The organism is Paenibacillus paridis (genome assembly GCF_006345825.1).
Taxonomy (GTDB): Bacteria; Bacillota; Bacilli; order Paenibacillales; family Paenibacillaceae; genus Pristimantibacillus; species Pristimantibacillus paridis.
In genome coordinates this window covers 115,343-173,013 of the sequence record NZ_VCIX01000089.1, presented here as the reverse complement: position 1 = coordinate 173,013, position 57,671 = coordinate 115,343, and the positions used below count along the sequence as shown (strand labels likewise).

Here is a 57,671-nt window from a genome sequence, read left to right as displayed (position 1 = left end):
TTCCAAAGGGAGCCTGCCTGCTCTTCTTGCTGCTTAAGCTTCTTTTTTAAATCCCCTTGTTCAAGCGATTCCCTCCGCTGGCTGAGGATGCTCGCCGGACGAATGTAGCTTTGCTCATAGCTGACATAAGCAAGCCGCAAACGATCTGCTCCCGCATTTAACTGGTCACCCACTGTGATTGACATCGGCTTGGACACAGCAGCTAAGCCAATCGTATGGAAACTAGCTGCCGCCCGTTCAATATCGGCCGCTGCTGCGCCTTGGCCTTCCAGCTCCTTCTTGTAATCCGTAAACCATTCCTCCGTTTTGACTAACTCATCTGCCGCTTCTTTCATTTGTTTAATATCCGCTGCAGCACCTTCCGGCACCTCATTTGGCTCGATGCCCCCCCCTGCCGCTTCAGACACCGCGTCGTAGCCCGCATGCTCCGGCTGCCCATCGGCTTGTTGAACAAGCAGCAGCATTTCTTCGTTCAACAGCCTTGCGGCTTCCAGTTCCTTCGCTGCCTCCTTTTGCCGATCCACAGCCTGCTTCAGCATTCCGTCGCTGCTGCTGCCCAACTCACTGCCAAACGTTCTCACTCTAGCCTCGTAGGCTTCTATTTCTTTGGCAGCCTTGTCTTGATCGGCCACTGGCAGCGTTTCAAGCTGTCTAACCTTCGCCTCATAATTAAAATACCCTGATGCGAGGCCATAGGCCGTATGCTCTCCCGCGGCCGACTGCATCTGTAGAGGAATCATCTCCGGTATGCCACTGGCATCCACTTCCAAAGCGCTTTGCTTCTGCAGCTCCAGCACTTTGTCCAGATGAGCCTCCCGTTTCTCGTACAGGCTTCTCATTCTCTCAAGCAGATTTACCGTAACGGATGCCTCTTTCATCGCACCTGCGATAGGTACAAATTTGGCGGCGAGTTCCAAAGTGAAATCAATCGGAGCCTTGTACTTCATTTCCTCCAGCACCTGCCTGGCAAACACATCATGGCTGCCAAGAAACGATGCCGCAAGAAGCGTTGAAGATTCTAAATTGTAACGGACCATCCTCATTCCATTTTGATCCGAGCCCGCTGGCCCTTCCCCATTAGCTCCTAATACTTCGGCAAAGAGCTTCTGTCCCTCGGTTCCGCCCCGTCCGAACAACCCATATTTGTCATATAAATTCGTATCGTAAGCCGACAGCACGGAACGAACACTGGAGCGGACTGCATCCTCGGTCAGCTTATGCAAGGCTGCAATGCGGGCGTAGTCAATGAGCAACGAGAAAAACAACAGTAGGGTGGATAATACAATAACCGAAAATATCGTCACTGCCCCATCCTCTCGAAAAAGCACCCTGTACTTGGCCGTATCCATTCCGGTTCTCCTAGCTTCCTTCTTATCCACTGCTGCCTTATCCCTCCTCTCTGCCGTTTCATTCCTATTGCTAACTTCTCCCCCATACCGCATCGCTTTGCTCTATCCTTTGCTTTCAGCTCCTTTATCCTTGCTTTTATAGGGGGCTAGAGCATTCCCAGCCTGTGACTTCGCTTCTGTGCTTCCGCCACTCGCATTAGCAAATTTCGCGTAATAATATCGCACAAGATCAACGCTTCGAATAAACTCTACAGGCTCCACGACTATGGCTGAAGAGACGCTCTTAGGCTCCCGCCGCAGCCAGCTTTTCTCCGCAGACTCCGTCGATAACGTCGTCTTAAGCTTGACCTCTATGCTCTTCTTGAGAACACTCCGTTCATAGCTCACTTGTCCTTCGTAAGCGAGACCCGCTTTACCGAGCCACAAAGCCGCTTGTTTCATTTTGCGTTCAGAAAGCGGGTCATCCTCCGTTGCGCCCGGTAGTTCCAGCGGCAGAGTGACAGCGGAAGCGGGGACTTCCTCCTTCATTTCGAATAGGCTGGCGAGCATCTTATCCTCGCTCATTCTCCAATACAAACCGTCATGTCTATCATCTGCCAGCATCCCTGTTCTTGCCTGCCGAAAACTATTATCCCAGCTATAGGCAGTCCTTTCGGCTGTTACCGAGGCTGCATAATATACAATGACCTTTTGGTACATATACATGCCAAACAACACGAATAACAATATAAGTCCCAATAACAGCGGAAGCACAACGGACGACTCCAGCGTAAAGCTGCCTTGTTCTTTTCTCAGCCATTGGAGAAGCTTGTACTTGATCTGCAAAACGTTCACGTGCCAGTTAGCTGAAAATTTTATCCGCTTCGTCATCGGCTTTCCCCATCAGCCTTTCAATAAGCTCAATGATCCAATCCTTGAATAGCAGCGCAATAATAATGACTACCGCAATAATAAGAATAATCTCGAGTGTTCCAAGGCCTTCTTCCTCTGCCCAAAAGGCGCGAATCGCTTGCATTAGTTTTTTCATCATTTCAACTTCCTCTCTTTTGTGTTAGGACATTAACAAAACCGCAGGTGAAGCGACCAAAATCATAAGCACAAGCAAAATGCCTACCAGTGGAAAAACTAGCTTAGAAGAAGCTTCCTCTCCTCTTGACCTGGCAATAGCCTTGCGTTTCTCCCACAACGTATAGGAAAGCTCGCGCAGCGCAAGCACAAAATGCTCTCCTCCGCGCCGATAATTCAGCAGCAATACCGTTGTAAAAATCGATACTTCCTGAACTGAGCAGCGGCGATTGAATCTTTCCATGGCCGAGCTGAAGGCCTGTCCATTGCGCAGCGACATTACCGCATCGCGCCACTCCTTATAGAGCGGGTGCCTGTCAGAGTCTTTTCCTTCCAGACATCTGGCTAATGCCTGCTGCACCGTTTCGCCAGCTCCCACAAGCAGCATTAGCTTGCTGAGCATGTCCGGCAGCTCCGTAATGATTTGCTGCTTGCGCTGGTCGACTCGCCGACCAGCTTCTACGAAGGGTCGGATCGTAAGCACGATGCCAAATACGACTCCTACTCCAAGCAAGATCGGCTCCCTGCCTAGAAGGCTCAGCCAAGCACAGCTCGTTAGGGCAGCGAAGCCTATCCCCAGTGCAGTGGCCGCTTCTTCCTTCGTACGCTCAATCGTCCATTCACCATCCATCAATACGAGCAGCTTTAGATGATAGCTGCTGATCGGCAATTGAAGAGAATCATATAAATGCAAGCGTTCAAGCGTACGCGCAAACGGATCAGTTAAGCAAAGCTGCTTCAGCTTCGACGAATGAAGCTTGCTTTCTCTTTTTCCCGATAGCTGAAGCCATACCGAACGGAGGGCACTGAATCCCGCCAAATAAATCCATAATGCGGTCAGTATAACTGCGGCGATTGCGGAAACCATACTTATCCCTCTTTCCTTGCCTACATGCGAATGGTCATCAGCTTGGCCATGAGCCAAAAGCAAAAAATGAGAAGAAGCAGCGCTCCTGTCAGCAGCAGATAACCACGTCCTCCATATAAGGGGGCCATATAATCGGGAGCAGCCAAGCTGAGGAAAGCCAGAAAAACAAACGGAACAGCCATCATGATCCTACCCTCGAACTTTTTCTGCGCTATCATGACGGCAATTTCCTGATCAATTTCCAGCTTCTCGCCAATAATGACCGACGTTCGTTTCATTACCTCCAGCAAATCTCCGCCTGAGCGTTTGCATGTGGCAAGAGCATCAACAAATTGCGAGATTTCATCTACGCCGGCACGGTCAGCGAAATGGCGGAGCGCATATTCGAGCGGCTCGGCATTTTCCAATCGAAAACGGACGATTTGAAATTCAAGCAGCAGCTCCGTTCGCGGATCAGGATACAGCAGCCTAAGATCATCCAGCGTCGACAAAAAAGCATTTTCAAGTGATCGTCCCGCAGCGAGCGAAGAGGTAAGTGAGAACAGCACTTCCTTGAATTGCAGCTTTAAACGCTCTTTACGCTGCTGCACAAGCAATCTCCGCCTAAATCTAGGTGCCGCAATCCCCGCACAAGAAATGATTAGAGACAATAGGCTGGAATGATAGAAGAGGTAGACAGCCCCATATAGGAGAAGACCTGCCGTTAACGCAGCCGCAAAAGATTGTTTTCGCGTTAGCTGGTAACGATCGTAATCTATTAATTGCTTGCCCGTCTTCATCCTCCCAATGGTCTCGCTGCTCTCCCAGCCGCACCACTCCAGCGCTCTTCGGATTCTCATTCCCGAAAACCGTCTATGATGTATTATTTTGCTCGCTTCGCTGGTGTTGCTCATCCGACCGCCCCTTCCTGTATGCTCTTTCCAGCCATAATCAGCTTATCTAGCCTTGTCAACGCATTTGCTGTTCGTTTAAGCCCGCCAGCTATCCTCCCGTCATACTCCCCCTCCTCTTCAAAGAGAAAGAGCGGCTGGAGCTTTACTTCTCCCGCCTCCATGCCTACCACCTCGCAAATTTCAGTGACTCTGCGGGTACGATCCCGAAACCGCGATAAATGGATGACGATATCAATCGCGGACGCGATTTGCTGTCTGATCACCTGTACAGGCAATTCCGCTGCGCTCATCGCCATGGTCTCTAGGCGGGCGATCATATCTTTTGCTCCGTTAGAATGTCCCGTAGACATGCTGCCGCTATGGCCAGAATTAAGCGCCTGTGTCATATCTATAAAATAGGACATAAAAATCCCCCAAGTAGCAAAAATATGCTACTTGGGGGGGTGGTAAAAAAATCTATAATTTAATTTATGTTAACACAGAATTCACTTCATGTATTTGTACATACTCTTCTGGTGTTATATATATTTCTACCTCCTGCATAAACTTTTCAAGTTGACTTAAAAGTTCTGCTTTTCCATCGTAATCACCATCTTTATTTAATTCAAGTAATCTGTCCAATACAACAAACTCGTACATTGCACTATGCTCCATTATCTCTCCATATGCTTCTAATAATCTGTTTGTGGCTTCCAGATGATCATCCTTGCACGCTTCTAAGTACTCAAGAAACATATCAGTAACTGCCTTTCTTAAACTTTCCACACGGAAGTCCATGCTCCAGCCTCCCTTATTTTCCGAACTCGACTACCTACTATGTCGTAATAAACCTCAATACTTGTATTTATTCCCAGTAAGGCAGTTTCTAAAACAAACTGATCAATAACTCCATCACAACTATCGCATGGATAATACCTTGTGTAAAGATTCACCTCTAATACCCCTGTGATGCCTTTAGTACGAACCTCTTCGAAAATGTATTCAAGAATTTTTGCTTCCGTATCAACATTTCTATCCCATACTTCAGCATGTTTTCCTGAACTGTCTAATACTAAAGTCGTGAATTTTTGAGATTGTGGTAACAACGTAAATGAAAAAAACTTATATAATTCGTGCGTCGATTCACTAATTTGACTATGTGAATACAAATAATGAACTTCATTTTGTATTTTATAACTTGCTACGGCACGATTTTTTGTCAAATACTTAACATATACATCCTCAGGAATCTTATTAAGGTCGCGTAAATGCTTCACCATATCTAGTCGTAGTTCAGATAGTTCATGAAGAGAACGTCCCTCACTGTAGTTATTATATTTACCAATTAACTTAGACACTGTCTTATCACCTTCCTAAAATGTGCTACATATAGAATAATTTAAAAACCAATATTTTACAACTACATTTCATCTGGAAACTTCACATTTTTATGTATCTCTATTTACGTCTTTCAATTCCCAAACATCTTCTCATTATTCCATTTCTTTTCTTGCTGCTTTCTTTCCAATTTCATGTAGTCGTTATATTCTTGTCTAGTAAGATCATTGAAATCTTTATAATCATTTTTATCGTATTCAATATATGATGCAATACATCCTTTCACCAAAAATACAATAATGATGATTGGTATTGATATAATGAGAATCGCTTTTACGGCAAGTGAAATAGTCCATTGATCGCTTGGTGGAGTAAGACCTGAAACTGTTCCTCCCTCTATTTTATCCGTAGTATTACCGCAATCGCAAACAATCGCCTTTACTAACCTATAGTCATTTGATGTCTTAAAATAGTAGAGTTTCTTAATTTCATGTTGTTTAGAACAACCTTTGCAAGAAATCACTATTGAATCGTTTCCCTCTTTAATAAATTCCAATTGTTACTCCCCTTTGTCTCAATGAATTCAACAAATAATTTTCGTCACAATTAATTTCTATTATAAACCATTTTTCGGAATTAACAATCTGTTGTCTGTGTGATTCAAGTCTGATAATTGTTCAAAAAGAAGGTGAAGCTTCTGAACAATCGTAATCCTGATATTAAACCGATTCTCGGGAAACTAATAAAAACACTTCGAATTAAGCAAAGTCTATCGCAAGAAGATTTGGCTGGATTATGTAATGTAGATAGAAGTTATGTGTCGTTAATAGAACGTGGTGAGAATGAACCTTCGATAAGTAAAATATTTGAGATCTGTGAGGGTCTTAAAATTCGACCTACTAATTTTTTCGGATTAGTTGAGTTAGAGTACAATAAAATTAGAGATTCTGACCCCACATAGAATATTTAGACCACCTCGCGATGGACACCCTTGCCTTAAGCTATGGTTACTATTGCCTTCACCATTCGGGACTTGAACCCTAGAGATAGCGCCCATGCTGGGCGCACTAAGAAAGAGCCTGATGGGAAAGCATCCCTCAGGCTCTTTTTCTTTATATAGATTACCAAAATCCTGCTCCTACATTGACTACTATCGAGCGATATGCTGATTGATATGTTCCATTTATGTTTGATTCAACCGTAACATAAACTTGCTTATGGTAACCAGCTATGCTTGCATGTGCATCAGTATTGCTAATAGTATCTTGTCCGCTCATATATTCCTCCAAATTTTCTTATTTACTCCAATAATTATATACTGGTTAGCTCATGATTTCATATTAACTTACAATTTAAATTCTTTAAATTATTTTTCAACTTTTAATATTACTCTCAAAATTAGTTCTGAGCGTCTTATTAAATTCCAATTCCATAAACATCATCCCTTTAGTTTCTAGCACGATTAGAAATATGAAATATTATGATCACACACAACCAAACTATTATTATCCTTCATATAATAATAGCTTTCTCTTGTCCTTACGACTCCATCGTCATACCTAACAATTTCACCAATATAATCAAACTCCTCTAACCCTAACTTCAATAAAATGACACTGATTTATACAACTTTGAATTTCATGGTAATTTCTAATTACTTCACCTACCATTCTTATCATCCTCACTTTTCTTGAAGAAAAAAAAAGCACATACTAAATCAAGGAGTATGAGTCCTTAAATAGCAGTGCTTCCGCTTTACATTATTTATTTGGCTAGATACTAAATGATGTTAAGCGCATCTTAATGTTAGTCCTCAAATAATAAAATCCATCACTTGTCCTAACCACTTGATCGTTATATTCAACCAAACGACAATGAGCATCAAATTCTCTACTTACCCAAATTTCGACTAATGAATGGTTTGATACGCAACTTTGAATCTCAGCGTCGTTACTAATAACTTTCGACATAATAACCATCCCTTCTTTTTAAAGCAAAAAAAGCACATACTAAATCAGGGACTAATGTCCAAGATTCAGCAGTGCTTCTGCTTTTCCATCTTTTATTATCCTTATTTTAACAGTGTAGGACTCATATAGCAAGATTAGTTTCCTACTAGTTGGCTGTGTAGCACATAAAAATTAATCAGATAATAGTTTTTCATTATCCAGCCTATTATGTTTGCTACATATCCAAAGGAATGCTTTTTCTTTGAACAATTAATTATTGAAATACTTATTGAATTTACTTAGGTCTCACACAACTGTCTGTACTATCTCCATTGCTTTTCTACTTATTTGTCATAGCACGCATCATATAATGCAGGATATTATTTCTTCTTCATCTCATGCTATTAATAAGATGAAGAAGAAAACCGATAATCATCGTAATAATTAATAGTAAGACTGTAAAGGAGACGACTTCTTTGAAAATGCAAATATTTCTTTCCTATAATTGGAACGATGAAAAGATAGCAGACGAAGTTGATAATACTTTTAGATATATAGGTGTCGAGCTAACTCGTGATAAACGTGATATTAAGTACAAAGATAGTTTCAAAGAGTTTATGAAAAAAGTCAGAAAATCAGATTATGTAATAATGATTATTAGTGACGATTACCTAAAATCTGTAAACTGCATGTTTGAAGTATTAGAGTTTATAAAAGATGAAGATCACAAGGCTAGGATACTGCCTATAGTCTTGGAAAATAAGGTCAATATCTTTAAACCTCAAGGTGCTTTGCATTATATCGAGTATTGGGAGAACGAATACAAGATATTGGAAGAAAGTATGAAGAAGGTTGATATTTCTAATTTGAATACTTTGACACTTGAGTTAAGAAAAATAAAAGAAATTACTTCAAGTATTTCGGAATTCACTTCTAATCTTGCAGATATGAACTGTTCAAATATCGAAAGACTTCGAATGACTTCCTTTAAAGACATTTTGCAGATTATCAATCATTTAGATCAATACCCTGTCACAACGCAATATTTCCTAAAAGACTTAAAACGAGCTACCTATTTCGAGATAAGCCATAGACCTGATATTCCTGATAAAGAAACTAAGTATGAACTTATTGATTTCAAATTAATAGATGCAATGCACGGACAAACATTAATTTTGGAAATGAAGGAAAAATCCGAAGGTACCCCAACTACTATGGTAATACCTGATATTGAATTTATTGAATACAATACTCTCTCAGGTGAATATCATAGTAAATATTATTTCCAATGTATGGTTAGACCCATTCATTATGAATATGAAAAAGGTAAAGAAATGGAGAAATACGGATATGCTAATGATAAAGCACATTTGGCAACTGAAACATTCATGACATATAGAATTATTTTGTTTTATTAAGATCCACTATTCCCACTCAGTTTCTAATCGTTTTCCTCTATTTAATTTCAAGAAAGGACTTGATAAGATATTTTACTCAAGTCCCTTTACTTCATTTCCATATGATTGTGATTCGTCATGCTTCTTTCTTATAAAAATGAATTGCATCTTTTCATTGTGATATTGCTTCTGAAATATCTTAAAACACCCTCTCATACAAGCACAAAAAGCATCACCAATTCAAGGATGGTCTTTGTCCAAGCATTAGCGATGCTTTCTCTTGAAAATATTGTATGCTAAGATGCTACCAAATAATTCAACTCAAGTAAAATGCTATCCCAAAAAAAACTCTGCTCATTTTAAATATTTATCATTGCTTTTCTAAAGTCGCAGACAAAGCTTTTTTACCGTAGCCGTTAATGAATAAAGAATGTTCCTTAGATGTTGTATTAACCTCGATAAAGCGCATAGCGGTAAGTCGTGTGATTACATACCTATATTTAGCTTCCGTTAGTCCACTTTTTTCAAATGCCTTTGCATTCAACATAGCTTTATACTTTGCATTAGCTCCTTCATTAGATAGTATTCGTAACATTTGTATATCCTGAACATTAAGATTCTCTACAATGTATTGAAAATACTCCTCCATAATGATACACCTCCAATATTTTTAAGGTCGAGCGGCTGAAGTGCCAGGGGGGTCTGAGGAATTAGAAAACCTCGAAAAGGTAAAATTCACCCCGCCCCTTACTCATTAACAAAAGCAAAAGAAGCCTTCTTTACGAAGACTTCCTCGATTCCGTTCTTTTAGAAAGCTCTCTGTATAAAGTAGGCTTGGATACACCTGTTAGCTCACTTATCTCATTCAATCTGTATTGCTTACTATCATATAGTTTAATTGCTTGATTTAACTTCTTCTCATCTGTTCTAGGTCTACCACCCTTACGTCCTCTTGCTCTTGCAGCCGCTAATCCAGCCATTGTACGTTCACTTATTATGTCTCGTTCTAGCTCTGCGATGACCGCAAGCATTTTGAACATTGCTCGTCCAACAGCACTTGTAGTATCAATGTTGTCACGGATACTTATTAGTTCAATTCCACGCTGCTCTAACATTTCACTTAACTCAATAAGCTTCTTCGTCGATCTTGCCAAGCGATCCAGTTTGTATACAACTAAAGCATCGCCTTCTCTAAGGTATTCAAGTGGCTTTGCTAATTCAATACGATCATCATTTTTCCCTGACACTTTCTCTTCAAATATCTTTATACAACCTGCTTGTGTTAGTGCATCCGTTTGCAAATTCAATGATTGTTCAAGAGTACTAACTCGTCCATACCCGATTCTAGCCACCCGAAATCCCCCCTAATGATTAACTTAAACCAGACTGTACTCTCAAAACTCATGTGTGTCCAGTAGAAATTTACCTTTGATTTCGAGATGGGTTTTGACACCAATTTCAAACATATTAATGTATTGATCGGGCATCGGTTAGTATATTCTCAAAAACATTCGTTTATAAGACAATAATAAAAAGCCGAAACTGAATAGATTAAGCTTTTAGCCTTTATTCGTTATTGTTTCGAATAAATTCATAAACTCTTTTCACTAACTCTTTCGCACCATCTGACATATCATCGTACTGACATATATTTTTAAGTGCTTTCTCACAAAAAGCAACTTTATTATTAATCGTTCCCGAAGCCATTCCATAAGAAGCAACTCTGCGTCTATTAACTAAAATATCATCAATAAAAGCACCTAAATATTCGTCCTTATATGTAGCCTCTGTAAATGTTTTTTTAAACTTAGGTTGTTCTACATTTTCATATTCTATAATGATTTTTTCCAACGTCTGTTTACTAAGTAAATTTTCTATCTCCTTACAATCCAGACAATAATACCTCTCTTGCAATCGTTGAGAAAGTTTTTGTTGTCTCGCTAATTTCACTTCGCTGTCTTTATCAGTAATTAAAAACAATTTACTACAAAGCCTGTCTGCATTCATTGACCTAAAAGTACCTTCTTGCTCTGGTTCGTTGTCATCTAAAAAAGACCAATGAGTAATATTATTTCCACTGTACTCAACAAACGAATAATGATAATCTTCTTTAAACCAATCCTTCTCTGGGAGGTTCAATGACTTATGATATAGTTCTAGGTACTTTCTAATATAGTATCTATCAGTTATTCCTTCCACCCATATTGTGCAATTTGAAAGGAAGACTGACGAATTCTTAACACCTAACATTTCTAGAACACTACTGTCTTCATTACTTACATTCTCAATATCGAAATTCGCCTCCATTTCCCTTTCATCTGAATATCCAGTTACAAGTTTTTTTGCAAACTTATAGATAGAGATATTCTGTAAATCAAGAGTAATATCTAAGAAATGATTAGAATGAGTTGTAATGAAAAATTGTAAATTATCAAATGTACTCAACGTCTCCATTAATTTTCTTTGCATGCCTGGGTGTAAATAAAGCTCTGGCTCTTCAATGAAAATCAATGCTGGTTTATCCATAATTTCGAAAACAGGGAATGTAATAATAATTATAGATTGTATGCCATCACCTAATTTATAAATAGGTTGTTCTTTCTCGTTGCCGATTTTCACATGTACTACATCAGAATTAATGGAAGGAATAAGCACAACCTCCTCGCCATCAAAAAAGTTTTTACTAAGGAAATTTTGAAATTTCGAAACGACTTCCCTTTCCCTCATTCCACCCAACAGCAATCGTTTTAAATGAGAGTACAACCCTAATCCTGTGAAAACATCCCAGTGATCGTTCTGTTCAAAATAATCATCTATCGTTCTTTTCAAAAAAGGATCTTCTGTATCACCAAATGATCTTAAACCTCTTAGTGTCGGAATATATACTTTTTTAAATAAATACATCTGTGTCTCTTCACCAAAGATAGAATCCATTTGTTGTTTATATTCTCCACCAACACTATTCAGACTTTTATTAAGCTCTTCATATCTATAGAAGGCACCACTAGTGGTCGTTACAACTCGTTGATCCTTTAGATTAATTAACTCATCCATCATTCGATAGAAATCCCCATATGCATTAACACCGTTCGAAAAATTACTTATTTCCACCATTTTTTCTATATTGCTCTTAATATTGTCATAGTCCACAATATTAAAATCTATCATCATCCGCGCAATAAGAGCTTTTAGATCTTTTATAACTTTATTAGTTTTAACCAGATCTACCCTTGCTGGTTTAAAATGAATTTCCTTGGAAATGAACATGCTTCTCATAAGACTACTTTTCCCCGAATTATTTGAACCAACAAATATATTAATTTTTGATAGGTTAGATATGTATCTATCATCTTCCCTAGCATCAGATGAAAAGTTGTATTTTTTGTCTTCTACCAGTAAAGATTTAATTAAATACGACATTGTTAATTCCCCTTACTTGATTATTAAAACTTATGAAGCGAATGCCCTAAACTATTCCTTCTTCATATAGACTCAGGAATGCCTTCTTAAGACATCCTTTTCGCTGGAACCAAGTCCATTCTCTTAATACTTTTGATGTGGCTTTATCACAAGCAGTTAGAGGGTGTACATCTTTTCCCCTAATTCATTTATTCAATCTCTCGTCCTCTATTAATAAGTCTAATTAGTTCGTTTTTAACATTTGTATTACATTTTTTTTGAAAAAAATATATGAAAAAATGCTGCTAGTACTAATATTTTATTACAAATATAGGAGCTATGGGACATAGCATCAATATTGCTTCTGGCATCAACAAGCGACGCTACCCTCTCAAATGTTTAAAATAATAATTCACTACTTCTTTTGCAAACGTGATAAACGTATGAAACGCATTAAGAATTCTGCTTATTATTGCGGATACGGCTTCTTTCCCCTGATTAGCAGCTATTTCATCTGGTTTGAAGAGAGACTGAATCATTATTGTGTCACTAATGATCTCAGCAAATAAAAATCGTTCCTCAACTTTATCGTAATAAACTACCCTATCACATAATTCTTGTAATGCTTTTGTGAATTCATTCTTGTTTGGTTTTGAAAAGTGATAGGTGACATTTCTTATATTGGTCATTTTTTGTAGTAAATCAGCTTCAACACCAGTTCTAAACAAGGGTGTCAACTTACTGTATAGCTCTTGAAGTTCTTGTGGTAATGATTTTATGTGATCTGTGACTTCTTGCAACTTCTCTGATTCTTCTAAATAAAAAATAGCTTCTCTCAGCGAAGAACAATGAATTCTAAGCATAGAAGATAGTTGCGTTATTTGTATTGACATATCTTTATTAGAGATAGCTCTTGAATTTTGACTAATGTAAACAAGATCATTATGGACAATACCTAGACCAACAATCCATCTAGCAATGTTACTATTGATTGGAAAGGCTTCTTCAAATTTAATAAATAAGTTTGGCGACATAGCAACCTCTTTCAAGATAATAGTATTTCAATACTACAATTCTATACTAAACTTTTTAAAATCTGATATTACGATCATTCTCACCAAAAGAGAAAACTGTTCGTCTAAACTATCAAACACCTCAGGAATTTCGAATCTACTACCTGTTTCGTTTTGTTAACCAATTTTACGGATTGAATACAGAATCCAAAATAATTGGATAAAACAGAGTTATATCTACACCATTAGTACTCTCATATCTACTATTCACTTAAATGTTTCATGAAAGTCATGTGGTTCATTCTTCTTCGTTTTCTGGATTCAAATATGACAACCATCCATATACATCAACTATTCGTCCAGTAAATTCGCCATCCGTTCCTACTTCCGATATAACAAATGATGGAAATTCAGAATTGTCTAAATCATCCATATAAGTATGTTCCAGGCGATAAAAAACATCCAATATTCCCTCATAATGATAATGTTTTAATAGAGTCATTAACTCTTTTGGAGTTACACCTGCTTGATTAATCTTTTGCACAATAGGTTTTATATCTCTTGATCCTCTTGTTTCAAGAAGTTTGGCAGTTTCTTCTTGGTTCTTATCATAATCATTCAGACTCTTCTTGAGTAAGTTTACAAACCTAAACTCTGCTAGTGCAGGATTATTATCTTCTATCTCAGCATTGACCATTCCTAAGGAATCATTTTCATTTGGATCAATTTCCTTAATTTTTGAAATGATGTTATCAGCCTTTTCTTTGTTCTCTTTGTCAAGGCTATCATACCAATTTTGCAAATGCATTCTATCCACCCTTTACACTTTTATCATTAATAACCAATCTTTAAAATTCGCTCAGCTCATTTCCATAAATAACATTTACATATCTGTGATAAAATTCGATATTTTGTTATTCAATTGTCCATCAAAAGATTTATAATTTTTTGTTGGATACTTGTATATTTTAGAATATCATTAAATTTCACTAAGGCTACTGTCATTAGATATAAAACATCAATAAATCATTCAATAGTTCAGAATCTACACAGTTTTTTTTCAAAAAAAATTCATCTTAATGTGTAACAAGTCGCGCTCTTTAGAAGGCACATTTATCAATTCCCCTTCTAAATCAAACACATAATCACTAGAGCAAACATTTATTTTACATTTCTTATTTACAACTATTCCTTTCAATCATTTATTAAAGACAATCCTAACTCTTTTATAAACGGTGACCTCTTACTTGGTCTATCCTGAATAGTTCTAGGAAAGGTGACATACAAATTATATTTTGCCCTAGTGGTAGCAACGTACATTAGTCTTCTTTCTTCTTCCACTGATGTTGGAGGATCTGCCATTTCTTTGCATTCATCCATATTAATTTTACTCAATGGAACAGATTTATGATGTGGTAAACCGCCTGCATATACACCCATAACAAAAACATTATCAAAAGCTAATCCTTTACTTTTATGAATAGTCAAAAAATAAAGTGCATTTAACTCTCCTTTCTGATATATTATTAGTTGTTTTTTCATGTTTTCAAGTTTACCTTTTAAACGATGATAATATGATAAAAAATCAGACCATTCTTTATAATTCTGACATTCTGTTGTTATCCAAAAAACTTCTTCGGTTGAAATGTTCTCTTTATTCTTTGGGAATTTCAATAATGGCTCTATAAATTCTATTACTTCTACAGGAGTTCCTTTTAAAACCTTAAATATACCATTCAGAAATTGTTGCAGAAGGTTTGAATCTACTTTCCTTTTTTCCTGTTTTACATAGTTCACAAAGCCCTGTAACATCAACTGAATCGAAGAAAATTGATTGTCTTTCATGAATCTGTTAAAACTTTGATTACTAATATAATGTGCATTTGCCACATTAAGCAGAAATGGTTGCCATGCTTCAATTTGAACCAGAGGACTTGATTCTAATAAATCCAACAATTTATTAAATGATATTTTGAAATCAAAAATATTAAAAATCCCCATTAAGTCTTCATTACTCTCAATAACATAAGGAATGTTCTTGTCATCTAAAGCTTGATAAGCACTTTGTAGTTGGCTAACGGAACGATATAAAACGGTTGAAAGAGTGTAGTTGATTGGCTCTAATATTTCATTTTTAATAAATGGTTTTGTCTTACCTATTTCTTGGGCTTTAGTGATTATCCAGTTTGCTTCTGAACTTTGATCTTTAGCAGCTAATATATAAGCATCACCATTCATTAGATGGAATGGTTCCATTGCTTTTTCAATTCTATCATGAGCATTCCCCTGTATTACTCTATTTCCAGCATGTACAATATTTTGTTTTGATCGATAATTTGTCATCAATTCTAAAGTATATGTGTTGTATGTTTTTTGAAAATTCTTTATATACTTAGGATCTGAACCTCGGAAGGCATAAATACTTTGGTCATCATCGCCAACTATTATTAGTTTCGCACCGCTTCCATCTGGAGGGGCAATTAACATCAAAATGTCCATCTGTAAGGGATTAATATCCTGAAATTCATCAACAAATAGATAATCAAATTTACCTTTGATAAACTCTCGTGCAGTTTCGAATTTTTCCATAGCCCTATAGAGATTCAAAAGAAAATCATCAAACAAAACAATTCTTTTAGTTGTCCGAATTTCTATAAACTCATGATATAGATCATAAAAACGTTGGCTAATAGGATATTCTGACATGCTTTCAATACTGTCAAAATGTTTCGCTACAAAATCTCGCATCTCTTCTGAGCTATAACCTAAGTTAGTCCAATATTCTATCCTCTCTTTTATATTCTTGTCTCCTTCTTTATTAAATTGATATAGTTTATATTTTTTTATCAATTCATTTAATAAACGTTTAGCTTGATCTTCACTATCTTTAGTCTTATTTCCAGTAACCCCAACAGATGCACAAGATGGTATTTCCTTCAAAAGCTGCTCAAACATGATTTTAAAGATGCTATGAAAGGTACCTATTGATACACGCGAATTATCTGACGATAAAAATTTATTAACTCGCTCCTTCATCTCGTCTGCCGCTTTACGAGTAAATGTTACCATGCATATTTTAGTTGCTTCCACATTTTCCATTGTTATTAAATAAGCTGTTTTTGCACAAATGGTCTCTGTCTTTCCACTTCCAGCTCCAGCTATAATTCTTAAGTTTTTTCCTAAATCATATCTTATCGCTTCAACCTGTTCTTTATTGAATGAATTCCCTTTGATTTTCTCGATATGTTCAAAAAAACCAACATCTTCATCCCACTCGCTTATTTGATTACCATTAATTACCGTGTTAGTGATATCCCCATATCGAAGTTGATATAATTTTAGAGTCTCTTTGAGAACAAGATTTTGATTTTCTATATTTTTTAGCTGCATTTCAATAAATTCATTTTGGTTTCTTAACTTTTCGGTTGCATCCTGGAATCCTAATATAAGTTCTTTTTTTGCTTCAATGTCGTTTATAAGAACTTGTTTTTCACTTGATAAGTTCTTTATCTCTCTATCTAAATGAAAAGATTTAGTTTTTAGCGCCTCAATCTCAAAGAGTAATTGTTCTCTAGCTGTAAGTTTGTTTATTAACTTTTGAAGTACCATCTATATCTCCTTTACCCTAACATAACTCATAAACTTGGTTATTTACCTACCAGTCCAGTTATGATATAGCATATTAATAACTTATTGATATTATCCTTTTTTTGTATAAAACATCATTATCCCGAATCTATCCAATTCGAAATTAGTTTTTATCAACTGTATAGTCTTAACTGCATAACACTCCACGAACTAATAATGCTTCACACAACCCAAGGAACGCAGTTTTTGGACAACTTTAAAGTTGCGTTAAAATCTCTTTTTCAAAAACTTTCCTTGACGCTCTAACCCTGCAGCAAGGGCTTCTGACATTTCTCCATTCATAAATAATTTAATTGACCTAACAGCGACATTAGCATACTAGTTTCCACTTTTTTGAATTATGAAGGGTTAAGGATTACATTCATACGCTTTTCTAATGAATGGTACTATTTGCTTTAAATTTTCAACACAAGATAAATTAATATACGCTTCATGACGATATCGATTATTATCCGTTGTGTTTCGTTTATAAGTAAATTCAAGTAACGTATCTATACTCTCCTGCATTTCCACTCCTAATACACTATTTACACTACCAAAACGTAATATTAAAGCTTTTCGACCAGTACATAGCTTTGCAAAACCACCTCTCCTTCCCTTTCTCTTATATCCAATACCTTGTGTGCTGTTTGGATTTACCAGCTCAAAATCTCCATTCGATAGAAAGCTGTCTACTTGCTCAGCAATGATTCTTGCTTTAAACGGAAAACACAGAAAACTATGCTTCTTACCTCGCCAACCTAATCCGTTCATTTCACAAAAATCATCAAATTGCCTCAGTAAAAATCCTGATACTGTATCGTTTGCGAATATAAATTGTTTTTCTAAGAAAGACATACGAATTTGCTTCCAAGATAAAAATAAAGGCTCCCCGATGTTGAACTGCTCTACATGAAATTTCTCCTTATGTTTTTCTAGTTGACCAGTATGTAGATAGTTAGTTTTACCGATTTTTGTTTCCAATAGAATTGAAAGTCTATTTGAATAAATAAATGCATCAGGTACACTTTCTTTATCTTCGTAACTAGTAATATTCAACTGACTTTCGTTCTCTACAATACCAACCACAATACCACGATCAGCTTTTTTATGTAATCTTTCATGAACTTGAACTCCATAATCAAATTCAAACAAATCATTTACTTCAATAGAAGGTTCACATAATTTCAAAAAATCACCTGTAATTGATTTATCTGAATGCTGTAATACATTAATCAATGCTTTGGTCGCATTATTCTCGTTTTGTAGCAAACTTGATTCCTCCGCTGACTGTCCACGAAAGTAATGAAAAATGTTATCATACTCTGAAATTCTCTCCATAAGATTATCATCCTTTACTATTACATTCCTTTTTACAACCAGGTATAATCGTCTATATATACTAACATATTCCAACTAGGTAGGAGAATCTGAATTTGGTTAGAAAACACAAGAATGACACTTCCTCAGTAATAAAGAAAGTCGTCATCCATGCCAAACGCTGGAATAAAAATGTAAACTAAGAAGCGATTTAGCAAGCTTATACGAGCAAGGATGTATATGGCTTTGCCGAAGCTTGGGATAACCAACAGTTACTTCACTGAACAGGCTAGGGAATACGCTAAGCGGCTTGGTGTTAAGCTGTGGGATAGAGACGCTCTGATCGAGAAGATGGCAAATGTGAATGCTGCACAGACGATCAAGGTGAATGATCATGAGCCAGTTGGGGAAGTAGATGCTGCAACTGTTCCTACAGCTTTTTATACAAAACAATGATCTTTTTGTATGCGCAAGATGTGGAAATCCTGTTACGAAGAAGGTAATGGATTACTACCTTTTGAATTCAAGTTGCTTCAATGGTCGAATCTACTGTTACGATCATCAGGGTTAAAAAACTTTGACATTTATATATTTTCCAATTATTAATAATAAAGGAAATGAGGATGATTTCTTTGGCAATAAGTATTAATAGAGGCAAATTAATTGTAACTACTAGTGAAATTATTGGTTATAAAGCTGGGCTTGGACTTACACGTGAGGAATTTGCTGACATTATGCCAAAAGAACATCATAGAATTTGGTTTGGCTCAGATGAGGATGGGATCAGAATATATCCTGAGGAATATGAAGAACTTATTTCTGACCTTCTAAACTTACTTGGGAATACAGAATCTGACTCTCCCAGTTCGTCAATTATTTTCACAGCAGTTCTTAGACATAAATATGGAATTAATTCAATTGAAGCTGAATTAATGAGTGACATAGTACCTCTGTTTTATAATTTTCTTGAAAAAGCGGATAAAATTTTCGATCCAACGCCGTTCATAAATGAAGCTCGAATAAAGTACGGTATTATTGGAGAAAAAGTTGCGATTGATTTGTTAAAAGGATTTAACAATCATATGCATAAAAGCCCTTGGACAACTTATCGTGAAATGAATTGGGTCGATACCGCTCAACTTAAGGACTTGTTCATTAGTGAACGATTGGAAACTCATTATGGAACATTTTTGGATCAACGCTATATTGACTACTTATCAGTTAATTTCGATAAAATTAATAACATGAACTGGCGAAAGTTCGAAGGATTAACCGCTGAGTTTTTTGAACGACAAGGCTATTTTGTCGAAATAGGTGCAGGCAGAGGTGACGGAGGAATTGATATTCGAGTTTGGCAAGAAGACCCATCACTAGCTGGTCCACCCACGATATTAATTCAATGTAAGAGATATAAAAAAACAATTGAACAAGTTATCGTGAAAGCACTGTATGCAGATATGGTTTCAGAAAATGTTCCACATGGACTGATTGTAACAACAAGTTCATTGTCACCTAGTGCAAAAGAAGTTTGTAATGCTAGATCTTACCCTATTCAAGAGGTTAATAAAACTACTCTTAGAAAATGGATCGAAGTTATGAGGAAGCCACATAGCGGTATATTTCTAGGTAAATGAATTTTACTATTAAGGAAAAATTAACTGTACTAACATAAGCCTCGGATACCATGTAACCCAGCAATTACAGCGTTAAGTAGTTAACTTATATGTGCCTGTTTTATCGGGACTTAAGCTACACAATCACAATCAAATAATAATCTTAACGATCTATGTAACAGTCAGCGGTCTGCTGAAGACCATTACTAATTTGTTGAGTTACTAATACTGATAAAAAATGTAGCCCTCACACCAATGTAAATGGGCTACATTTTTTCAACAATATCTAGTTTAAGATTGGAGCTGCATAATTATCTACAGCTTCTTCTGGACATCTTCCAACTCCAAAATTACAGCTTCAATTTCAGGAATTTTTGTTGATATATCATCAATTGTCATCTCTTCTGGACTACAAGTTTTAAGAACTCCCAATTGTCGAAAAAGCATGGAGATACGCCTAAAGCTTAAACTTGGAACTATTGATGATATTTCGTATTTCACATAATCCCAAGCTGTCATATGTACTTGTTCTTTAAGTATATCCTCATCAATTACTCCATTTTGCTGAATTGCCTTAAGTACAATTTTATTATGATGTAACTCCTCGACCAAAACAGTAATTAAGTTTTTATATTTATTCGTTACTTTAACTATATCTTTTTGATCTGACTTTTCAATTTGATATGCAGCAACAAAGTAAGCAACAAAACCACCTATTACTCCACCAATAACATTCCCCATTGCCCCAATTGTTGCTCCAACCCATGCTTGTTGAGCATTAACATTCGTGACTATTAATCCCACTAAAACGGAACATGAAAATGCTAATAAAATAATACTTGTAACAAGCAGTATTTGATTTCGAATTTTTTTCACATATTCTCCTCAATCTGATGCAAAATTTTTATAACTATTCAACAAAAGCCTTCGAGTCGAACCTTTTTTTACATCAGTAAATCGAAGGCTCTCTGACTTTCCCAATATTTTCTTCACTTCTTCAGGCAACAATATTTGGCTTGTAGGTTTAATTTCAGGCTCAAAAAGTAAAACAAAAAATAATTCAATAAACTCTTGATTCTCGCTTACATCATATGAGTATGTACAATTTGAACATTCAACATAATATTCTGATTCAAAATCAAATTCAGTTATATGCCGATCAGTTTGACCACAATTTGGACAAATCACTCTATACTTTACATTCATAAGAGATATCGGATTATGACAACATAAAGCAAACGTATCGACACTAAGCTCAATATCAACCTTCATATCAATTGCAAATTGTTGAGGGTTAATGAAATGGTATGTCGAGCGTAACTGGATGGATAACCATCTATCAATTTTATCAATTATAATAGGATCAATCCGATAATCTTTCAAAAAATTCAAACTCGGATAGTACATGAATCTCGGCCTCCTCTGTAAGATGTTCATAGAGAAAGTGAATTACATAACACTCCTTAAACACTTCAATTTTAGTCCTAACCTTTATTATTTTCTCACCAAACCTATTTGTTATTTTTCTATACCATGTTATCCAAAGCTTTTCTACCTTTTTGAGATTATCAATCGAATGTTTTGTATCTAAATAAATATCATATAAACTTATTGATCGTTGATCATCGTTAGTTTTGGCATTAACTGATGCACCTGTATTATCCGTATAATAATATCGATCCACAAGCCCTTTTTTTCCTTCTGAATACGATGAGTATTGCTGAAAATTCTCTTGAATTAAAGAACGAATTAATAAATTATTATGCCTTTTATTTAAGTCATCAATAACAAGGGTATTTGTCAGACATAGTCCTTCTATTATTGCCCCAACTAATTTAGAGGTATCCGTTGTTACTGATGCTACCTTTCGTTTAAATGGCTCCTCAGCTGTAGATAACAATTCATTAAACATCTTATATAACGTGCTTCTTTGATAAGAAACATCCTGTAAATCTCTAATATTAAAGATACTCTTCAACTGAGAAATACAGAACTGATATTTGGCTTTATCTGTTGATCCACCAAAATTCGCATTTCTGTCAAACACTCTAATTGTTATCAAATTCCTTTGCAAATCAAGTTCTAACCATGTAAAATCAGTTTCCTTTCGTGGCAGTGTATTCGGAGTCGCTTTACCTACAACAACTGATTCAGCGAAACACAGTTTTATTTTACTTACTTCTGTTGAAGAATTTAATTGAATATCCAAATAACAACAAGTTTTTTTATCAGGTTGTATAGATTTTAAAATATTATTAAAATTGTTCTCTTCCATATTTGCCTCTAACAAACATGATTGAACATATTGTAATGATTTAAGCCTACGAGATATATCAAAAGAAATCTTAGAATAAAAAATGGTTTTATTGCGATTTCTCATTAATTCGTTCGATAAAAACCCTTCAAAATCATCTAAAGCGATTTGTTTTACATTAATCGCATCTTCAATAATTGCTACTCTTTCTTGCTTTGAGTAACCACTTTGACGAACCAAGTTCTTCTCTTTAATAAAGGCATGAAATCTCTCGCTTGAAATTGAATCAACAATATCTCTATGTAAATTAAATGTTGTAAGACTAGTCTGCGGCATTGCCATAGATCGAATCATCCCCTTAACTAATATCTAGCTAAGATTATGATACCAAATTACGCTCACAATTGAATACAAAAAAATACAAATTTCTCACAATTCCTTCAAATACCCATAATGTATATCCCACCACTCATTCATTGGTGTATGTTAATAAGCTAGAATTGGGTCCACAGTTATCAGAAAGAGTACAGTATTCTCCCCTACTACTTGTATCTGCACCAGTAACTATCCTGTAATCTAGTCATGCATATTCATCTTGATAAAACAAATTTTATATAATAATATAAATTATGTAGTAACACAGATGCCAGATTGTCACTCCCCTTCCTGAGTTTTACGGTAGTGCAGTCATAATGAAATATTCTCCAATTAATTCACAGCTATCAACTCAAGCACTAGTTATAGTATCAGCTTCAATGTTAATCACGACTTGTTAAATTGAAGAATCAAAAGACTTCTAAAACTACTTAAGAGATCAATAATTAAATGAATATCTGAGTTCACTTCTCATAAAGGGGAAAGTGCCTTAAAAAAATAAAATATGTGAATTGCATAAAAAAAATACACCTGCTCCAACAATAAAGGGATTCACTACAATTAGTGTGAATCCCTTTTATTGTTTTCTTCTATTTTCTAGAGTTAGACTAAGGAAGATCATCGAGTCTGGGTAGGCAATGATACGAATTCAATTTGCGAGGTAATCAGATACGCTGCCAACAAACAGATTAACAAGAACAAGATGAACATGTTAACTATTACTCTTTTGAAGCTCCTTCTTTTCTTAATTCATTTTCAATTTCGCCAGATTCTATGCCTGTTAAAATTTTATATAGTATGCAACAAACGGCGGTTTAATGAAGACTTCTTTCATCTCGCACCCCTATGTTTTTTTCTTTTTTCTTAATTCGACTTTTACCAACAATATCCTCCAAAACCATTTGAGAAAAATTCCAATTTAGATATAATAATCGAATAAGGATACTTTATTAAATGAATCATACCACTATAAGTAGTATCTTGGAGGTTAAGATTAGTGCTAAAAAAAGATAAGAATGGTTTCCTACATTGTATAGAACAATCTAAATTTTCGCTGAATCAGTTTGAAGTGAGAGAAGGAGTTGTAGGAACGTCTCTTGCATTCATTATTAGCTTCAAAAATTCTCCAATGGAATTTTGGTATCGCAATAGTGAAGACAGCTATAAAGAATATGATTATGCCTATATACAATTTTCACCTAATTTCACTCAAAGCGAGTATTTCCCTCAAAATGATTGGGGTACACATATTGAATTTATATATGTGGCGTTTGTTCATTGGCTTAACAACGACTTAACCGAATACATTGAAGAGCAATCTAGCATTGATTTATGGAGTACATTACTTCAAAAAGAAAATGAGTATTTAGGAGTTGCAGATGATTATGCACCCTTTACTCATGACGAGAAAAAAACTGTAGTTAGTATGATTGAAAACTTTAGAAATTTAATTGCAATTGAGTATAATCCAACAACTAATCAAATTAATGAAATAACAAACAAACTTGAGTATCTTACTCTCTCAATAGACAAGTTGAATAAATATGACTGGAAAGGCGTTTTAATCCAAACATTGATTGGAATAGCTACCTGTTTAAGTTTTGATACTTCACAAGGAGCACAACTTTTTGCACATGCAAAGCGAGTTTTTCTTGATAGCTTACTTTTATTAAATTAAATCTAGATTTATATATTTCCTTGAAATAGCCCTAATACGCATGGTATTATTAGAAGACTCAGGCAGTGTGATCATCTTTTCCTACAAATGAGGAGGATGATTAATATGTTAAAAATGAAGCTAAAACTTAAAGTTAACTTAGCATACGTATTTGCAATACTAATGGTAACAATTAATATCGCGTTATTGTTGTTAAAGTAAAGCGAAATTATAGATTCACTTTATGAGATTCTTTAACTGCCACTAGAATAAACTTTTAGATCACCTGTCTGAGTACACACATAACCAAATGTGTACTCAGACAGGAATAGAATAAAATATATGAAACAAAGCAGTTTAAAATAGTATTTTAAAAGAACCATAAACTCATACAGTTGAGTTTATGGTTCTTTATGCTTATATCAATTAATTTTCTAATGACCACACATCATTACTCCCCTCAGACTTTTCAAAAACCAACAGTTCTGTTATATCCTCAATATCTAATGCAGTTGCTATGCGTTCTATATTTCTAATGTTCAACTCTTTTAAATTGTTATTGCATAAATTCGATATTTTAGATTGAGTCACTTTAGACAAAATGGATAGTTGTTGTTGGGTCATTTTACGCTCTTTCAAGATTTTCTTAAGCTTTATACGTAGAATCATATTATCCTACCTCCAAAAAAAGTTTGAAATAGACAGTTGACATTATACCGATATCGGTATAATGTAGCAGCCAGCCCCAATTATACTTACCAACTATCATCATTGCAACTAATCAAATTTTAGCCGACACAAAAGGCTACCAGGAGGAAAAACAAATGACCATGTTAATTACAGAACCAAAACCGAAGTATAGCATCATACTTAAACAAGAATACGCAATCACTGCCTACGCTGTAGACGGTACTTTTGATGAATCCATATCCAAGGGACAAATAGTTCCGCGTAGTAGATTAACTATCACATTCGATAAACAGGAAGCTAAACAACTTGGAGAATACCGTCTCGCAACAGGTGCCGAACTTAATTGGTGGGGATGTATATGTGAGGACATACCTTATGATGTTCTCATATCATGTGAAGATGGAATGTACTTCTATTTAGAAACGTGGACATATGATGAAGAGTTTGGACACGATAACTTCTCGACTGGTTTTATCAAGCTAAAATAAAAAACAACATCCCTGTCATTTTATAATTAATAGTATTTTATTGGAAGAATCTTAAAGGAAAACTACACTTTTCGAGGCTCATTTGGCAAGCAATTCATTAATAAAATCATTGGAGAAAAACAAAGATATACATTATCTTGGTTATATTGATAATTACTTTCCCTCTATACAGCAGCTATAGAATTAATTCATTATAGAAACATAGTTTTCACTTATACTAGTTACCATTATTGTGAATTAGAAATTATCAATGCAGTAGATGACAGCGTATAATAAACATGTAGAAAATTATGCAGAACCCTTATCCGAGTAGGCATTTCTCTAAAAGGTTGAGTGAACTCAACTAAGAAAAACATAGAAAACATCTTATTTAACCAACATAACAATAGCCCTAAATTATTTATCTTTTTCGAAACAGGTATGATCTTCGGGGTTACTTAATACAGGCTACAACCTGTTAAAAAACTATCTTAATTAACAGAATTAAAACCTGTATTGATTAACACCAGAAAGCATACCTGTTTGAATTTTCAATAAGGAAATAAGCTTTCAGCAAATTCGAACATTTCATTTTTCTCATTCCTTATACTCACATCTTTTTCAATTTCCCCATACATATCTTCATATCTTTGTAAGCTCATCACAGTTCTTGTTTTAATATTACGGGATATTTCTCCAAAAAGACTAGCCTCTTTTGTCCAATACGTATTTGGAATCTGTAAATACGTTGGTAATCCAAATACAAATGGTTTTACATCATAGTCTATCATGTTGTGTTTTTTTATTACTTTAAAATATTCAACAAGCGAAGTAGCTTTGATACCTGTTTCTTGTGAAATAATGTTCAGAGATAGCATTGCTCCATTCTCCGACACGTCTTCTTTATGCTTTAGAAATGAATATAAATAAAATCCTATCACTCCAATATCTTTTTCAGACATGCAATAAATAAAAACTTCAATTGGAACGTGATGAGTGTAATCAACCTCGTAAAAAGTACCATCCAGCAAACGATCCTGATCCGATTTAGTTGTTCTGTGAAATGCCTTTGTTGGATATTTTATTGTGAAATTGCGTTCATTTGGATATAAGAGATTTATTAAAGCATGATTATCTGGATTTTTTTTATAAGAATTAAACGTTTCAAATTCTACTATATTTTCTTCTTCATAAGAATAACCCATAGGAAAATCAGTTGTTGTCTTAGTATAACCCAATTGATCAATCACCCCATTTTTCTTAATTATGTAGTTCAATGTCTTATTATTTGACGAATATCCTAAGATATTTTTCATAACATCTTGTGTTATCTTCTCCGTTACGTACCACTTGCAAGTCCAATATAAATAATAGCATAGATAAATATACGAATATGCGAAGCTAATATGCGGTGTAACTGTTGCCTTACTAGCTATATCTTCACATCCCACTAAATCACTAAAAATTTCATTAGGTAAATATATTTTACCTGAGTCAGTTACACCTAGTTTTGATTTTAATTCATCCATTTTCATCATAAAATCCCCTTTAATTTTTTATCAACATAATATATCCAATAAATACGTTAGCGAATAACGCCCATCTCCATACCTCTACTCTTATACTCAGCCATAGCCCTTATTAATTGCTCATTACTTTTAAATAACCAAAACTGTTGTAGAGTCTTCTCATGCAACCCAGTACATATATAATTAATTTTCTTACCCATCTTCAAAAACCTAAACAAATTAGGTGAATAGCAATAAAAATACTCACTGTCTGAAAACATACAATCTCCTCTTTTCATAAATTCGAACGCCAAAAAAGCCATCTCGTGGATAGCAAGCTTTTATTAATTAAATCTCCACTATACTTATTAACCAAATACCGCAGTTACACCTTTTACCTCAGCTTCACTAAAATCCCAAGTCCCAAGTGGCTTGGCTGCTTTATTTGCACCTGAATAATGTAAAAAGTAATCATCAAAATGTTTAAACCTTACAAAATCTCCACCATTGTATATAGTGAAAAAGTTAGTTCCATTGTAGTGAAGTTTTAAATCACCTTGATCCCCACCAACTTCCACATAATTATCTGAATATCCTTTTTGGAAGATTCGTTGCGCAGCTAAATTTGTAGTGTCGATGTAATCTGCACTAATCTTACCTGCAATTATCTGATCTGCTGTTAGTGTTCCTGTGTAAATCCCATTTGCGTTTATATGCGTCAATTTTGTTGAATTAGCCATTAATCCACCTAGAGCCGCAGCACTAGGTTGATTCGTAACTTGGCTCCAACTCAATGTTGCATTCGCACCCATTGTTACATTCATACTCTATCTCCTCTTTCAAAAATCGTAATATTTTCTTTAGTCACAATATGAACCGTAATTTCCCCACCTACTCTATCTTCATCTTGTCCTACAAAATCAAACGTATCCAAAACACTCTCTATAGCTTTCTGAGGATTGAAATTTCCAAGTAGGTGCGATAATCCTCTCTCTTGTCCCAGTCCTCTCAGAGTCGCTTCTGAAGCGGTTACAATATGAGGTTCAAAGTTATCAGTGTGACAAAATTGTACATACCCACATTTGTCTGCCTCTTCATCATAAAACGCTAGTAATGTTGCTAATACTGCTCCATCTGGTACTTGTTTATAATAATCAGGATAACTACTTATGAAACGATTATGAATTTCATTACTTAGTACACATACAATATTTGAAATTTCATTAATTGTAGAGAGATTATGGATCTGTTTAGATACTTGTTCACGTAAATCCTCACAATAATCCTGCGCACCTGAACTAAACATTGAAACTCTAGGTGTAAGTGCAGTCAATTTTTTGTGATTATCATTAAGAATTTTTCCAGCCTGCATTATTCGTCCATCGCTTGCGATCAGGACAAAATTTTCAGGATTATTTAAAACCATGCATAAACTCATTCTTAACCAACCCCATTCTCATTAATAAACCGCTTGTACAATTCAATCTTTTTAGCGCTCATTCCATATCTACCATTTTCGAAATTAGCTATATGTCCAATACTACATTGAATTGCAGTGGCAATCTCTCTAATCCTAATTCTCTTCTTTAATCTCAAAAGCCTAAACTCATCTCTTTCTTGCATAAAACAACCTACTTTCAATTTTGACAAACTAAAAAAGAGAGCTTGTTAGCCCTCTCATTTACCAATATCACAAAATAAATTTTAGAACACTCCTAAACAATACTTTTATTATATCATAAATATTAAAAATTGTCAATTAGAGGTAAATTATTGGGTGTTTTATCTATTTAAAACCAGAAATCCTTACTTTCTTGATCGTAATGTAATTGCATTGCAGGAAAATCATCTACTACATATTTTTCTAATGTAGAATTGAAATGATCAATTACCTCTTCAAACATATCATTTACAAATATTTCATTATGCTCCAACTTGAGTTTTGACTTTAATATTGAAATTTGAAATTTTAATGGGATAAGCTTGCGTTCAAGTTTACTTTTTCTATGTAAGTGAGATACTATACTGTTTTTAATATTAGTGTTCATTTCCTCTGTAAAGCAACCCGATTTCTCGCATGTAAACTTAATTGCTTTTTCATAATTTTTCACTTGTACTGATAACTCTTTTTCTTTCTTTATTAAAAGAGTCAACCGTTTTTTTATCTTTTTCTTTTCAGTAGATGTTAACTTTGTATATGGCATTATGAACAACTCCCTTGTTTTATGTTAGATTCGTTGGAAGAAGAGCAAACGGAGATGCCCTTCAACTATTCGATTACAATAATTTCGTGCTTAATTAATATATCTTCAAAATCTTTATAAAAATCCAACAATTTATCATTGGGAAACAGGTCTTGTTCTTGCCATTTGTTTCTCTTAAGACCATGATAATGAATAAAATACCTAACGATACTCTCTACAACGTTAATATTTTGCACTTCAAATTTGACTAGGAGATCAAGATAACTATTGAGTTTCCCTACAACATATTCTTCAGCATTTTTCTCTAAAAATAGTGCTTTTTTAGTGTCTGCATCCAATGTCCAAATGGTTTCAAATATATACTTTACTCTATCCTGATAAGAGTTGATTTTTAATGTTTGGTTTAATTCTTTATACCAATACTCAAGATCTTTTTCGTAATCATCAAAATACTCATCAAGAATTACTTTATCAGTATTATCAATTTCATATACAACAAGTTCCCCATGTCTATCTTCGAAATCCATTGTTTCTATGTGATGTATACGAATTCTAATTTCATCGATGTAAGTAAGCTCTTTTTGAAAGTATTCTGACGATAGACCTCTGAAAATCTTAGTTAGTACACTTAGATATTTATGAGGGATTTCTCTAGTACCCTTAAACCAAGTACTAATATTAGGTGGCGCAATTTTTAGTTTTGCTGCAAGCTCTTTATTATCGATTTTGAATACTTGGCATACGAATTCTAAGCCTATCACTTACATCACGCTCCTATAGTATATGTTTGATAAATCTACAATACGTTAATTTTAGTGAATTGTAAATAAATAAGTTAATTTTGTTTACTTATTAATATGCATGGTTTATTATTTACTCACCGTCTTATTTTATTCTGAGCTGTCTAAGCTTTTCTTGGTACAGTCCTATTTAACAAATACTAATATAGAAACTTGGAGGTTATTATGAGAGCAACATTTTACGCCCGTGTCAGTACAGATAGCGAAGAACAAAAGAGTTCCATCGCATCCCAAATCGAGTTCTTTAAAGAATACATTATGTCAAACAAACATCGTAAAGCTGATTGTGGTATCTTTTGCAAAAGAGACGGCACAGCGGAAGTAACCGATGGTTACTATGTTGATGAAGGTTTTTCAGGTGCTAAGTCATTCAAGCACAGGAAAGCATTTCAACAAATGATTCTTGATGCTAAAGCCAGGAAGTTTGATATGATATTTGTGAAAGATATTAAACGTTTTGGTAGAAATGCCCAAGAAACACTAAAATACATTGGTGAATTAAAAGAAATTGATGTAGGTGTATATTTTGACAACATTAGTGCAAATACATTGGATAGGGATGATGATTTTCGTATCCAACTATTTGCTTCATTAGCGGAAGAAGAGTCTACTTCAAAGAGTAAAAGTGTTCAATGGGGTAAAAAGGTAAAATCTAAGCAAGGTGTTTGGAGTGGTAGCGCACCCTACGGATATAATGTAAAAGATGGAAAGCTAGTTAAGAATGAAGATGAGGAAAAGATTGTTCGTGATGTTTTTCATTTGTTCGTTAATGAGAGCATGGGACAACGAAACATTACCAAAGAATTGAATGCTAGAAATGTTCCTACAAAACGTGGTAAAAATCTTTGGGAGCAAAGTTTAATCTCAAAAATGCTTATAAATGCAGTATACACTGGCGAGATAAGATTACATCGGACACAAAAAACTGATATTAACCGCAACATTGTTAAGAAAATACCTATTGAAGAACAAATAATCACACATGACGAATCATTAAGAATAATTGATGATGAAATGTTTAGGCTCGTACAAATTGAAAAGAAAAAACGTTTTGAAAAATTCGGTGATTTCAAGTATAAGAACATCACTGTTGAAGATGATGAAGGTAATGAAGTGACTAAAAAGCAACGCAACATAGATAGAGGTTTAAGCAGACATTCAAGCAAACACATTTTTTCTAACCTTTTGAAGTGTGGCAATTGTCGTGGTAGTTTAAGACGAAAGGTGAATAAGAACAACAAGAATACTTTTGTCTATTGGTTTTGTAGAAATAACGACCATTTTGGAAAAGCAAAATGTGGATACCGAAATCTTCAACACGAAGAAAAACTAATCGAGTATATCAAGGAGGAAATTGTAAATTATCGCAACAAACCTAACAAACGACAGTATTATCTTCAGACCATTTTGAAAACTCGATACAATGCTAAAGATATTGAGGATAGGAAAAATCAACTTCAGAAAGAAATTGAAGAAGTTAAGATTGATAAAAAGGGTATCCTCAAACAAGTAAACAGAAATAGCATCACACAAGAGGAATTTGACGAACTAAACAAAGAATTTAACTCTCAACTCTACGAAGCGGAATCAAAACTTAACCAACTCGTTTATATTGATAATGAAATTGAGAAATTACAATCAAGGTTTAAACAATTTACATCCTTCCTTGATGAAGTTGATGTTGAAAACCTAACAAACGGGGTTTTGAGAAAGATCATTCATAGCATTATTGCAGAAACACACGAAGAAGCAGTTTTTGATTCTCCATATGAAAAACATACATTATTAATTGAATGGAACTTCCTTGATACCACTGAAAGAGAGATTCTTCAAGAAAGCACCAAAAAGTTAAGAAAACTTTTAGTTATGAGCACCACTGATTACGAATTAACGGAAGAAATGATTGAAGTAATGGCTGAAAACGCTAATCGAAGACCTACCGACGAAGAAATAGACTATTATATCGAAAAGTTTGAAGAAGTAGCGGAATAATGTTCACTAATAATTCCTATTTTATAGATATGTCCTGCAGCATGTCCAGCGCCTCGCCTCCGCGAACCTCCCCGACAATGATCCGGTTAGGCCGCATACGCAGCGAAGCGCGGATAAGGTCGCGAATCGTAATCTCGCCTTTGCCCTCGGTATTGGCATTGCGTGTTTCCATGGATACCAAGTTGGGAACAGTACGGATTTGAAGCTCCGCCGAGTCCTCAATGGTGACAATCCTTTCATCCGCGCCTATAAATTGCGATAAAGCATTCAAAAAGGTCGTTTTCCCCGTACCCGTTCCTCCGCTGATAAATAGATTATATTGAGCGCCAATCATTTCTTTCAGAAAGGACGCGGCCTCCCCCGAAATAGAGCCTAGAGCTACCAGTTGTTCCATCGTAAGCGGCCGCTCGGGGAACTTCCGGATTGTCATGCATGGGCCTTTGAGCGCAACCGGCGGCAGCACGACATGAACCCTTGAGCCATCCTTCAGCCTGGCATCCACGATAGGGGATGATTCATTGACGACACGGTTTACGCTTGCCACTACGGTCTGGATCAAATCCTCCAGCCGTTCCCTGCTTTCGAACGAAACGGGCAGCATCGTCATTTTCCCGCCGCGCTCTACAAAAATTTCCGCATGGTGGTTAATCATAATTTCGCTGATCGAAGCATCCTCCATCAGCGGCTGCAAAATATCCAGGCCCCTAAATGAATGAAACAACCTTCGTACCAGTTGTACCTTTTCCGTAGCGGTTAAGGGATGCAGCTCGCACCATTCAAATACGATTTCCTCGGCGATTTTCATAAGGTTGTCATCCGACAACGCGCCGCTAAAATCGATCTTTGTCCGCACCTTATTGCGCAGCTCATGCACCGTCTCGTCAGTAAGCAAACAGCATCACCCCTCTTCCACACTTAGCTGCTTGAACAGCTTATCCACCGCGGCTCTGTACAATGGCGATGACAATAGCTTTACGCGGCTAGCCCCTCGCCACTCCAAAATTTCTGGCAGCTCGGCACGAGCACGGGGGATACTGCCCATGGGACTTAGAGAAGGCTCAACAGCCGCTACCGCAAAATTATTTATGCTACTAAATCGGGGAAGCATACCATGAAACCGACTGCCCCATTTCTGCCGCCCATACCGAAGCGCCAGCTCCTGCTTATTCTTCACGGAAGCATCACTGGTCTGCAGCCAGAGCACTTGAGTTGATTTCTCGAAAATCGTCACATGAAGCTCCTCCAATCCGCTCTCCATATCAATGACGATAAGGTCGTACTGCCCGCTCCCCGCTGCAGCATTCACTAATCCTGCCGCTTCCTCCTCGCTGAGCGTCATTCGATCCTCTACATTCGTCCAGGGCGCGAAATAATCGCCCTGCAGCAATGAGCTTCGCTTCCGATGCTCCATTAGCCAGCTCACCGATTGATCCGGCTGCGCCTTGATTCCGTAGAGCAGCTCAGACAAGCCTTCCTTTGCTTGCCCGCTGGCTTGATCCTCTGGGCCAAGCCAATCCTCCGCCGTATTCCACCTCTCAAGATTCAAATAAAATGCACGGCTTCCATACGTGCTGGCCGCGTGTACCAAATGCAGCGCCAGGGCTGTTTTCCCTGTCCCCCCTGCTGCCGAGTAAACCGAGATGACCTTTACTCCCGAAGCGCCTTTAGGAGTTACATCCGCAGGGAATGGGAATGCGGCTGCTCTCGCATGTACTTCCGTTAATCGCTGAAGCAGCAGCGGCAATGGTTGATATTGGTGCAGCTCATATTCTTCGCTGCTTTCCCCAAGCTTCAGCACTAGCGCAATGGCAGGAACGCTCGGCAGCTCCGATCTTATTTCGGCGAGCAAGTCAGGCTGCGCCGCTATAAGGCTTATGCTATACCCCTGCTTCACATAAGCTTTGCAAGCTTCCGCATGGGTGAAAGCGGTGACCTGCCATAGCTCTCCGAATTTGCTATCACGAATATAATCAGACAGACGCTTCAAATATTCTTGTTCCTTAACCGCTACTGCCAGCTGATATTTTTCCAATGGGCTTCCCTCCTTTCATTCATGAAAACACAAAAAAAGCACCATAGAAGGCGCAGCTAGCTGCGGCCTTTTACGGTGCTTCCGTGTGTTCTCATTAACTTTGTATAAAATTTACCATACCCTGATTCTGTTCGTCAACCAACGATTTTACTTTTGCTTTCCCCAATCACTTAAAAACTTCTCGATGCCAATATCCGTAAGCGGATGCTTCCAGAGCGAAGGCAGCAAGGAGCCGGGAATCGTTGCAATATGGGCACCAGCGATAGCTGCTTGCTCCAAGTGACCAATGTGGCGAATGCTTGCGACAATAATTTCAGTTGCATATCCATAGTTACGAATGATGGCATTCAGATTACGAACCAGCTTCAAGCCTTCGACTCCAATGTCATCCAGCCTTCCAACGAACGGGCTAATATAAGTTGCGCCTGCCTTGGCCGCCATCAGCCCCTGCGCTGCGGAGAAAACAAGCGTTACATTTGTTTTAATGCCTTTCTCCGACAGCGCATGGGTTGCATATAGGCCATCCTCTGTCAATGGCAGCTTAATGACCACATTAGGCGCCCATTCCGCAATATCAAAAGCTTCCTTCAGCATTTCATCAGCTTTTGTGCCGATGACCTCCGCGCTGACCGGACCAGATACGATGCTGCAAATTTCCTGGATGACTTGTTTAAAATCCCGCCCTTCCTTCGCAATAAGCGAAGGGTTAGTTGTAACGCCGTCAACGAGTCCAAGCTTGGCAATCCGCTTAATTTCCTCTACGTTTGCAGTATCCAAGAAAAATTTCATATCTGGTCATCTCCCTTTGGCTATTGGAAAAAAAGTTTGATTTCCTTCTCGGCATTCTCAATCGAATCCGAACCGTGGATGATGTTGCTCGCTACATCAATCGCAAAATCCCCGCGGATTGTCCCTGCGAGCGCATCGGATGGATTCGTAGCGCCAATGAGCGCGCGCGCATTTTTAATAGCGTCCTTGCCTTCCCAGATCATCGCAAACACGGGTCCCGAAACGATAAAATCAACCAATTCATCAAAAAACGCTTTTGCGCGCAAATGCTCGTAGTGATGCTCCGCGTGCTCCCTTGTTAATTGAACAACCTTCGCATCTACCAGCCTAAAGCCCTTTTCTTCAAAACGAGTAACTACCTTTCCTACCAGGCCGCGTGCATAACCATCCGGCTTTACCATTACAAATGTTTTATCCATTGATAATCCCCCTTGTCTCTAACGGTATAGCCATTTATTTGTAAAGCCATTCAGTAATAATGCCTGCTGTTTCTTCGATTGCCCGATTCGTTACGTCAATAACAGGACAATTCAACACTTTCATCACGGATTGCGCATAAGCAAGTTCCTCTTGAATTCGCTCATATGTCGCATATTGGGCAGACGCAGGCAGCCCAAGCGTCTTCAGCCGCTCGGTACGAATTTGAAGCAGATGCTCCGCCTCCATCGTTAACCCTACGATTAATCTGCCTGGCGCAGGCTTTAATTCTTCGGGCGGATTAACCTCAGGCATAAGCGGCAGGTTCGCCGTCTTGATTCCTTTGTGGGACAAAAATATGCTGAGCGGTGTCTTCGATGTCCGGGATACGCCAATTAGCACAACTTGAGCCTGCACAAAGCCCCTTGCATCCTTGCCATCATCGTATTTCACCGCAAATTCAATCGCTTCCATCCGTCGATGATAGTCATCATCAATGGAATGCAGCAAGCCAGGCTCCCGCTTCGGAAAGCTGCCAAACGTATCCACATAAGCCTGCATCATGGGGCCCATCACATCCACAGCCCTTACACCTGCTTTAACTGCCTCTTCCTTCATCAGTTCGCGAAGCTCTGGCTGAACAAGCGTATAGCTGATAAAACCTCCGGTGCTAATGGCTTCGGCAACGATACGTATGATCTCATCCTCGGACTTGATATGTCCGTAGCGCTTTATTTTGACATGCTCGGATGAAAATTGGCGCAGCGTTGCTTTAGCCACCGCTTCTGCTGTCTCTCCAACGGCATCGGAGCATACATAAATGATTTGCTGTTTCATAGCTCTGGCTCCCCCAATTCCCTACTCATCGTGATGTCCGCCATCAGACGTATAATGCTCGACTTGGATACCCATCCAGTTACCTCCGGATCAGTCGGCTGCTCCTCGCGCGGAACGATTACCGGCAAGCAATCAACCTGATGGAGCGACATCTTGCGAATCGCTTCCATCACGGAATCATCGGGCATTAGCGTCACGATATTCGGATAACGGGTCATCACCATACTGACAGGTATGGCTGCGGCGCCAGCGTTGCCAAGCGTTATTTTAAGCAAATCCTTGGGGGTCACGATGCCAACGAATCTTTTCTGTTCATTGACGACAAGCAGGGTATCCGCATTCTCGGTAAACAACGTAATAACCGCGTCATGCACGGATAACGAATCCGGTACGTTAACCGGAACCCCCTGTACTTCCCGTACCTTCATACTATTAAATTGCTGGACCGGTTCGCTGTTTGCACGATAGGAATTGCCAAGAAAATAGCCGACCTTGGGCTTCGCATCAAGCAAACCAAGCATGACAAGAAGCGACAGATCTGAACGCAGCGTCGGCCGGCTGACACCTAAGTATTCTGCGAGCTGTTCACCGGTAATCGGCGCATGCCTCTTAACTAGCTCAAGAAGCTCCAATTGCCGCGAGGATAACTGAATCGTACTCTCCTCCAGTTCTTATATGAGTCATATTTAATTATATAGCACCATTATTCGAAAAGTAATATATCACATTAGTAAACCATGTTCAATAAATAGTAGAGTTATTCTGCAAAAATCACTTTATACAGCGCCTGTGTTCCGCTATTTTCTTCACCAAGCACGATAAGCTGCTCATACAAAGAACGCGCAAGCGTTAATCCAGGCAACGAAAGCCCGAGCTCTTCAGCGGATTCTATGGCAATTTTGATATCCTTGATGAAATGCTTCACATAAAAACCAGGCGCAAAATCCCCTTTTATGATCCGCGGACCCAGATTGGATAACGACCAGCTGCCAGCCGCACCGGCCTCAATGCTCTTTAGCACCGTCTCCTGATCCAGTCCCGCACGCTTTGCATAAGCAAGCGCCTCGCTCACACCGATCATATTGGATGCAATTGCAATTTGATTGCACATCTTGGTGAATTGTCCAGCGCCAGCTGCGCCTTGAAACACAATGTTTTTGCCCATCAGCTCGAACAGTGGCAGTACGGCCTGATAATCCTTCTCCGCACCGCCCACCATAATGGACAGGCGAGCTTCCTTGGCTCCGACATCGCCTCCAGAGACCGGAGCATCAAGCGCAGCCAGCCCTCTATTCAAAGCTTCCTCGGCAATACGCTTCGCGAGTGAAGGGCTTGAAGTTGTCATATCGATGAGTACGGCATTCGCTTTTGCATTTTGCAGCAGTCCTGATGCTCCGAAATAAATTCCCTCCACATCCGCAGGATATCCTAGCATCGTAATTACGACATCGGAATGCTCCGCAACTGACTGAGGTGTTTCATGCCAAACAGCTCCATTAGCTACCAAAGCATCCGTTCTCGACTTTGTCCGGTTATATACGTTTACTTGATAGCCGCCTGCTAGCAAATGTCCCGCCATGCTTGCCCCCATAATGCCTGTCCCAATAAATCCAATTGCGGTTCCCTGCTTGTTTGTCTGCTCTGCCATTTTAATTCCGCCTCTCTATACGATTCTTGATTCTTATTATAAACCTAATTCAAATGCTTTTTCCTGCGCCGAAAACAATCGCTATTTTTTCAACAAAAAAAGCCGAAGACAAGTAGATCTCGCTTGTCTCCGGCTGTCCGGTCGGTGTTCTCATCATAATCCCGAGTTGATTAATAAGAATTATGCTGCTTGTATGATAACAACCCGCTTACCGGTTGTCAAACCTTAGGTTTACTCGTTTGTCATTTCAATAAACTGATCTACGTCAACAGCTGTCAACGCAACGGCATCGCGCCAGAAATCCTTCTCTTCCACGTTCACGCCCAGATGGGTCTGTGCCAGCTGCTCGACACTCATCCGACCCGTATCTCGCAGCAGAGCCACATACTGATTTTTGAAATCAGAGCCTTCTTTAAGCGCCTTCGCATAAATCCCCGCACTGAACAGGTAACCAAAGGTATACGGAAAATTATAAAAAGGCACATCTGTTAAGTAAAAATGCAGCTTTGATGCCCAGAAATGCGGGTGAACCTCGCCCAGCATATCACAGTAAGCCTCACGCTGCGCCTCTTCCATCAAAGCGTTAAGCTCTTCAACCGATACCATTCCCTCTCGGCGACGGGCAAAGAAACGGGTTTCGAACAAAAACCGAGCATGGATGTTCATAAAAAACGCTACGGAGCGTTGAATTTTATCCTCCAGCAGCCCCAGCTTCTCATCATGCTCTGCCGCCGCTTTCATTGCACGATCTGAAACGATCAGTTCTGCGAAGGTAGAAGCCGTTTCTGCTACGTTCATCGCATATTCTTGGGCTAGGCCTGGCAGATCGTTCATCACATGCTGGTGGTAAGCATGGCCAAGCTCATGCGCCAGCGTAGAAATGTTGGAGGCCGAGCCGGAATAAGTCATGAATATGCGCGTTTGACCGCTCTTTGGAAAAGCTGTGCAGAAGCCTCCCGGACGCTTGCCCGCACGATCCTCCGCTTCAATCCAGCCTTCGCGGAAAGCAGCTTCGGAGAAATCCGCCAGTTCCGGACTGAACGTGCGAAACTGCTCTACGATAAATGCAGCAGCCTCATCATAGGGAATGATCTTTGCAGCTGAACCGATAGGCGCTTCAACGTCATGCCAGTCCAGTTTCTTTACGCCCAGCAGCTTCGCTTTGCGCTCTAGATAACGGACAAGCACCTGCTTGCTCTCTTGAATAGAATCCCACATCGCTGTCAGCGTTGCCTCACTCATACGGTTCATCTGCAGCGGTTCTTTAAGTACGGAATCCCATCCACGCTTCTCATACAGCTTTAAACGGAAGCCAGAAATCCGGTTCAACGTCTCCGCGCATAGCTCCGCCTGCTCGGACCACTCACGTTCCCACTCCGCAAATGCCGCCTGACGAACCTCACGGTCTCCATCGGATAGGCGGTTATGCATTTGCCCCGCAGACAACGTTCGTTTTTCCCCATCCTTGCCGATATCGTTAAATTTCGCGCGCGAGACGATGAGATTGTAATAATCGCCCCAGCCATGGTAACCGTCTACAGCTAGATCCCCCGCTAACGCTTCCAGCTCGGGAGCCATCTTCTGCTTCGCAAGCTCACGGCGCTCATTTAGATTAAAAGCGACCTCCGCAAGCGTCTCATCGGCAAGCAATTCCTTCCACTTCCCGTCATCAAGCCCGCGCAGCCGGTTATCGAATCGGGTAAGTACCCCGAGAAATTTAGCTGATAGCGTTTTTACATTATCATTACGGGCACTGGCAGCGGAATCCCGAATATTTTGGGCCAATAAACAAGATACGAACGACTCGGATTGGCGCAAGCGAATGAGCACACTTTGCAGCAGCTCCGTCATTTCGGCGATGTCTGACACGCCTGTGCCAGCTTCCGTGAGCAGCGCCGAATCAAGCTTTCCAATATCCCCTTCGATCCCTTTCAGCTCTTGCAGGAAAGCAGGCGAGCTTGAGCCTCCCTCATAAAAAACATCCAAATCCCAGCTTTGCGGATAACCCTTAGCCATTTGCTTTCATCCTCTCCTTCATAAAAAAAACCAAGAAGCGGCCGCGTTTTTATTTGCGCAAACCTTCTTGGCGGTGTATAACTTAATTATATCCAGATTGGAGGAATATCACCATGTCTAAACCACTGCAAATTTCGGCCGATACCGCTATAAAGCTTTCCGAGCAGCTTGGCGTGCCGATTGAGCATTTGATGCATATGCCGCGTCACATCCTGCTGCAAAAGCTAGCTGAGCTTGCCAAGGCCGATGCGCCGGCAGCTCCCGAAAGCGACAAGCAATCATGATACCGTTCGAGAGAGCTTGGCCCTATGATATCATCATGGGCGATCTCTACGTTTCCAGCTGCCCATTCTGCCAAGCAGACAATGTGCTCCTGCCCATCAAGCCAGCCGAGCTTCCTGAGATCCATGACGGCACGAAGCGGCTGCTCGTCTTTCCTTGCTGCCACAACAAAGTAACCGTCATCGATGCCGATGCCGATTACCTGTTAACGAATCGGGTTCTGCGTCAAAAAATCCGCTAAGCGGAGGTTGAAATCGAAGGCTCCAGCATTTCAGGGCCGTCATGCAATGTGAGGTCGCCAGATGCTTGATTCGATCTGGCTTCCATCTCCTCCCGAATGAGCTGCCATTGCTCGCGACTTGCGCGAATCATCGCTGCATCCACGATTTTTTTGTCATTTACGACGCGGGAGAACCAGCGGACCGCATCGTTGACTTCGCCGACCCGGCGATTTAATTCCCCGATCAAATACATCAGCTTTGCGTTATTAAGCGCAACGCCTTCCGCCTCATATACCCGAACGTAAGCCTGCAGCGCAAAGCGCAAAAATCTTTTTTCCTCATCCAGATTAGACTCATAGCGGTAAAGCCAAGCGATATGATGCAAAATACCTGCAAGCACGCGATCTTTCTCGCCAATGGCTTGGGCAGAAAGCAGAGCCAGCTTGTACGTCACCATCGCTATCTTAGCGCTGCGCTCCCCGCTGTAATCACGTGATTCCCACCGAAAGCCTATTTTATCGTTATAGAGCGTCTTTTGCTGATCGCTTAACCGTCCCATACCGTTCTCCGTCGAAGCAAAGCCGCAATAAGGACACACCCTGACCACATAAAAGTCTGGGTTCACCTCAGCCTTATAATAACCGCAAAAATCAGAATCTGAATTAACCGCCCTTTTAAAGCTGGGTCTGACTTTCGATGTCATATAGGTTCTCTCGCAGCAAATGCACTCTATTTTTGATTGGTATAGGGGTTCCACAACGATCACGTCTCCTCTTCAGATGTGTTTACAAAATGATGCGCAGGTCCGGATAGTCTATCAATAACGATGGATTGCAGTTGTTCATCTATGCCAACCTCTTGCAAGGCTCTTCTCATGCAGTCCAGCCATGCCTCCGCACGCTCTGGCGTAATCGGGAAAGGCAAATGCCTTGCTCGCATCATGGGGTGCCCGTATTCGTCCGAATACAAAGAAGGGCCGCCAAAAAATTGAGTTAAAAATAAATATTGCTTGTCGATAACCGGATCAATATTTTGCGGGAACAAGGGGCCTAATAAAGGATGGGCTTGTACCTTTGGATAAAAAGCTTCTACAATTAGTCTTAAAGTCTCAGATCCGCCAATCGCCTCATAAATGCTTATATTCCTATTCATCGTCAAAACCAGCTCCATTATGTAGGTATTTAGTATTATATCACATAAATATTTTTAAAGATAAACAAAAAAGAGGCCCGCAGCTATGGTGCGGGTCTCATTAGTTAGTACATGTTACCTATTAACCCTCATAGTCCTCTTCACCAGGCGCTGTAAGAGATTCTCGAATGACATAGACGAAAGCACATACCAGAATGCCTGCGATTATACTCATGGCCATCACTCCAACCGTTTCAAAGGTATATCCATTGTACCATAAATAAATGAGTAATCCAGTATTTTGGAAGCGTTTTCTTTGATGATTTCAAATATTTTTAATTTTTCGAAAGTGATGGATGTCCACCTTATGACATATACGTGTAAGAGGGGTTGTACGTCATCCGCCTTCAGCGGTATACCTATCACATTCCGACTATAGGAGGAGGCGTTGTTCTTGCTGCGCTCGTTCGTTCATCCGCTATCCGTCACTGCTTTTGGCGCTCTTGGCATCGTGCTTATGATGACCGTTTTTCCGACGGAAACATTAGCTTCCTCGCTTCGCGGGCTATCCATCTGGTGGCATGTGCTTTTTCCTGCCTTGTTTCCTTTCTTTGTCATCTCGGAGATGCTGCTTGGTTTCGGCATTGTGCATTTCTTCGGCAAGCTGCTGGATCCGCTTATGCGCCCTTTGTTCCGTCTCCCGGGCATCGGAGGTTTTGTGGTTACAATGGGCTATATTTCAGGCTATCCTGTGGGCGCAAGGCTAACGGCCCAGCTTTGGGAGCAAAGACTCGTAAATCGTGCAGAGGGAGAGAGGCTCGTTGCCTTTACGACCACGTCTGATCCTATTTTCCTAATCGGGGCGGTTTCCGTAGGCTTCTTCCAAAATGTTGCGCTGGCGCCTATCCTGGCAGCTGCGCATTATGGCAGCGGATTATTAATCGGCCTGCTTATGCGCTTCCATGACCGCCATGCGCCCCCCTCGTCTGCATCGCGTAAAGCGGATGCTGCCGGGAGCGTCAGAAGGAGAAAGCCTTCGCGAATTGCCGCTGCTATCAAAGCGATGCATGAGGCTCGTCTGCTTGATGGACGGGGCTTGGGGCGCCTGCTGCAAGACTCCGTCCAATCGGCGCTACGGCTCATGATCGTCGTTGGCGGTCTCGTCGTTTTTTTCTCGGTCGTGATGGAAATGCTCACCCATGCAGGAATCGTTGAAACACTCGCTGAAGCGCTCCGATATTTATTTCAATTGATCGGCCTCCCCGCACCGCTGGCAGATGCAAGCATATTCGGCTTGTTCGAGGTCACGCTAGGCGCGCGGGCGGCAGGCACGGCCGGTACGGGCCTTATGCATCAGGTTGCGATTGCTGCGTGGATTCTTTCCTGGGGCGGTTTGTCAGTCCATGCTCAAATCGCTAGTCTGCTCAGCCGAACGGATCTGCGGTATCGCCCCCTTTTCCTGGCTAGGCTTTTGCATGGATTTCTTGCGATGGCGCTTGTTTATGTCCTTTGGGGCTGGATGGCTCCATAATTCGCTTTGCTCCGGTACAGGATCGCCGCCGTGCATTGAATTTCAAGGCAATTTCCTTTATCATCTAAAGTACTATGAAGATCGGAAGGAGATTTACCTTTGAAGTATGCGGTTATTGATCGAGGCGACGCATTATCCAAATCGTTAGCGGAAAAATTTCACATCTTGGCTGCAGAGCGCGGCTTCAATCGAAATGATGAAACACCTGAAATCGTCATTTCCATCGGAGGAGACGGAACGCTTCTGCTTGCCTTCCATAAATATGTCGATCAAATCACGAACGTGGCATTTGTCGGCGTTCACACCGGACATCTGGGCTTCTACGCAGATTGGCAAGCCGACGAGCTCGAGGACCTTGTGAAGATGATGGCTGAAGAAACGCCACGAATCGTCCGTTATCCGCTTGCTGAGATTGAACTGGAGACACCTACCGAAAACCGTCATTATTTATCTTTGAATGAATTTACGCTCAAGGGCGTGGACGGCACCTTGGTAGCTCAAATTAACATTAATGATGAAATGTTCGAAATGTTCCGGGGGGACGGTATCGTTATCTCCACCCCATCAGGCAGTACGGCGTACAATAAAAGTTTAGGCGGGGCCATCGTGCACCCTTCGATAGAAACACTGCAAATCGCGGAAATCGCTTCTATTAATAACCGTGTTTACCGTACGCTGGGCTCTTCCGTATTGCTGCCGCAGCATCACCACTGCGATATTATTTCCAAAAAAGAACAACGGCTTCAGCTCACCATTGACCATATCAGCATTATGCGCAGCGACATCCAATCCATTCGCTGCAGCGTATCGAGCCGGAAGGTCAGCTTTGCAAGGTACCGCCCCTTCCCTTTCTGGAACCGGGTACGCGAAGCATTCCTGGGCTATGACGTACGCTAATTCGCTTTCTCACGGATGATTTAATTGGCAAAAAAAAGACACTGCAGCGCCGTTTATGGGCGCTCAGTGTCTTTTTTGTTCGGTCGGTTCGAATCGGTGGATGCGGCAGCGGTCTCGCTAGCCGCAAGCCGGAACGGTTTCTTGCCGCGGTGGTCGTTGCCTTTATACCCGCCTTTACGCTGCTGATGGTCACGTTTTCCGCTGCTTTGGTTTTCATTGCCGCGTCCTTCGCTGGCAGCCGCGTTATCGCTATTATTTTTCTCATGGCTATTGCGATTCGAGCTTCGATGGCGATTCTCACGCGGCTGGTGGCGGTTGTGGCGTTCACGCTCATGCGATGGCGCAGCCGCTTCCTTAGCGCTTGCAACCTCATCGCCATCTGCTTCCACGCCTTCTAAGCCATCAACCAGGCCCGCAGCGGCTGCAAGAAGATCAGCAGCTTCAATGCGAGGACGATGATCGTCAGCATCCAAGTCGTAGTCATCTGGCTCACGCTTCGTGCTTTGTGTCTTTTCTAGTATGAAATACGCGCAGCCGAAATTACAATATTCATTAATATAATCCGACATCCCGGAGAAGGTGCTGTCTTTGGTTGCCTTTTGGTGATTATCGCGAAAAAAACCCTTTAGCCGAAGCTGGCTGTAGCCCCAATCGCCAATAATAAAATCGTAACGCTCCAGCACTTCACTATAACGATCACGAAACGCCTCAGGGTTCCAGCCGTTCCGATTCTCATGAACAATCTCGTATGATTTTCCGCCGATATGAATCAAAGCCATGTTCTCCACCTCATCTTGAGCGTCAGTTACATGCTGCTTGAGCAAGCGCCGGAGGAAACCTCACGGTCGAATCCGGCTTCAACGGTTTCTACAGCCATAGCTGCGTGTGCCGAATCGGTTTGCTCATGCGCATGATAAGAGCTGCGTACCAGCGGTGCGGATTCGACATGCCGAAAACCGCGCTTCAGCCCTTCTTCTTTTAATTTTGCAAATTCGTCCGGGTGGACGTAACGCACGATCGGCATATGCTTCGGCGAAGGCTGCAAATATTGACCTAAAGTCAAAATATTTACATCGTTGGCGCGGAGATCGTCCATCGTTTGCAGAATTTCGTCCCATTCCTCTCCAACGCCAAGCATAATGCTGGATTTGGTTGGGATTTTCGGTTTCATTTCCTTGGCGCGTCTAAGCAGTTCCATTGTACGGCTGTATTTCGCTTTGGCCCGTACGCGATCAGACAATCGCTCCACTGTCTCTACGTTATGATTCAAAATATCAGGATTCGCATCCATGACAATTTGAAGCGCATCTTTGTTACCAAGAAAATCGGGAATAAGCACTTCCACGCGGCAAAATGGCATCCGTTTGCGAATAGCATGGACGGTTGCTGCAAAAATGGATGCGCCGCCATCCTTCAGATCATCACGGGCTACCGAAGTAACCACGCAGTGCTGCAAGCCCATTTGCTCGGCAGCCTCCGCGACGCGTTCAGGCTCGTCTAGATCCAGCTCGGTCGGCATGCCTGTCTTCACCGCGCAAAAACGACATGCGCGCGTGCAAATATCGCCCAAAATCATAAACGTAGCTGTGCGGTTCGCCCAGCACTCGTAGATGTTCGGACAACGTGCCTCCTCGCATACGGTATGTAATGTCTTGGAGCGCATCATATTTTTAATTTCGGCAAAGTTGCCGTCTGTCGCTAACTTTATACGAAGCCAATCCGGCTTTTTGAGTGTTTCCTGTTGTTTCATATGGGATGACCTGCTTTCAAGTTCATTTATAATTCCTAAACTCATGGGGTTATTATAACATGTTTCAAATAAAAATAGCACTTTATGACGATTTCGTTTCGAATCGTTTGCTTTGCCTATTCCAAGATTAATTTCACTATTACCATTGAAACATTTCCCTGAATAGTAACGTTTAGTATTTTATGGAATTATAAATATCATTTAAAGGATGGTCTCGCCATGTCTTCAAGCATCAAAATTATCTCATTAATAACAGTGCTATTTACAACCCTCTGCATTGGAATAGTCAGCGCGCGGTATTCAGACCAAACGTTGGAACAACGAACAAGGATGGCAGCAGGCCCGTTTCTCAGTCAACCGACAGAGTCAGCCAAACGAATCATCAACGATTATTTTACTGAAGTCATGCATGGCAAAGATGAGGGTACCGCACTCTTAGGTTTTGAAATTGTAGATGTCAATACGGCCAATCTTCAAGATATAAAAGTAGCGGTTCGTTTAAATTATGTAAATGGCCTCCATTTGCCCACAACGAACTACTCCATCATTCTGATAAAAAATCATTATCAGGTTAAAAAGCAGTATTGCTCCTATGACGGCATACCAGAATCTCCTACCTATGGTTCTTTGATTGGCTGCACCTACGAACGCTCTGATAATGGAATTAGCATACAATCGTAATGTTTCAGACATGCTTTTAATTTATAACGCGTTTCGAATAAAAACCAATCATTTGCAAACCCTAACGACAAAGCCGTCATGCTTCCGGAAGGGTGAGATGTTTGAAACCGATTATTGCCATTGTTGCAGCTATAACTTCAGCCTCTATGCTGCTTGCTCAACCCGTCAGCCTGGCTGCAGCATCTCCGCCTGTCACAACAAGGCTAGCCGCAGAGGCTAATGGGCAGGCAGCAGGCGAACAGGACTCGTTCAATGTCCGAAGAGCCCTATATGAGAAATTAAGCTTATTTACCGAAATTCCCTGGTACTGGATTGCTGCCATCGATCAATATGAGCGTTCCATGTCCAAGGTTCGGCCTAAAGCTAGGCCCATGCTTGGCAGCACCGTTGGCGTATTCATCGATCAAGAGCATTGGGCCGGCCCACTTAATCCGAATACGGAAGACAGTTCTCCCGCTTCGATCCGCTTCTTCAACGGCATTGGACGTGACGGTGACGGCAATGGGCAAGCAGAACGGACGAGCGATATTGATTTGCTTTACTCGCTGGTCAGCCGCGTCGCCGCCTACGGCATTTCCGATGATGATTTTTCAATTGGATTATGGGAGTACTACCAAAATAATCGCTCTGTGCAGAGGATTCAGCAATTTGCCCGCATTTACTCAACGTTCGACAAATTAGATTTGTTCGAGCATGCCTTTCCCGTACCCATCGGAACCCATTATGCCTATAATAGCACCTGGGGAACCGGACGTAGCTGGGGCGGCAGGCGGACGCATGAGGGTACCGATATTTTCGCCCCCCACGGGCTTCCCGTTCGCAGCACTTGCTATGGAGTCGTTGAAGTGAAAGGCTGGAACCCTTATGGCGGCTGGAGAATCGGCATTAGGGACCTGAACAACTTTTATCACTACTACGCGCATTTATCGGGCTATGATAAGACCGTCAACATCGGCGACGTCGTAAAACCAGGTCAGGTGGTCGGTTGGGTTGGAAGCTCAGGCTACGGCAAGCCAGGCACGCAGGGTAAATTCCCTCCCCATCTCCATTACGGAGTCTATAGTGACCGTGGCTTGATAGAGTGGTCGTTCGACCCGTATCCGATGCTGCGTCGCTGGGAACAAGCGGAGCGCAAGCAGCTTAGGGCAAAGAAATAAATTTACGTATGTAAATCAACGCTGATATGCTCTTCTACCATAGCAGGTTTTATTACTTAACCTGTCTACTTTATGGGGAGCATATCAACTCCCCCTCCACTTCAAAGCCTCTCTTTGTTTGCTTTCATCCTATAAGCTTAAGCCCCTGCTGCTTAAATGGAATTTCTCCTTCTAAAATGACATCTCCCGTCCTATGCATTAACTTATCCGGAATTTCTCCTTCTAATTTAAGCTATAGTAGGCGAGATTAGCCAAATCGCATGAATTAGCGGGATTAATTCCAGCTATACTACTTATCAAGCTAAATACCTTATATTTAGCGGGAGTCTTTCCAGCAAATCCAAGTGAAAGATGTATGTTGCAAACGTATGATGAAGCTATTTTAAGACAAAATGCCTGAAAGCGCCGATGATTTAAAAAGAAGCTGCCCTCAAAGCCTAAAGCCTTGAGGGCAGCTCTTTCTCATAGCTATCGAGGGCTACTCCGTAGAGGCGTTTCCTGCGCTTCCCGCGCCATTGCCGCTCCCGCTCGAATGTCCGCCTTCCTCCGTAATAGCTTCTGTAGACGGCCCGGCATTTGATGAACCTGCATTCCCGTTGCCTTGCGGGCTGGTCGTTACTCCGCTTCCCGATCCTTGGCCTAGCGGCACGGAAATGTTCGGTGCCTGCGCGGCAGATTCGCCGACCGGTTTACCGGTATTGTCATAGTAATACATCGGCACATCGCCAACAACAAGCAGGTAAGAAATCGGAATATCGGTTTCCACGATTTCAGGCTCGGTATCGAAAGGGATAATAATCGTCACTTCCGCGATAATGCGGATGTATACCTCAACCAAAATCATATTGATGCCCGCATCCTTCTGACGCGTGCTAAGATCCACCTTCACGGCTCCCACCGGCTCGAACTTGACCGGCACCCTAGGCCCGTAGGAGGAAATAATAGCGCTGCCAAGCGCATGGCCAATCGGGATATGCTCGGGGATATCCTTCATCTCGTTTAATGTGCTTTGGACGGTATTAATCGTCTGCGAGGTAATGCTCATATGCTCAGCGTAATTCAGCATAAAACCGGAAATTTTTCCGTTGCTATTCATCTTCCAATCGATAAGCTTGTCAGTATCGGAGCGATTAGCCACCTGTTCCGTAATCGCTTTATTAATCGCTTGCGTCGCCATTTGTTTTACTCTGATTTTTGCTATGTTCATCAGCGGCGGCCGTAAATTTTTCTCGATATACACAAACGATTGAATCGAAAAGATCGTCATAATAATCAGCGCAATCAGAAAGATCGTGCGCTTGCGGATACGCGGCCTTGGTGGCCGGGCTCCCCATGCGCTGCCCGATCCGCTTCCGCTGCTTTTTGCGCGGCTGCTGAATTTCAGCGCTGGCTGGCGAACGCCCCATTTCCCGCTGCCGGAGCTGGTACGCGCTCCCCATTTAAAGGACGGGGCGCCTGTGCCCGTTCCCCATTTTTTGGGAGCTGAACGCGGACCGGCCGAGCCGGTGCGGCTGCCCCAGCTAACCGTTTTTATTTTCGAGAACGGACGGCCTGATCCAAGCTGCATCCGGCTCCCGCCGAACCCCCGAAACCGCCAGCCCCGCCTCCCCCACTTTGCCAATCCGATCCCCTCCCGCCTCAAGCTGTCCCTCTTCCTTACCCATACTTATGCACAACTCGGCCAAAAAAGAAGACGGCCTGCCAGAGCTTGATTAAACAGCAAAGACATTTAAAGCGTTTTATTTCAAACGAAAAGAAGGTACAAGCCGCAGCCGGCTCATACCTTCTTTCCAATGATCATCTATCCTCTTATTCTCGCTGCAGAAGATTTATTTAGCGAGCGTTACAGTAATGTCCTGTCCCGTCGCCCAAGCAGAAGCTGCCTTCACCTCATACGTCATTCCAGCTGTCAGCTTCGAGCCGCCCGTCAGCTCGAAAATTCCCGTTGCACCTTTGCGCGACGTCAGCTTATAAGCAGCCGTCAGCTTGCTGCCGTCCGAACCCGTAAGCTCAAGACTGCGAACTGCAAACAGCTCATCCTTCGGATCTGCTTTGAGCGTCAGCTCCAACGAGGATTCATCGATCGCCTTCGCCGAAGCTATCACAAGCGGAGCTGTTTCTTTTGCTACAAATGTACTGCTCTTAATATTTGCCCATTCCGAGGAAACCGTATAGTTAACGCCCGGTTGAAGAACGGATCCCTCCGGCAACCGGAATTTTGGTGCCTGACGGCCGTCTGTCGCTTGCGTGAACAGGACATAGGTCGCGGTCATCGGCGCTCCGCCCTCCGGAGTGATCGTTACCTGCTTCGACCGCATGGAGGAGATAATCTCATACGTTCTGCCGTTAAAATTGTTGTTCTCATCCAGTATGAAGGCAATCGCCGCCCTGCCAACGGAGTAAGCTGCAATGACGTTGCCGTAATCGGTAATGCCGTTGGACAGCTCTGACACAACCTCGAACGTATCGTAAGACACTTGGCTAACACCGCTCATTTCAATCTTTTCGCCACTCCCGGTAAATTCACCTGACGCATTCCCTTTATAAGTAAGCTCATAAGCTGTTCCGGCTTTCTGCGGTGTCGTAGGAACGATATAGGTGGCGATTGAACCCGTCTTGAGCTGAGGAACGTTCAGCATGGCAAGCCCGTTATTGAAGCTGAAATTGCTTAATGCTTCATCCAAGGCGGCATCCTCTGCGGTTAACGGCTCGGAGAAAGTAACCTCCAGCGTGATCGTGTTCAGCGGTTTGATTTGCACAACCTTCGCATCAACAGACGGTTTTGCTTTCTGAGCGGTAACGATCAGCTGCGCCAGCTCTCCGCGTGTAACTGATTCCGGCTTGGCATTCACGGCTTGCGCCCAGTATTTAACCGAAGCAGCATCGCGTTTCAATGCTTTAGAAACTACATCCGCAAGCTCGGCGGCAGTGACCGGCCCATTTGGCTTCAATCGTTCGTCTTCGGCCTTCATAGCTCCTAGGTTTATTAGAGTAGCCACATAACTGTAGTACCACTTATCCGCTTCGAGATCCGTCACTCCTTCTGGCTGTGCTGCTTGAATGGGAAGCGCAAGTCCGGTTACGACCAGCTTCGCCAGCTCAGCGCGGGATACAACGGCATTTGGCTTGATCAAGCCGTTTCCGTAACCGTTCATAGCTCCTTGCTTAACCAATGTTAGAATCGCATCTGCTGATGGAACCCCTGCTTCATTTATATCTTGAAAGCCCGCCGTGCTTGCTTGCGTGCCGCTGCTTGCCAATACGTTAACCGGTCCCGCCGCCATGGCCGAAGCCCCGATTGCTGCCGCCAATACGATTGCTGCCATCTTGCTTGAAACAAAATTCATTCTTGTTTCCTCCTTAGGGTGCTTTAATTAACTTAAGACCATCATAAAGGACAAGAATAAACCCCATTCAAACAAAACATTAACAAAAGATAAACAGCGACGAAACTTTTGAGAAACTATGGGGAAAGCGATCTTGCTATACCGTCAACCGATAGCCGGCTCCCCATATCGTTTCGATATACTGCGGATTCGAAGGGTCCGCCTCAATCTTCTCCCTGAGTCTGCGAATATGCACGGTAACCGTAGCAATTTCGCCTAGTGAATCCATATCCCAGAGCTGCTCGAACAGCTCTTGCTTGCTAAATACATGATTCGGATTCTGCGCGAGAAAGGAGAGCAAATCAAACTCTTTCGTCGTGAACTGAACCTCCTTGTCATTAACATAAACGCGACGCGAGGAAGCGTCGATTTGGAGCCCCCGGATGCGGATTTTCTCGGGTCCCCTCGCCTCGCGCTTACCCATCAGCCGCTCATATCGCTGCAAATGCGCCTTTGCCCTTGCCACTAGCTCGCTTGGACTGAACGGCTTCGTAATATAATCATCTGCGCCAAGGCTCAAGCCGCGAATTTTATCGATTTCCTCTTTTTTGGCGGATACGATTAGAATCGGCACTTCCTTCTCCGCCCGGATTCGGCGGCACAGCTCGTAGCCATCCATGCCTGGCAGCTGCAAATCCAGCACGACCAGATCATATTGCCCCTCCATCGCTGCTCGAAGCCCCTCGGTCCCCGTCACGCAAATATCGGCAGCATAACCGTGCAGCTCAAAATAATCCTTCTCCACCTCGGCAATGGACATTTCATCTTCAATGATCAGAATGTTCTTCATATCCGTCCTCCTGTGGCTTCGCCAGCGGCAGCCTGATAATTATCGAGGTGCCCTCGCCAGGCTTGCTTTCCGCATGGATGGTGCCGTGATGTCCTTCAATGATTTGCTTGGCGATGGCAAGTCCGAGGCCGCTCCCCCCGGTCTGACGGCTGCGGGACAAATCTTCCCGGAAAAACCGGTCAAACACATATGGAACGGCATCCTCGGATATGCCGGGACCGTTATCACGAATCGCTAGCGTCACGAATGCCCTATCCCTTTTCACCTGTAGCTCCATCCGTTTAGGCGCGTTCACCATATACTTCACGCCATTATCGACAATATTGACGAGGACGCGCTTTAGCTTATCTCTGTCGGCTAGCACCGTTGTTGAACCCTCATCTTCCACTTCGCATGTTAAAATAATGCCGTGATCTTGCAAATCATAATACAGATCATCTGCATAATCCCCGACAAAATCTCCAAGACTAATTTCCTCGAAAGCAAATGGCAGCTGTTTCAAATCGAGCTTGGAATAGAGAAACAGCTCATCAATCAGCTGATCCATATCATCGGCCTTTGTCAAAATCGTATTCACATACCGGTCCATCTTCTGCTGCGTATCCGGCACGCCGTCCCTTATCCCTTCAATGCTCGCTTTAATAGCGGTGATCGGCGTTTTTAAATCATGCGTAATATTCGCAATCAGTTCTTTGCGGTTGTTCTCATACTGCAGCTGCTTCTCCACAGACTCCTTCAGCTTCACCCTCATCCCCTCAAAGGACTCGCTAAGCTGGGCGATTTCATCATGGCCCTCCGCGTGAAGCTCGAACGCCAAATTGCCTTCCTTGATCCGCTCTGCTGATTTCTGCAGTAAACGAATAGGTTTAACGATGCTGCGCGTCAGCAAGGAGTATAGAAGGGCATTCATGAGCAGCAGCACGATAAACAGCACACCCAGAATGATCGGCAGCAGCGACCGCACAACCTCGGCAAACGGACTCCTTTCGCGAATCACGAACATACTGCCCTTGGCTCCATCCGAAAAATAAAAATCGAATTTGGCGTAAGCATAAAAATGGTCGCCAATTTGCAAGGTATCGCGTATCGCATTATTGTTCATTTCGTAGTCTGGCAAATACGCCAGCAGCTCCGGCTGCTTAACCGATAGGGAGGAATAAATTTGCGTGTCCTCCTTCCGAATGAACAGCTCGGCCTGCATGGCTCGGAGCTTAAAATTGTACTGCTCCAGCAGCTTCGGATCGAGCAGCGATTCCGGCTCGTTTTTGGCGAGGTATTTCAGGTCGAGAAAGATCGTCTCCTCCTGCTCTGTTAGCGGGTTAACGGCATAATGAATATTGTAAAAGTCCTTTACGCTCCGCACATCGCCTGTGAGGGCGACCACAAAAAGCAGCGCAGCGGCAAGAAACAATAGGATCGTTACAATAAGAATACAAGTGTACGACAGCAATAGCCGGACGCGTATCGACATGTTAGGTTCTCCTTCCGGCGTTTCGTCTCTTCCCTACAATGTAACATAGGAACGATCGGGAGAACAAAGAGACTTTGCAACGCGATCCCTCATGGGATAGACTATAGGAAATCATTATTCGTGCTAAAGGAGTATTGGCATATGTCCATTAATCGTCGGCTGAATACCGACTCCGATTTCGAAGAAGTCATGGAGCAGCAGCAGCGCATCCGTGTTTTTCAAGACAATCAGCTGATCGACTCCAGCTCGCTGGTCGTGCGGTTTGACGATAGCGTCATTGTGACCCAATCCGGAGTTAGCGATATTGCTTATCATAACCGGAAGGCATGCGAGTTTTTCTTGCTGAGAAAGCGCTGATCCGCGCAGCTGTTTCATACACCAAAAAACGGTGCCATCTGCTCGCTTTCGCGCGCGGATGACACCGTTTTTTGCTTTTAGCCTTATGTTCCATGTCTACACTACTTGATTTACTGCTTATTAAGCAATTGAACGTGCTGCAGCAAGCGGGTGATCAACGTTGCCGCTTCCGCTCGGCTGGCAAGCGCCAGCGGCACAAATCCTCCATTGCCTTTGCCTTCCATGATGCCCGCCGCTGCCACTTGTGTCACATCGTCAAGTGCCCAGCCATGGATAGCCTGCTCGTCTTTGAAGCTGACTGATGCTCCGGCCGCCTGATCGCCGGCAGCGCCAGCATTCTCTGCGAATTGCAGCGCATTTGCAGCCATGACCGCCATTTGCTCTCTCGTAATCGTCGCGTTCGGACGGAAGGTCCCATCCTCAAAGCCTTGAACAAGCCCATGTTCCGCAGCAGCAGCAACGCTGTCCGCATACCATGCAGTTTCCGCAACATCTTTGAAGGCAGACAGCGCCACAGCCTCGCCATGGCCTAATCCGAGCGCGCGCACAAGCATGGCCGCGAATTCCGCGCGCGTTACGGTACGTCCCGGCGCGAAGCTTGCTTCCGAGACACCGCTGACGATTTGTTTGGAAGCCAGCAGCTCAATGGAATCTTTCGCCCAGTGGCTGCTGATGTCCGCAAAGGTTTTTTCATTGACCGCTAGCGCGTAAATGCTGTTACTTGTGCTCATGATGGTGGCGACAGTTTTTCCAGCAGCGTTGTTGAATAAGGCAGGAACGTAACGGAATTCTCCCGTGGCCGAATTATATACGAGCGCCACTGCCGTTTTCGCCTTCAACTCACCGCCTGCCGTCATCGTCCGCTTCACATATTTGCTGCCGAAGCTGACGACGGGTACCGTCTTTGTGCCGTCAGAAACCGTTATCCCAAATTCAACCGGCACGCCTGAAAGCTCGATGCCTGCTGCTGCGGCCTTCTGTTCGAGCTCGGCCAGCGACTGCCCGCTGATTGGCCGAATCGTAAAGGTCCAGATCAGCTTGGTGTCTACGGTCTGTTTCGTTTGTTCCAAAGCGCTGCTCACAAGCGCTATTGGAAATTCATAAACGGCATCTCCCTGTTCGATGATCAGTATGGCATTTGGGCTGCTCTTGGCTGCATCCAGCAGCGCCTGAGCGGAGAAGGACAGCCCACCGCCTGCAGCGAGTGCTTCCTTCCCAAACACGATTCTCGTCTGATTGCCTGCGGCTTGCTCTTTGAGCTTGGCATCATTCCTCGCCGTGTCGGCAGAAGAGCCGCCAGACGGAACGGAACCATTGCCTCCCCCAGAGCCTCCTTCAGTTTCCTCTTCAGGTTCAACAACCGGGACGGCAGCCTCTTTCACGTTAACCGTCAGCACTCTGCTTTCCTGCCCAAAAGTGACCGTTAGTCTCGCCGCTCCTGCTTTAACAGCCGTAAGCAGCTTTTCTCCATTTACGGTTGTGATATCTTCCCCGCTGCTCACCGATACAGCCGCATCCGCAGTAACGTCTGCGCCACTCTTGTCGATGACCTTTAATGCCCGCGTATCTCCCACTGTCAAGGCGAATGGGCCTCTGTCCCCGTTTTCAAGTCGGATTAGGAACGGCTTCGGCCGGTTTGCAAACCCTTCATTCTGCTCGGTGAACGCGAGCTGCCCATTTGCACCGGCTAGCATCGTTATTCTCTCGCCGCGCACAATCACGTTATCCACTTCAAGGGTGCCCGCTACATCGCTGGTGACATCAATACCGTTAGTTCCCATTCCATCAAGCACGATATTCTGAAGCGTCACATTGCTGATATTGAAGCCGGCGCCATGCACGATCAGGCCGGCATAGGTACTGTCCAGCGCTACGTTATCCCGCACGATGACATGCCCGTTCAAATCCTTCTCGCCCGCAAATATCCAGATCGCTCCCAAATTGATGTTGTAGGCCGCATCCGCGCTGCCTGTACGGAGCAGCGTATTGCGCTCCACAATCGTCGTGCCGCTGAATGCTACCGGATTGAACCGCGTGGATATCGCAATCCCTGCTCCATTCGTAATCGTATCCGAACCGATATTATCCTGAAGCTTATTGTCCTGTCCGCCAAATATAACGAAATTATCCGCCAGCCATGGCAGCGCTACTGTATTAAAACGCGCCGTGTTGTTGACGCTTGCGCGTCCTTCCGCTGACCACATAGCGATGCCGTCGTCGCCCGGGTAACGGATATCGGATTGTTCCATGATGCTGTTGCTCGTGCCGACAGAAAAGTTAATGCCGTCCGCCATCAAATTGCGCAGGCGTAAGCCAACCATATGCAGCCCATCCGTCATTTCATCGCTGCCTCTTACCTTCGACAGCCAAAGTCCCGTCTTGGAATGCTCTACCCAAACGTTCTGGATGACCGAGCCTACGCCAAAACCGCCATAGAATGCGTGGGTCAGCGCTTCGTCGTCGCGAACATTCAAATCTCCGTCAATGAGGAGATCATAAACGCCTATGTTGGCCCCTTTGCCGATAAACCTTGCCCCGATCAGCGTTGTGTACCACATGCCCGCTCCGCGAATCGTGATTTGATCCAAGTCAATGACATTCGCTTTAAGCTCGAACTCTCCCTCTGGGAACCAGACGCCTTTCCCCTGCTCCTTCGCAGCGCTCATTGCGCCGTAGAATGCGATTGTGTCATCGTTTCCATCGCCTGACACGGCCCCAAAGTCGGTGACAGACACAAAGCCTTCCGGCTTCGTTAACGGACCATCCACCTGTTCCAGATCAACAAGATCGATAATGTAATAATCTGCGGCATTGTCCGCATTTTTCTGCAAACGAAGGGTTGCCCCTGCCGGAATGTCGCCAATTCGCGCATGAATTTCATCGAAGAAGCGGTGCGCATTGCCCTGCTTCGGATCATTCGACCAAGGGTAGCTTCCGTATTCCCAGCCATGCTTCGAGCTAAGCGCCAGATTTTGTTTAAACTCGCCGTTCACGTAAAGACTCAGCGTTTCGTTTAATCCCGCGCCATCCGCGCTATCCGGAATGACATAGCGCAGCACAAGCGAATTGGCAGCTTTCGCTAGCGTAAATTCCACATATTCGCCTTCGTCTGCCAGCTTCACCGCTTGCCTGCCTGAAGCTTCGGCTGCGATCTCGCGGTAGCTGCGCGACGGGCCAAGCAGCTCGCCATTCGTCTCGCCATGCTCCGCTTCATAAGTAAGGTAGGGAAGCGTTGCTCCGCGATAAGCGATGCCGACGCTATTTTCAATCAGTAAGCTGTCGAGCCACAATTGTCCTGAATCCGCAGTGTCCTTTTGGAACGTGATGATATTGATTCCTTTGCGGAGCTGCACGGCAAGACTCGTCTTGGACCAGCTTTGCGTGCTTCCCGCCGCCTTGAAAGCCACCTGCCTAATTCGTTCGCCGTTGACGTAAAGGCTCAGTTCCTTCGAGTCGCCCGACATGTTCAAGTAACGCAGCTCTGTCCCGTAGCTGCCAGCTGCTTGGGCGTGGACCGTAAAGCTGAGCTTATCTCCGGTTTCCGTGAAACCTCCGGCATATCCGGTACCGGAATAGCCTTTCTCAGAATCCGCTAGTTTAACATCTCCCGAGGCAAAAGCCAGCTCTGCTTCATAATGTTGATTGGCGGCTACCGGCTCAAGCTGCCATAGCGCCTCATCAGCCGCATTCGGCGTACCATAAGCAGCCTTACCTTCCGCCTGCAGCAGCAAGCCATCCGATTGCGCCGCATTGGCAAAGCGCTTGTAACCGACTCGGTCTTCCATGGTCCACTGAGCGGCGTCATTGCCTCTAAGCTCGCCGGATACCGCTTTAAGGCCCGCACCATCCAAGGTCAACAGATGACCTGTAGCTTTGTTCTTCACCAACCTGCGCCCGTTGAAATCCTGCAGCAGCCACTGGAAGGCATCGCTCCCCGCGCTTGGCGTGCCTGTCAGCACCACACCTGCGTTCTCATATAAGTAACCGGAGCCTGCTTTCGCTTTAATGCGCACGTAACCGGTATCGTCGAAGATAGGCGTAGCCGTATCATTATTCTTCTCCTCGCCCATATTCGGCGTCTCAAACAGCTCCGGCGCTTCCTTCATCGTCCATTGCACCGAGCCGAACGAGGCTGGATACAGCCCGCGCTCCGCGTAGCCGGCATTATTTTGCACATGGATCAGCTCATCATCGTATTTGCCATTCAGGCTGCGAATATAATATTCCGCGCCGCTCGGCGAACTTTCAATCGCCCACTGCGATGCGACATCAGTGCTAGCCGCCTCCTTGCTTTCGATAAACGCATAGTCTCCATTCATCGTCATGTAATGGCCGGTGACACGGTTTTTCAGCCGAACCGCTCCCCCGTCCTGCTCAACAAACCAGTGGCTATAGCCATTCGTCTCGGCTAGAGCGCCGTATAGTACAATGCCTCCGTTATTCTCATACAGGAATTGGCCGTTCGCCTTGTTCTGAATACGAATCGGCGCAACCGGGAGCGGCTCTGAAGGAAGCGCCACT

The 57,671-nt window shown here is 41.9% G+C and carries 57 protein-coding genes and 1 pseudogene (2 of these 58 running past the window's edge); 14 read left to right on the top strand and 44 right to left on the bottom strand.

The window, feature by feature from the left end; translation table 11 throughout:
* The 9 genes from FJQ58_RS19245 to FJQ58_RS19205 all read right to left on the bottom strand — a co-directional run.
* A protein-coding gene (locus FJQ58_RS19245; RefSeq protein ID WP_139996340.1) for a hypothetical protein crosses the window boundary here: on the bottom strand, positions 1–1,379 show its 5' portion. Its footprint begins 883 nt before the window's first position; only the first 1,379 of its 2,262 coding nucleotides appear in the window; the start codon lies at positions 1,377–1,379; the stop codon falls past the left edge of the window.
* A 72-nt stretch (positions 1,380–1,451) separates the two neighbouring features.
* Entirely contained in the window at positions 1,452–2,219 is a 768-nt protein-coding gene (locus FJQ58_RS19240) for a TadE/TadG family type IV pilus assembly protein (RefSeq protein WP_139996338.1), read from the bottom strand.
* Complete coding sequence (locus FJQ58_RS19235; protein ID WP_139996336.1) at positions 2,191–2,379, bottom strand: Flp1 family type IVb pilin; 189 nt, start codon at positions 2,377–2,379, stop codon at positions 2,191–2,193. The genes FJQ58_RS19240 and FJQ58_RS19235 overlap by 29 nt, the downstream gene beginning before the upstream one ends.
* A 21-nt stretch (positions 2,380–2,400) precedes the next feature.
* Positions 2,401–3,282: a type II secretion system F family protein gene (locus FJQ58_RS19230; RefSeq protein ID WP_139996334.1), complete on the bottom strand. Its 882-nt coding sequence runs from the start codon at positions 3,280–3,282 to the stop codon at positions 2,401–2,403.
* A 20-nt stretch (positions 3,283–3,302) separates the two neighbouring features.
* Positions 3,303–4,121, bottom strand: a complete 819-nt coding sequence (locus tag FJQ58_RS19225; RefSeq protein ID WP_139996332.1) for a type II secretion system F family protein — start codon at positions 4,119–4,121, stop codon at positions 3,303–3,305.
* A 50-nt stretch (positions 4,122–4,171) separates the two neighbouring features.
* Positions 4,172–4,579 carry an ATPase, T2SS/T4P/T4SS family gene (locus FJQ58_RS19220; protein ID WP_139996330.1) on the bottom strand — a complete coding sequence of 136 codons (408 nt, stop codon included), beginning with the start codon at positions 4,577–4,579 and terminating at the stop codon, positions 4,172–4,174.
* 64 nt (positions 4,580–4,643) lie between these two features.
* Positions 4,644–4,952 carry a hypothetical protein gene (locus FJQ58_RS19215; protein WP_139996328.1) on the bottom strand — a complete coding sequence of 103 codons (309 nt, stop codon included), beginning with the start codon at positions 4,950–4,952 and terminating at the stop codon, positions 4,644–4,646.
* Positions 4,928–5,512 (bottom strand): deaminase domain-containing protein, encoded by a 585-nt coding sequence (locus FJQ58_RS19210; RefSeq protein ID WP_139996326.1) that lies wholly within the window; start codon positions 5,510–5,512, stop codon positions 4,928–4,930. Before FJQ58_RS19210 ends, FJQ58_RS19215 begins: the two co-directional genes overlap by 25 nt.
* Before the next feature lie 113 nt (positions 5,513–5,625).
* Positions 5,626–6,048 (bottom strand): hypothetical protein, encoded by a 423-nt coding sequence (locus FJQ58_RS19205; protein ID WP_139996324.1) that lies wholly within the window; start codon positions 6,046–6,048, stop codon positions 5,626–5,628.
* A 132-nt stretch (positions 6,049–6,180) separates the two neighbouring features.
* Here FJQ58_RS19205 and FJQ58_RS19200 point away from each other — a divergent pair, with 132 nt between their 5' ends.
* Entirely contained in the window at positions 6,181–6,453 is a 273-nt protein-coding gene (locus FJQ58_RS19200; protein WP_238404180.1) for a helix-turn-helix domain-containing protein, read from the top strand.
* 160 nt (positions 6,454–6,613) lie between these two features.
* Here the strand turns inward: FJQ58_RS19200 and FJQ58_RS32385 are convergent, their stop codons facing one another.
* Positions 6,614–6,769: a hypothetical protein gene (locus FJQ58_RS32385; protein WP_162341598.1), complete on the bottom strand. Its 156-nt coding sequence runs from the start codon at positions 6,767–6,769 to the stop codon at positions 6,614–6,616.
* Between the two features lie 1,154 nt (positions 6,770–7,923).
* Here FJQ58_RS32385 and FJQ58_RS19195 point away from each other — a divergent pair.
* The gene (locus tag FJQ58_RS19195; protein WP_238404190.1) at positions 7,924–8,859 is read left to right on the top strand and encodes a toll/interleukin-1 receptor domain-containing protein; all 936 of its coding nucleotides are present in this window, start codon (positions 7,924–7,926) and stop codon (positions 8,857–8,859) included.
* Positions 8,860–9,208: 349 nt separating this feature from the next.
* Here the strand turns inward: FJQ58_RS19195 and FJQ58_RS19190 are convergent, their stop codons facing one another.
* The 8 genes from FJQ58_RS19190 to FJQ58_RS19160 all read right to left on the bottom strand — a co-directional run bounded on the left by FJQ58_RS19190 (position 9,209) and on the right by FJQ58_RS19160 (position 18,218).
* A complete protein-coding gene (locus tag FJQ58_RS19190) occupies positions 9,209–9,487 on the bottom strand; it encodes a hypothetical protein (protein WP_139996320.1) in 279 nt (92 codons plus the stop codon).
* Positions 9,488–9,617: 130 nt separating this feature from the next.
* On the bottom strand, positions 9,618–10,190 hold the full coding sequence (locus FJQ58_RS19185; protein ID WP_139996318.1) for a recombinase family protein: 573 nt from the start codon (positions 10,188–10,190) through the stop codon (positions 9,618–9,620).
* A gap of 214 nt (positions 10,191–10,404) precedes the next feature.
* On the bottom strand, positions 10,405–12,258 hold the full coding sequence (locus FJQ58_RS19180) for an AAA family ATPase (RefSeq protein ID WP_139996316.1): 1,854 nt from the start codon (positions 12,256–12,258) through the stop codon (positions 10,405–10,407).
* A gap of 46 nt (positions 12,259–12,304) precedes the next feature.
* Positions 12,305–12,442 carry a DUF6979 family protein gene (locus FJQ58_RS33430; protein WP_420799851.1) on the bottom strand — a complete coding sequence of 46 codons (138 nt, stop codon included), beginning with the start codon at positions 12,440–12,442 and terminating at the stop codon, positions 12,305–12,307.
* A gap of 178 nt (positions 12,443–12,620) precedes the next feature.
* A complete protein-coding gene (locus tag FJQ58_RS19175; RefSeq protein ID WP_139996314.1) occupies positions 12,621–13,271 on the bottom strand; it encodes a hypothetical protein in 651 nt (216 codons plus the stop codon).
* A gap of 277 nt (positions 13,272–13,548) precedes the next feature.
* Positions 13,549–14,058 (bottom strand): hypothetical protein, encoded by a 510-nt coding sequence (locus tag FJQ58_RS19170; RefSeq protein ID WP_139996312.1) that lies wholly within the window; start codon positions 14,056–14,058, stop codon positions 13,549–13,551.
* A 386-nt stretch (positions 14,059–14,444) separates the two neighbouring features.
* Positions 14,445–16,859 (bottom strand): ATP-dependent helicase, encoded by a 2,415-nt coding sequence (locus FJQ58_RS19165; protein ID WP_139996310.1) that lies wholly within the window; start codon positions 16,857–16,859, stop codon positions 14,445–14,447.
* 387 nt (positions 16,860–17,246) lie between these two features.
* Positions 17,247–18,218, bottom strand: a complete 972-nt coding sequence (locus tag FJQ58_RS19160; protein ID WP_139996308.1) for a hypothetical protein — start codon at positions 18,216–18,218, stop codon at positions 17,247–17,249.
* Between the two features lie 225 nt (positions 18,219–18,443).
* On the opposite strand from FJQ58_RS19160, the gene FJQ58_RS19155 reads away from it, so the two are divergent.
* Together FJQ58_RS19155 and FJQ58_RS19150 are read left to right on the top strand one after the other, a co-directional pair.
* Entirely contained in the window at positions 18,444–18,653 is a 210-nt protein-coding gene (locus FJQ58_RS19155) for a restriction endonuclease (protein ID WP_162341596.1), read from the top strand.
* 176 nt (positions 18,654–18,829) lie between these two features.
* Positions 18,830–19,831, top strand: a complete 1,002-nt coding sequence (locus FJQ58_RS19150) for a restriction endonuclease (RefSeq protein WP_162341594.1) — start codon at positions 18,830–18,832, stop codon at positions 19,829–19,831.
* Between the two features lie 294 nt (positions 19,832–20,125).
* Here FJQ58_RS19150 and FJQ58_RS19145 read toward each other — a convergent pair whose 3' ends face one another.
* Genes FJQ58_RS19145 through FJQ58_RS19135 form a run of 3 tightly spaced genes read right to left on the bottom strand, consistent with a single transcriptional unit; the run spans position 20,126 to position 22,406 of the window.
* On the bottom strand, positions 20,126–20,686 hold the full coding sequence (locus FJQ58_RS19145) for a hypothetical protein (protein WP_139996302.1): 561 nt from the start codon (positions 20,684–20,686) through the stop codon (positions 20,126–20,128).
* Positions 20,687–20,695: 9 nt separating this feature from the next.
* On the bottom strand, positions 20,696–21,217 hold the full coding sequence (locus FJQ58_RS19140; RefSeq protein WP_139996300.1) for a DUF5939 domain-containing protein: 522 nt from the start codon (positions 21,215–21,217) through the stop codon (positions 20,696–20,698).
* Entirely contained in the window at positions 21,174–22,406 is a 1,233-nt protein-coding gene (locus FJQ58_RS19135; RefSeq protein ID WP_139996298.1) for a hypothetical protein, read from the bottom strand. The genes FJQ58_RS19140 and FJQ58_RS19135 overlap by 44 nt, the downstream gene beginning before the upstream one ends.
* A 1,030-nt stretch (positions 22,407–23,436) precedes the next feature.
* On the opposite strand from FJQ58_RS19135, the gene FJQ58_RS19130 reads away from it, so the two are divergent.
* Positions 23,437–24,117: a hypothetical protein gene (locus tag FJQ58_RS19130; RefSeq protein ID WP_139996296.1), complete on the top strand. Its 681-nt coding sequence runs from the start codon at positions 23,437–23,439 to the stop codon at positions 24,115–24,117.
* A 405-nt stretch (positions 24,118–24,522) separates the two neighbouring features.
* Here the strand turns inward: FJQ58_RS19130 and FJQ58_RS19125 are convergent, their stop codons facing one another.
* A complete protein-coding gene (locus FJQ58_RS19125) occupies positions 24,523–24,765 on the bottom strand; it encodes a helix-turn-helix domain-containing protein (protein ID WP_139996294.1) in 243 nt (80 codons plus the stop codon).
* Positions 24,766–24,920: 155 nt separating this feature from the next.
* Here FJQ58_RS19125 and FJQ58_RS19120 point away from each other — a divergent pair, with 155 nt between their 5' ends.
* Complete coding sequence (locus FJQ58_RS19120; RefSeq protein ID WP_139996292.1) at positions 24,921–25,274, top strand: hypothetical protein; 354 nt, start codon at positions 24,921–24,923, stop codon at positions 25,272–25,274.
* A gap of 530 nt (positions 25,275–25,804) precedes the next feature.
* Here the strand turns inward: FJQ58_RS19120 and FJQ58_RS19115 are convergent.
* The 5 genes from FJQ58_RS19115 to FJQ58_RS19090 all read right to left on the bottom strand — a co-directional run bounded on the left by FJQ58_RS19115 (position 25,805) and on the right by FJQ58_RS19090 (position 29,726).
* A complete protein-coding gene (locus FJQ58_RS19115; protein ID WP_139996290.1) occupies positions 25,805–26,788 on the bottom strand; it encodes a hypothetical protein in 984 nt (327 codons plus the stop codon).
* 341 nt (positions 26,789–27,129) lie between these two features.
* Complete coding sequence (locus FJQ58_RS19105) at positions 27,130–27,585, bottom strand: hypothetical protein (RefSeq protein WP_139996288.1); 456 nt, start codon at positions 27,583–27,585, stop codon at positions 27,130–27,132.
* Positions 27,582–28,199: an Ntn hydrolase family protein gene (locus tag FJQ58_RS19100; RefSeq protein ID WP_139996287.1), complete on the bottom strand. Its 618-nt coding sequence runs from the start codon at positions 28,197–28,199 to the stop codon at positions 27,582–27,584. Before FJQ58_RS19100 ends, FJQ58_RS19105 begins: the two co-directional genes overlap by 4 nt.
* A 352-nt stretch (positions 28,200–28,551) precedes the next feature.
* Positions 28,552–28,965 carry a hypothetical protein gene (locus FJQ58_RS19095; protein ID WP_139996284.1) on the bottom strand — a complete coding sequence of 138 codons (414 nt, stop codon included), beginning with the start codon at positions 28,963–28,965 and terminating at the stop codon, positions 28,552–28,554.
* Between the two features lie 65 nt (positions 28,966–29,030).
* Positions 29,031–29,726, bottom strand: coding sequence for a hypothetical protein (locus FJQ58_RS19090; protein WP_139996282.1), 696 nt, complete (start codon positions 29,724–29,726; stop codon positions 29,031–29,033).
* Positions 29,727–29,930: 204 nt separating this feature from the next.
* Here FJQ58_RS19090 and FJQ58_RS19085 point away from each other — a divergent pair, with 204 nt between their 5' ends.
* The gene (locus tag FJQ58_RS19085) at positions 29,931–31,757 is read left to right on the top strand and encodes a recombinase family protein (RefSeq protein WP_139996280.1); all 1,827 of its coding nucleotides are present in this window, start codon (positions 29,931–29,933) and stop codon (positions 31,755–31,757) included.
* A gap of 34 nt (positions 31,758–31,791) precedes the next feature.
* On the opposite strand, the pseudogene FJQ58_RS19080 reads toward FJQ58_RS19085, so the two are convergent.
* The 8 genes and pseudogenes from FJQ58_RS19080 to FJQ58_RS19045 all read right to left on the bottom strand — a co-directional run.
* Positions 31,792–32,649 (bottom strand): annotated as a pseudogene (locus FJQ58_RS19080) (CpaF family protein); the annotation flags it as partial.
* 6 nt (positions 32,650–32,655) lie between these two features.
* Positions 32,656–33,789: a P-loop NTPase family protein gene (locus tag FJQ58_RS19075; protein WP_139996278.1), complete on the bottom strand. Its 1,134-nt coding sequence runs from the start codon at positions 33,787–33,789 to the stop codon at positions 32,656–32,658.
* Positions 33,790–33,936: 147 nt separating this feature from the next.
* Entirely contained in the window at positions 33,937–34,578 is a 642-nt protein-coding gene (fsa, locus tag FJQ58_RS19070) for a fructose-6-phosphate aldolase (RefSeq protein ID WP_139996276.1), read from the bottom strand.
* Positions 34,579–34,598: 20 nt separating this feature from the next.
* Entirely contained in the window at positions 34,599–34,997 is a 399-nt protein-coding gene (gene ndk, locus FJQ58_RS19065; RefSeq protein WP_139996274.1) for a nucleoside-diphosphate kinase, read from the bottom strand.
* A gap of 34 nt (positions 34,998–35,031) precedes the next feature.
* The gene (locus FJQ58_RS19060) at positions 35,032–35,832 is read right to left on the bottom strand and encodes a pyruvate, water dikinase regulatory protein (RefSeq protein ID WP_139996272.1); all 801 of its coding nucleotides are present in this window, start codon (positions 35,830–35,832) and stop codon (positions 35,032–35,034) included.
* Entirely contained in the window at positions 35,829–36,464 is a 636-nt protein-coding gene (locus FJQ58_RS19055) for a CBS domain-containing protein (protein WP_139996270.1), read from the bottom strand. The genes FJQ58_RS19060 and FJQ58_RS19055 overlap by 4 nt, the downstream gene beginning before the upstream one ends.
* 125 nt (positions 36,465–36,589) lie before the next feature.
* Positions 36,590–37,480, bottom strand: a complete 891-nt coding sequence (locus FJQ58_RS19050) for an NAD(P)-dependent oxidoreductase (protein WP_139996268.1) — start codon at positions 37,478–37,480, stop codon at positions 36,590–36,592.
* 231 nt (positions 37,481–37,711) lie between these two features.
* Positions 37,712–39,496, bottom strand: a complete 1,785-nt coding sequence (locus tag FJQ58_RS19045) for a M3 family oligoendopeptidase (protein ID WP_139996266.1) — start codon at positions 39,494–39,496, stop codon at positions 37,712–37,714.
* Positions 39,497–39,609: 113 nt separating this feature from the next.
* Between FJQ58_RS19045 and FJQ58_RS19040 the strand changes: the two genes are divergently transcribed.
* Together FJQ58_RS19040 and FJQ58_RS19035 are read left to right on the top strand one after the other, a co-directional pair.
* Positions 39,610–39,780, top strand: coding sequence for a YycC family protein (locus FJQ58_RS19040; RefSeq protein ID WP_139996264.1), 171 nt, complete (start codon positions 39,610–39,612; stop codon positions 39,778–39,780).
* Positions 39,777–40,019, top strand: coding sequence for a hypothetical protein (locus FJQ58_RS19035; protein WP_139996262.1), 243 nt, complete (start codon positions 39,777–39,779; stop codon positions 40,017–40,019). The genes FJQ58_RS19040 and FJQ58_RS19035 overlap by 4 nt, the downstream gene beginning before the upstream one ends.
* Here the strand turns inward: FJQ58_RS19035 and FJQ58_RS19030 are convergent.
* Complete coding sequence (locus FJQ58_RS19030; protein WP_139996418.1) at positions 40,016–40,762, bottom strand: DUF2225 domain-containing protein; 747 nt, start codon at positions 40,760–40,762, stop codon at positions 40,016–40,018. The genes FJQ58_RS19035 and FJQ58_RS19030 overlap by 4 nt on opposite strands.
* Complete coding sequence (locus tag FJQ58_RS19025) at positions 40,762–41,151, bottom strand: globin domain-containing protein (RefSeq protein WP_139996260.1); 390 nt, start codon at positions 41,149–41,151, stop codon at positions 40,762–40,764. The genes FJQ58_RS19030 and FJQ58_RS19025 overlap by 1 nt, the downstream gene beginning before the upstream one ends.
* A 496-nt stretch (positions 41,152–41,647) precedes the next feature.
* Here FJQ58_RS19025 and ylbJ point away from each other — a divergent pair, with 496 nt between their 5' ends.
* Both ylbJ and FJQ58_RS19015 read left to right on the top strand, forming a co-directional pair.
* Entirely contained in the window at positions 41,648–42,661 is a 1,014-nt protein-coding gene (gene ylbJ / locus FJQ58_RS19020; RefSeq protein WP_139996417.1) for a sporulation integral membrane protein YlbJ, read from the top strand.
* A 99-nt stretch (positions 42,662–42,760) separates the two neighbouring features.
* A complete protein-coding gene (locus tag FJQ58_RS19015) occupies positions 42,761–43,558 on the top strand; it encodes an NAD kinase (RefSeq protein ID WP_139996258.1) in 798 nt (265 codons plus the stop codon).
* 53 nt (positions 43,559–43,611) lie between these two features.
* On the opposite strand, the gene FJQ58_RS19010 is transcribed toward FJQ58_RS19015, so the two are convergent.
* Entirely contained in the window at positions 43,612–44,337 is a 726-nt protein-coding gene (locus FJQ58_RS19010; RefSeq protein ID WP_238404175.1) for a YutD family protein, read from the bottom strand.
* 26 nt (positions 44,338–44,363) lie between these two features.
* Positions 44,364–45,308, bottom strand: coding sequence for a lipoyl synthase (gene lipA, locus FJQ58_RS19005; protein WP_139996256.1), 945 nt, complete (start codon positions 45,306–45,308; stop codon positions 44,364–44,366).
* A 219-nt stretch (positions 45,309–45,527) separates the two neighbouring features.
* Here lipA and FJQ58_RS19000 point away from each other — a divergent pair, with 219 nt between their 5' ends.
* Positions 45,528–45,989: a hypothetical protein gene (locus FJQ58_RS19000; protein ID WP_139996254.1), complete on the top strand. Its 462-nt coding sequence runs from the start codon at positions 45,528–45,530 to the stop codon at positions 45,987–45,989.
* Between the two features lie 146 nt (positions 45,990–46,135).
* Positions 46,136–47,146: a M23 family metallopeptidase gene (locus FJQ58_RS18995; RefSeq protein ID WP_139996415.1), complete on the top strand. Its 1,011-nt coding sequence runs from the start codon at positions 46,136–46,138 to the stop codon at positions 47,144–47,146.
* Between the two features lie 478 nt (positions 47,147–47,624).
* Here FJQ58_RS18995 and yunB read toward each other — a convergent pair whose 3' ends face one another.
* From yunB to FJQ58_RS18975, 4 genes are all read right to left on the bottom strand, one after another.
* Entirely contained in the window at positions 47,625–48,767 is a 1,143-nt protein-coding gene (gene yunB / locus FJQ58_RS18990; RefSeq protein WP_338016153.1) for a sporulation protein YunB, read from the bottom strand.
* Between the two features lie 208 nt (positions 48,768–48,975).
* On the bottom strand, positions 48,976–50,493 hold the full coding sequence (locus tag FJQ58_RS18985) for an S-layer homology domain-containing protein (RefSeq protein ID WP_139996252.1): 1,518 nt from the start codon (positions 50,491–50,493) through the stop codon (positions 48,976–48,978).
* A 136-nt stretch (positions 50,494–50,629) separates the two neighbouring features.
* Positions 50,630–51,322, bottom strand: coding sequence for a response regulator transcription factor (locus FJQ58_RS18980; protein WP_139996250.1), 693 nt, complete (start codon positions 51,320–51,322; stop codon positions 50,630–50,632).
* Positions 51,300–52,793, bottom strand: a complete 1,494-nt coding sequence (locus FJQ58_RS18975) for a sensor histidine kinase (RefSeq protein WP_139996248.1) — start codon at positions 52,791–52,793, stop codon at positions 51,300–51,302. Before FJQ58_RS18975 ends, FJQ58_RS18980 begins: the two co-directional genes overlap by 23 nt.
* 141 nt (positions 52,794–52,934) lie before the next feature.
* On the opposite strand from FJQ58_RS18975, the gene FJQ58_RS18970 reads away from it, so the two are divergent.
* The gene (locus FJQ58_RS18970) at positions 52,935–53,150 is read left to right on the top strand and encodes a hypothetical protein (protein ID WP_139996246.1); all 216 of its coding nucleotides are present in this window, start codon (positions 52,935–52,937) and stop codon (positions 53,148–53,150) included.
* A gap of 110 nt (positions 53,151–53,260) precedes the next feature.
* Here FJQ58_RS18970 and FJQ58_RS18965 read toward each other — a convergent pair whose 3' ends face one another.
* Positions 53,261–57,671, bottom strand: partial view of an S-layer homology domain-containing protein gene (locus tag FJQ58_RS18965; RefSeq protein WP_139996244.1) — the 3' portion only. It continues 2,288 nt past the right edge of the window; 4,411 of the gene's 6,699 nt are visible here — the last part of the coding sequence; its start codon lies off the right edge, out of view — the gene reads right to left on this strand; its stop codon occupies positions 53,261–53,263.

What these genes read in the sequence shown, in the direction of transcription:
- FJQ58_RS19240 (WP_139996338.1), bottom strand. Translation starts at nt 2,219, where the DNA reads ATGACGAAGCGGATAAAATTTTCAGCTAACTGGCACGTGAACGTTTTG.
- FJQ58_RS19235 (WP_139996336.1), bottom strand. Translation starts at nt 2,379, where the DNA reads ATGATGAAAAAACTAATGCAAGCGATTCGCGCCTTTTGGGCAGAGGAA.
- FJQ58_RS19230 (WP_139996334.1), bottom strand. Translation starts at nt 3,282, where the DNA reads ATGGTTTCCGCAATCGCCGCAGTTATACTGACCGCATTATGGATTTAT.
- FJQ58_RS19225 (WP_139996332.1), bottom strand. Translation starts at nt 4,121, where the DNA reads ATGAGAATCCGAAGAGCGCTGGAGTGGTGCGGCTGGGAGAGCAGCGAG.
- FJQ58_RS19220 (WP_139996330.1), bottom strand. Translation starts at nt 4,579, where the DNA reads ATGTCCTATTTTATAGATATGACACAGGCGCTTAATTCTGGCCATAGC.
- FJQ58_RS19215 (WP_139996328.1), bottom strand. Translation starts at nt 4,952, where the DNA reads ATGGACTTCCGTGTGGAAAGTTTAAGAAAGGCAGTTACTGATATGTTT.
- FJQ58_RS32385 (WP_162341598.1), bottom strand. Translation starts at nt 6,769, where the DNA reads ATGAGCGGACAAGATACTATTAGCAATACTGATGCACATGCAAGCATA.
- FJQ58_RS19195 (WP_238404190.1), top strand. Translation starts at nt 7,924, where the DNA reads ATGCAAATATTTCTTTCCTATAATTGGAACGATGAAAAGATAGCAGAC.
- FJQ58_RS19190 (WP_139996320.1), bottom strand. Translation starts at nt 9,487, where the DNA reads ATGGAGGAGTATTTTCAATACATTGTAGAGAATCTTAATGTTCAGGAT.
- FJQ58_RS19180 (WP_139996316.1), bottom strand. Translation starts at nt 12,258, where the DNA reads ATGTCGTATTTAATTAAATCTTTACTGGTAGAAGACAAAAAATACAAC.
- FJQ58_RS19175 (WP_139996314.1), bottom strand. Translation starts at nt 13,271, where the DNA reads ATGTCGCCAAACTTATTTATTAAATTTGAAGAAGCCTTTCCAATCAAT.
- FJQ58_RS19170 (WP_139996312.1), bottom strand. Translation starts at nt 14,058, where the DNA reads ATGCATTTGCAAAATTGGTATGATAGCCTTGACAAAGAGAACAAAGAA.
- FJQ58_RS19165 (WP_139996310.1), bottom strand. Translation starts at nt 16,859, where the DNA reads ATGGTACTTCAAAAGTTAATAAACAAACTTACAGCTAGAGAACAATTA.
- FJQ58_RS19160 (WP_139996308.1), bottom strand. Translation starts at nt 18,218, where the DNA reads ATGGAGAGAATTTCAGAGTATGATAACATTTTTCATTACTTTCGTGGA.
- FJQ58_RS19140 (WP_139996300.1), bottom strand. Translation starts at nt 21,217, where the DNA reads ATGTACTATCCGAGTTTGAATTTTTTGAAAGATTATCGGATTGATCCT.
- FJQ58_RS19135 (WP_139996298.1), bottom strand. Translation starts at nt 22,406, where the DNA reads ATGGCAATGCCGCAGACTAGTCTTACAACATTTAATTTACATAGAGAT.
- FJQ58_RS19125 (WP_139996294.1), bottom strand. Translation starts at nt 24,765, where the DNA reads ATGATTCTACGTATAAAGCTTAAGAAAATCTTGAAAGAGCGTAAAATG.
- FJQ58_RS19120 (WP_139996292.1), top strand. Translation starts at nt 24,921, where the DNA reads ATGACCATGTTAATTACAGAACCAAAACCGAAGTATAGCATCATACTT.
- FJQ58_RS19115 (WP_139996290.1), bottom strand. Translation starts at nt 26,788, where the DNA reads ATGAAAATGGATGAATTAAAATCAAAACTAGGTGTAACTGACTCAGGT.
- FJQ58_RS19105 (WP_139996288.1), bottom strand. Translation starts at nt 27,585, where the DNA reads ATGAATGTAACAATGGGTGCGAATGCAACATTGAGTTGGAGCCAAGTT.
- FJQ58_RS19100 (WP_139996287.1), bottom strand. Translation starts at nt 28,199, where the DNA reads ATGAGTTTATGCATGGTTTTAAATAATCCTGAAAATTTTGTCCTGATC.
- FJQ58_RS19095 (WP_139996284.1), bottom strand. Translation starts at nt 28,965, where the DNA reads ATGCCATATACAAAGTTAACATCTACTGAAAAGAAAAAGATAAAAAAA.
- FJQ58_RS19085 (WP_139996280.1), top strand. Translation starts at nt 29,931, where the DNA reads ATGAGAGCAACATTTTACGCCCGTGTCAGTACAGATAGCGAAGAACAA.
- fsa (WP_139996276.1), bottom strand. Translation starts at nt 34,578, where the DNA reads ATGAAATTTTTCTTGGATACTGCAAACGTAGAGGAAATTAAGCGGATT.
- ndk (WP_139996274.1), bottom strand. Translation starts at nt 34,997, where the DNA reads ATGGATAAAACATTTGTAATGGTAAAGCCGGATGGTTATGCACGCGGC.
- FJQ58_RS19060 (WP_139996272.1), bottom strand. Translation starts at nt 35,832, where the DNA reads ATGAAACAGCAAATCATTTATGTATGCTCCGATGCCGTTGGAGAGACA.
- FJQ58_RS19050 (WP_139996268.1), bottom strand. Translation starts at nt 37,480, where the DNA reads ATGGCAGAGCAGACAAACAAGCAGGGAACCGCAATTGGATTTATTGGG.
- FJQ58_RS19045 (WP_139996266.1), bottom strand. Translation starts at nt 39,496, where the DNA reads ATGGCTAAGGGTTATCCGCAAAGCTGGGATTTGGATGTTTTTTATGAG.
- FJQ58_RS19040 (WP_139996264.1), top strand. Translation starts at nt 39,610, where the DNA reads ATGTCTAAACCACTGCAAATTTCGGCCGATACCGCTATAAAGCTTTCC.
- FJQ58_RS19035 (WP_139996262.1), top strand. Translation starts at nt 39,777, where the DNA reads ATGATACCGTTCGAGAGAGCTTGGCCCTATGATATCATCATGGGCGAT.
- FJQ58_RS19025 (WP_139996260.1), bottom strand. Translation starts at nt 41,151, where the DNA reads ATGAATAGGAATATAAGCATTTATGAGGCGATTGGCGGATCTGAGACT.
- ylbJ (WP_139996417.1), top strand. Translation starts at nt 41,648, where the DNA reads ATGATGACCGTTTTTCCGACGGAAACATTAGCTTCCTCGCTTCGCGGG.
- FJQ58_RS19010 (WP_238404175.1), bottom strand. Translation starts at nt 44,337, where the DNA reads ATGGCTTTGATTCATATCGGCGGAAAATCATACGAGATTGTTCATGAG.
- lipA (WP_139996256.1), bottom strand. Translation starts at nt 45,308, where the DNA reads ATGAAACAACAGGAAACACTCAAAAAGCCGGATTGGCTTCGTATAAAG.
- FJQ58_RS19000 (WP_139996254.1), top strand. Translation starts at nt 45,528, where the DNA reads ATGTCTTCAAGCATCAAAATTATCTCATTAATAACAGTGCTATTTACA.
- FJQ58_RS18995 (WP_139996415.1), top strand. Translation starts at nt 46,136, where the DNA reads ATGCTGCTTGCTCAACCCGTCAGCCTGGCTGCAGCATCTCCGCCTGTC.
- FJQ58_RS18985 (WP_139996252.1), bottom strand. Translation starts at nt 50,493, where the DNA reads ATGAATTTTGTTTCAAGCAAGATGGCAGCAATCGTATTGGCGGCAGCA.
- FJQ58_RS18980 (WP_139996250.1), bottom strand. Translation starts at nt 51,322, where the DNA reads ATGAAGAACATTCTGATCATTGAAGATGAAATGTCCATTGCCGAGGTG.
- FJQ58_RS18975 (WP_139996248.1), bottom strand. Translation starts at nt 52,793, where the DNA reads ATGTCGATACGCGTCCGGCTATTGCTGTCGTACACTTGTATTCTTATT.
- FJQ58_RS18970 (WP_139996246.1), top strand. Translation starts at nt 52,935, where the DNA reads ATGTCCATTAATCGTCGGCTGAATACCGACTCCGATTTCGAAGAAGTC.